The sequence below is a fragment of the Bradyrhizobium sp. Mp27 genome (assembly GCF_029953005.1).
Lineage (GTDB): Bacteria > Pseudomonadota > Alphaproteobacteria > Rhizobiales > Xanthobacteraceae > Bradyrhizobium > Bradyrhizobium barranii.
Genome location: NZ_JASAUS010000077.1, coordinates 1 through 41,349, shown reverse-complemented (window position 1 = coordinate 41,349; position 41,349 = coordinate 1). Strand labels below are relative to the sequence as shown.

General features: G+C 63.2%; 46 protein-coding genes and 3 pseudogenes. 15 read left to right on the top strand and 34 right to left on the bottom strand.

Annotation, left to right across the window (positions count from 1 at the left end; translation table 11 throughout):
- Window positions 1–201 (bottom strand): annotated as a pseudogene (locus QJT78_RS30790) (DDE-type integrase/transposase/recombinase); the annotation flags it as partial.
- Window positions 202–247: 46 nt separating this feature from the next.
- On the opposite strand from QJT78_RS30790, the gene QJT78_RS30785 reads away from it, so the two are divergent.
- Complete coding sequence (locus QJT78_RS30785) at window positions 248–613, top strand: hypothetical protein (RefSeq protein ID WP_157790147.1); 366 nt, start codon at window positions 248–250, stop codon at window positions 611–613.
- A gap of 160 nt (window positions 614–773) precedes the next feature.
- Here QJT78_RS30785 and QJT78_RS30780 read toward each other — a convergent pair whose 3' ends face one another.
- Genes QJT78_RS30780 through QJT78_RS30760 form a run of 5 tightly spaced genes read right to left on the bottom strand, consistent with a single transcriptional unit; the run spans window position 774 to window position 3,228 of the window.
- Entirely contained in the window at window positions 774–1,013 is a 240-nt protein-coding gene (locus QJT78_RS30780; protein WP_038943309.1) for a hypothetical protein, read from the bottom strand.
- Window positions 1,010–1,381: a DUF1515 family protein gene (locus tag QJT78_RS30775; RefSeq protein ID WP_038943310.1), complete on the bottom strand. Its 372-nt coding sequence runs from the start codon at window positions 1,379–1,381 to the stop codon at window positions 1,010–1,012. Before QJT78_RS30775 ends, QJT78_RS30780 begins: the two co-directional genes overlap by 4 nt.
- Window positions 1,378–1,527, bottom strand: a complete 150-nt coding sequence (locus QJT78_RS30770) for a hypothetical protein (RefSeq protein ID WP_157790146.1) — start codon at window positions 1,525–1,527, stop codon at window positions 1,378–1,380. Before QJT78_RS30770 ends, QJT78_RS30775 begins: the two co-directional genes overlap by 4 nt.
- Window positions 1,499–2,008 (bottom strand): hypothetical protein, encoded by a 510-nt coding sequence (locus tag QJT78_RS30765; RefSeq protein ID WP_038943311.1) that lies wholly within the window; start codon window positions 2,006–2,008, stop codon window positions 1,499–1,501. Before QJT78_RS30765 ends, QJT78_RS30770 begins: the two co-directional genes overlap by 29 nt.
- Complete coding sequence (locus QJT78_RS30760) at window positions 2,005–3,228, bottom strand: peptidoglycan-binding protein (RefSeq protein ID WP_038943312.1); 1,224 nt, start codon at window positions 3,226–3,228, stop codon at window positions 2,005–2,007. The genes QJT78_RS30765 and QJT78_RS30760 overlap by 4 nt, the downstream gene beginning before the upstream one ends.
- Before the next feature lie 217 nt (window positions 3,229–3,445).
- Here QJT78_RS30760 and QJT78_RS30755 point away from each other — a divergent pair, with 217 nt between their 5' ends.
- Complete coding sequence (locus QJT78_RS30755; RefSeq protein WP_157790445.1) at window positions 3,446–4,156, top strand: SGNH/GDSL hydrolase family protein; 711 nt, start codon at window positions 3,446–3,448, stop codon at window positions 4,154–4,156.
- Here QJT78_RS30755 and QJT78_RS30750 read toward each other — a convergent pair.
- Genes QJT78_RS30750 through QJT78_RS30730 form a run of 5 tightly spaced genes read right to left on the bottom strand, consistent with a single transcriptional unit; the run spans window position 4,153 to window position 11,691 of the window.
- Window positions 4,153–5,196: an SGNH/GDSL hydrolase family protein gene (locus tag QJT78_RS30750; RefSeq protein WP_038943315.1), complete on the bottom strand. Its 1,044-nt coding sequence runs from the start codon at window positions 5,194–5,196 to the stop codon at window positions 4,153–4,155. The genes QJT78_RS30755 and QJT78_RS30750 overlap by 4 nt on opposite strands.
- Before the next feature lie 22 nt (window positions 5,197–5,218).
- Window positions 5,219–6,904 (bottom strand): hypothetical protein, encoded by a 1,686-nt coding sequence (locus tag QJT78_RS30745; protein WP_028151856.1) that lies wholly within the window; start codon window positions 6,902–6,904, stop codon window positions 5,219–5,221.
- A gap of 31 nt (window positions 6,905–6,935) precedes the next feature.
- Window positions 6,936–7,382 (bottom strand): phage tail assembly chaperone, encoded by a 447-nt coding sequence (locus QJT78_RS30740; protein ID WP_038943316.1) that lies wholly within the window; start codon window positions 7,380–7,382, stop codon window positions 6,936–6,938.
- Window positions 7,379–11,254: a host specificity factor TipJ family phage tail protein gene (locus tag QJT78_RS30735; protein WP_038943317.1), complete on the bottom strand. Its 3,876-nt coding sequence runs from the start codon at window positions 11,252–11,254 to the stop codon at window positions 7,379–7,381. Before QJT78_RS30735 ends, QJT78_RS30740 begins: the two co-directional genes overlap by 4 nt.
- A complete protein-coding gene (locus tag QJT78_RS30730) occupies window positions 11,254–11,691 on the bottom strand; it encodes a hypothetical protein (RefSeq protein WP_155257954.1) in 438 nt (145 codons plus the stop codon). Before QJT78_RS30730 ends, QJT78_RS30735 begins: the two co-directional genes overlap by 1 nt.
- A gap of 36 nt (window positions 11,692–11,727) precedes the next feature.
- Here QJT78_RS30730 and QJT78_RS30725 point away from each other — a divergent pair, with 36 nt between their 5' ends.
- A complete protein-coding gene (locus QJT78_RS30725) occupies window positions 11,728–12,081 on the top strand; it encodes a hypothetical protein (protein WP_038943318.1) in 354 nt (117 codons plus the stop codon).
- On the opposite strand, the gene QJT78_RS30720 is transcribed toward QJT78_RS30725, so the two are convergent.
- From QJT78_RS30720 to QJT78_RS30610, 23 genes and pseudogenes are all read right to left on the bottom strand, one after another.
- Window positions 12,078–12,602 (bottom strand): DUF1833 family protein, encoded by a 525-nt coding sequence (locus QJT78_RS30720; RefSeq protein WP_038943319.1) that lies wholly within the window; start codon window positions 12,600–12,602, stop codon window positions 12,078–12,080. The genes QJT78_RS30725 and QJT78_RS30720 overlap by 4 nt on opposite strands.
- Window positions 12,602–12,973 carry a hypothetical protein gene (locus QJT78_RS30715; RefSeq protein WP_038943320.1) on the bottom strand — a complete coding sequence of 124 codons (372 nt, stop codon included), beginning with the start codon at window positions 12,971–12,973 and terminating at the stop codon, window positions 12,602–12,604. Before QJT78_RS30715 ends, QJT78_RS30720 begins: the two co-directional genes overlap by 1 nt.
- A gap of 221 nt (window positions 12,974–13,194) precedes the next feature.
- Window positions 13,195–13,359: pseudogene (locus tag QJT78_RS30710) on the bottom strand (phage tail tape measure protein); the annotation flags it as partial.
- A 1,551-nt stretch (window positions 13,360–14,910) separates the two neighbouring features.
- Window positions 14,911–15,531: pseudogene (locus QJT78_RS30705) on the bottom strand (phage tail length tape measure family protein); the annotation flags it as partial.
- A gap of 1,199 nt (window positions 15,532–16,730) precedes the next feature.
- Window positions 16,731–17,027, bottom strand: a complete 297-nt coding sequence (locus QJT78_RS30700) for a hypothetical protein (protein WP_041960511.1) — start codon at window positions 17,025–17,027, stop codon at window positions 16,731–16,733.
- A 122-nt stretch (window positions 17,028–17,149) separates the two neighbouring features.
- Complete coding sequence (locus QJT78_RS30695; RefSeq protein WP_028151848.1) at window positions 17,150–17,581, bottom strand: hypothetical protein; 432 nt, start codon at window positions 17,579–17,581, stop codon at window positions 17,150–17,152.
- Between the two features lie 173 nt (window positions 17,582–17,754).
- Window positions 17,755–20,457 carry an SGNH/GDSL hydrolase family protein gene (locus QJT78_RS30690; protein WP_080586586.1) on the bottom strand — a complete coding sequence of 901 codons (2,703 nt, stop codon included), beginning with the start codon at window positions 20,455–20,457 and terminating at the stop codon, window positions 17,755–17,757.
- A gap of 1 nt (window position 20,458) precedes the next feature.
- The gene (locus QJT78_RS30685; protein ID WP_038943323.1) at window positions 20,459–20,881 is read right to left on the bottom strand and encodes a hypothetical protein; all 423 of its coding nucleotides are present in this window, start codon (window positions 20,879–20,881) and stop codon (window positions 20,459–20,461) included.
- 34 nt (window positions 20,882–20,915) lie between these two features.
- Entirely contained in the window at window positions 20,916–22,397 is a 1,482-nt protein-coding gene (locus tag QJT78_RS30680; protein ID WP_038943324.1) for a phage tail tube protein, read from the bottom strand.
- A 67-nt stretch (window positions 22,398–22,464) separates the two neighbouring features.
- The gene (locus QJT78_RS30675) at window positions 22,465–22,686 is read right to left on the bottom strand and encodes a hypothetical protein (RefSeq protein WP_038943325.1); all 222 of its coding nucleotides are present in this window, start codon (window positions 22,684–22,686) and stop codon (window positions 22,465–22,467) included.
- Between the two features lie 10 nt (window positions 22,687–22,696).
- Window positions 22,697–23,170, bottom strand: a complete 474-nt coding sequence (locus tag QJT78_RS30670; protein ID WP_038943326.1) for a phage tail terminator-like protein — start codon at window positions 23,168–23,170, stop codon at window positions 22,697–22,699.
- The gene (locus tag QJT78_RS30665) at window positions 23,170–23,823 is read right to left on the bottom strand and encodes a hypothetical protein (protein ID WP_038943327.1); all 654 of its coding nucleotides are present in this window, start codon (window positions 23,821–23,823) and stop codon (window positions 23,170–23,172) included. The genes QJT78_RS30670 and QJT78_RS30665 overlap by 1 nt, the downstream gene beginning before the upstream one ends.
- Entirely contained in the window at window positions 23,824–24,177 is a 354-nt protein-coding gene (locus QJT78_RS30660) for a hypothetical protein (RefSeq protein WP_028151840.1), read from the bottom strand.
- A complete protein-coding gene (locus QJT78_RS30655; protein WP_028151839.1) occupies window positions 24,177–24,854 on the bottom strand; it encodes a hypothetical protein in 678 nt (225 codons plus the stop codon). The genes QJT78_RS30660 and QJT78_RS30655 overlap by 1 nt, the downstream gene beginning before the upstream one ends.
- A 64-nt stretch (window positions 24,855–24,918) precedes the next feature.
- On the bottom strand, window positions 24,919–25,590 hold the full coding sequence (locus QJT78_RS30650) for an SAP domain-containing protein (protein ID WP_038943330.1): 672 nt from the start codon (window positions 25,588–25,590) through the stop codon (window positions 24,919–24,921).
- Between the two features lie 77 nt (window positions 25,591–25,667).
- Entirely contained in the window at window positions 25,668–26,162 is a 495-nt protein-coding gene (locus QJT78_RS30645) for a hypothetical protein (protein ID WP_049807625.1), read from the bottom strand.
- An 83-nt stretch (window positions 26,163–26,245) separates the two neighbouring features.
- Window positions 26,246–27,628 (bottom strand): phage major capsid protein, encoded by a 1,383-nt coding sequence (locus QJT78_RS30640; protein ID WP_049807626.1) that lies wholly within the window; start codon window positions 27,626–27,628, stop codon window positions 26,246–26,248.
- Between the two features lie 148 nt (window positions 27,629–27,776).
- Window positions 27,777–28,802, bottom strand: coding sequence for a phage major capsid protein (locus QJT78_RS30635; RefSeq protein ID WP_049807627.1), 1,026 nt, complete (start codon window positions 28,800–28,802; stop codon window positions 27,777–27,779).
- Between the two features lie 38 nt (window positions 28,803–28,840).
- The gene (locus QJT78_RS30630; RefSeq protein ID WP_157791151.1) at window positions 28,841–30,208 is read right to left on the bottom strand and encodes a S49 family peptidase; all 1,368 of its coding nucleotides are present in this window, start codon (window positions 30,206–30,208) and stop codon (window positions 28,841–28,843) included.
- 37 nt (window positions 30,209–30,245) lie between these two features.
- Entirely contained in the window at window positions 30,246–31,874 is a 1,629-nt protein-coding gene (locus tag QJT78_RS30625; RefSeq protein ID WP_038943335.1) for a phage portal protein, read from the bottom strand.
- 59 nt (window positions 31,875–31,933) lie between these two features.
- On the bottom strand, window positions 31,934–33,646 hold the full coding sequence (locus QJT78_RS30620) for a terminase large subunit (protein ID WP_038943336.1): 1,713 nt from the start codon (window positions 33,644–33,646) through the stop codon (window positions 31,934–31,936).
- Between the two features lie 4 nt (window positions 33,647–33,650).
- Complete coding sequence (locus tag QJT78_RS30615; RefSeq protein ID WP_028151835.1) at window positions 33,651–34,163, bottom strand: hypothetical protein; 513 nt, start codon at window positions 34,161–34,163, stop codon at window positions 33,651–33,653.
- Between the two features lie 11 nt (window positions 34,164–34,174).
- Entirely contained in the window at window positions 34,175–34,483 is a 309-nt protein-coding gene (locus QJT78_RS30610) for a hypothetical protein (protein ID WP_157791152.1), read from the bottom strand.
- Between the two features lie 834 nt (window positions 34,484–35,317).
- On the opposite strand from QJT78_RS30610, the gene QJT78_RS30605 reads away from it, so the two are divergent.
- The 12 genes from QJT78_RS30605 to QJT78_RS30550 all read left to right on the top strand — a co-directional run bounded on the left by QJT78_RS30605 (window position 35,318) and on the right by QJT78_RS30550 (window position 41,317).
- Entirely contained in the window at window positions 35,318–35,629 is a 312-nt protein-coding gene (locus QJT78_RS30605) for a hypothetical protein (RefSeq protein ID WP_157790142.1), read from the top strand.
- An 817-nt stretch (window positions 35,630–36,446) separates the two neighbouring features.
- Window positions 36,447–36,641, top strand: a complete 195-nt coding sequence (locus QJT78_RS30600; protein WP_038943339.1) for a hypothetical protein — start codon at window positions 36,447–36,449, stop codon at window positions 36,639–36,641.
- 12 nt (window positions 36,642–36,653) lie between these two features.
- Entirely contained in the window at window positions 36,654–36,890 is a 237-nt protein-coding gene (locus QJT78_RS30595) for a hypothetical protein (protein ID WP_038943340.1), read from the top strand.
- Between the two features lie 214 nt (window positions 36,891–37,104).
- On the top strand, window positions 37,105–37,293 hold the full coding sequence (locus tag QJT78_RS30590) for a hypothetical protein (protein WP_157790141.1): 189 nt from the start codon (window positions 37,105–37,107) through the stop codon (window positions 37,291–37,293).
- Between the two features lie 95 nt (window positions 37,294–37,388).
- Window positions 37,389–37,832, top strand: coding sequence for a hypothetical protein (locus tag QJT78_RS30585; protein ID WP_049807629.1), 444 nt, complete (start codon window positions 37,389–37,391; stop codon window positions 37,830–37,832).
- A gap of 35 nt (window positions 37,833–37,867) precedes the next feature.
- Window positions 37,868–38,263: a hypothetical protein gene (locus QJT78_RS30580; RefSeq protein ID WP_038943343.1), complete on the top strand. Its 396-nt coding sequence runs from the start codon at window positions 37,868–37,870 to the stop codon at window positions 38,261–38,263.
- Window positions 38,264–38,577: 314 nt separating this feature from the next.
- Entirely contained in the window at window positions 38,578–38,943 is a 366-nt protein-coding gene (locus QJT78_RS30575; protein WP_281460389.1) for a hypothetical protein, read from the top strand.
- Window positions 38,944–38,961: 18 nt separating this feature from the next.
- Window positions 38,962–39,300 carry a hypothetical protein gene (locus QJT78_RS30570; protein WP_038943346.1) on the top strand — a complete coding sequence of 113 codons (339 nt, stop codon included), beginning with the start codon at window positions 38,962–38,964 and terminating at the stop codon, window positions 39,298–39,300.
- A 13-nt stretch (window positions 39,301–39,313) separates the two neighbouring features.
- On the top strand, window positions 39,314–39,613 hold the full coding sequence (locus tag QJT78_RS30565) for a hypothetical protein (protein WP_038943349.1): 300 nt from the start codon (window positions 39,314–39,316) through the stop codon (window positions 39,611–39,613).
- A 68-nt stretch (window positions 39,614–39,681) separates the two neighbouring features.
- On the top strand, window positions 39,682–40,722 hold the full coding sequence (locus tag QJT78_RS30560) for a hypothetical protein (protein WP_281460388.1): 1,041 nt from the start codon (window positions 39,682–39,684) through the stop codon (window positions 40,720–40,722).
- Between the two features lie 17 nt (window positions 40,723–40,739).
- Window positions 40,740–40,937 carry a hypothetical protein gene (locus tag QJT78_RS30555; RefSeq protein WP_038943352.1) on the top strand — a complete coding sequence of 66 codons (198 nt, stop codon included), beginning with the start codon at window positions 40,740–40,742 and terminating at the stop codon, window positions 40,935–40,937.
- A 62-nt stretch (window positions 40,938–40,999) separates the two neighbouring features.
- Window positions 41,000–41,317, top strand: a complete 318-nt coding sequence (locus QJT78_RS30550; RefSeq protein WP_281460387.1) for a hypothetical protein — start codon at window positions 41,000–41,002, stop codon at window positions 41,315–41,317.
- The last annotated feature ends 32 nt before the right edge of the window (window positions 41,318–41,349 follow it).

The following is a 41,349-nucleotide window of genomic DNA, read 5'->3' as shown; positions in this document are numbered from 1 at the left end:
ACCGCGGCCATCCATGGAGATCTTGATCCCTGCGCCCACCAACGCGCCGGTGAAGGCCACGCTGGTGAACTGGCTGCCCTGGTCGGTGTTGAAAATCTCCGGCGTGCCGTACGTCGCCAGCGCCTCTTCCAGAGCCGCCACGCAGAACGAGACGTCCATCGTATTCGACAACCGCCACGCCAGAACCGCACGGCTCGCCCAGGGCGGATACACATTTGCGGCAAAAATCGCGACGCGGAAAATGCCCTTGCCCGAGGTTCATCTAGCAATCGGCAATCGCTTCACGCAGTTCAAAGGCGCAGCAGCCGCCTATGCGGCGTTTGCTGACGCGACCGCAGAGCAGTTGTACACTGAGTTCCGCAACAATCTCAGCAGGTTCTCAAGCCGAAAGAAACTGCCTACGACAAAGAAGCAGTTCATCTCGCAGTATGTGAGCGAGTTGAGGGATTTCAACACCGCGGGAGTTGTCGCCGCGCATCATGGAACGCCACTGTCGAAGATGCGCCAAGATTACTATCCAGTTCATAATGATCCCGACGTAAAAGTGAACAAATCCCAGCTAGTCGCAGGATTGCAGGCGGTGGATAGCGTCGTCTCTGCATTAGACCCTTAGGATCCCGATAGCCCGCGTCGCGGGTTCACTTGGAGCGACGCACACACGCGAGGCAACCGCGCTAGAAAAAAGACCCGGCGAGGGGAACCCCGCCGTCGGGCTTTACGACGACGCCCTCCTTTCACGGAACGAACCCGCAGCCGGCCGGACGCGTACAAAGTCAGGCGTAAGTCGCCGTCACGCTGCCGACGAGAATGGCCGCGCCCATTGCCGCCACGAGCGCAGCGCCGGCGAGCCAGCCTGCGGCCGAGCTCGACCGCTGCCGGCGCAGCTCGCCGATCGCCGCGAACAACGACAGCAGCGCGATGACGATCGCGAACGCGACCAGGAGCTTGATGGAGGCCACGCCGAACGCGGCCTGGTCGAGGCCGTGACGCAGGATCTGCGGTTCGATTTTCATTTCCACCCCACCGTGACGAAATGCGAGGCGACCCACAGCACGGCCGCGCCGCCACCGCCGGTCGCTACCCAATAGATCCAGCGCCCCGCCTTGGCAGCACCGGCCATCTGCTGCCGGGCCTCGGCGACGCCGTTGACGATCGGCTTCATGATCGCGATGTCGGTAATCGCCTTCTCGATCAGCCCCTCGAGACGGCGCAGATCGCCGACGAAAGCATCGATCTTCTGATGCAGATCGCGTCGACCCAGCGAGGCTTTCTCGTCCTGGTCGCGCCATTGCCGCGTCAACGTATCAACCGAGGCCACCAGACCGCCGATCGTCTGCGCCATCTTCAAAAGCGCCGCTTGTGTTGATTCAGCCTCGGTCACTTCGCCCCCTCGCTGTAGCTCTGCCGCACGCCGTCGTACCAGGCGCGCGCCTGCTCGAGCCGGTCATTCGCCTCTTTCAACGCATCGCGCGTGCGCGCCAGGCGCTCGCGCGCGTCGCTATTGAGGCTTGCGGAGGGATCGCGCACGGGCGCGAAGATCTGCGCCGATACCGCCGGCAGATCCCGGTGGAGCGGTGCAGGCAGCGGATTTGATGCGCATCCCGCGCAGATCATCGCAAGTGAGGCCGCACACATTCGGCTTGCCGGCCGCCACCAGCGCCGCATTCCGTTTTTCCAGCTCGTCGACATAGGCATCGGTCCCCGCCTTTTCCTGCTCCGCCCGTTGCTCGATGGCCTTCACCCGCAGTGCGGCGTCGCCCGCCGCCCGGTTGGCCTCGAGGAGATCCTTGCGCGCGGCCGCGAGCTGCGCGTCGAGCGCCTTCTCGCGCCAGGCGCCGTCCGCGACCGCATAGCCCGCGTTGAAGAGATGCACGCCGGCGGCCGTGGCGCCGGCGACGACGATCAGCGCGAGAGCGCCGGCGAGCGCCGCGCCGGCCCAAAACGGCGACAGCTTGACGCCGGCAAGTCCGGCGAGCCGCACGATCGTGGCGATGATGGCGCTGCTCATGTGTTCTTGCCCGCGCGGTAGTCGGCGACGCGCTTGATCTCGACCTTGTGCGCGACGAACCAGATCAGCACGCCGAGGCCGGCGACGAGCGCGAGCACCACGACGGCCGCGAGCAGCCAGGCGATCGCCGCCGGCGGGATGCCGAGGCCGCCAACCGCACCCTTGGCGCCGGAGAACGCCGTGGCCTTGTCGGTGATCCACGCCAGCAGGCCGGTGACGCCGAGCGTCGAGGAGCTGCCGAACAGCTTGCCGGCCCAGCCCTTGACCTGGTCGGTGATGGCGATCGTCTCCGAGCCCTGCTCGCGCAGATCGCTCGCGGTCGCGTTGCTGCGGATCTCGGAGACCTGCCGCGGCTCGGCCCGCGCCATCGCGGCGAGCAGATCGTCATCAATGCCGGGGACGAGCGGCAGATCATGCTCATGGCGAAACGCGAGGATGGCCGCCTCGGTCCGTCCCTTCGGCACCAGCTGGCCGTCGACGGCGCCGGTGTCGTAATAGCCAAGCTCGCGCAGCCGCGTCTGGACCTGCACGACCAGGTCCGGGTCCGGCGCCGGCGGCGTCACCTCGAATCTTGCGTGCTGCTCCGGATGATGTTCGGCGAGCCCGCGCTCGAACAGCACGGCCTCATGCTCGCGCCGCTTGTAGACGCCATTGGTCGGCGGCCACAGCCGTTTCATCGAGCGGATCAGGCCGGGAATGCGGGCGAGATCGCCGCTCGCCACGCAGGCGCGGATCTCGCGCATCTCGGCATAGCGCGCCCCGGCCTTGACGAAACCCGCGGCGTCACGGTTCTGCGCGATCGAGAACAGCGCGCCCCGGCAGTCCGGACCGAGCCGGTCCGCGCCGGGGCAGTAATGGTCCAGGATGCCGAGGTAGCGCGGCAGGTCGTGATTGCTGAAGACATCGAGCGCGACGTCCCAGGGGATATCGACCTGCCCCTGCGTCTGGCGCGAATAGGCCCTCGCCGCCTCGCCGCGCACCCCGGACGCCGCCAGCATGATCCGGAGCATGCCGGCGTCGACCTTGTCGGCCCAGTCGGCCCGGATCTGCGCCTTGGTCTGCGTGCCGAAATCGTAGCCGATGCCGCCGGTCGGCCCGGACTGCTGGCCGGGATATTCCAGCACGTGGCGGTACTTCTTTTCGTACCAGTCCCGGCTCGTCACCTCCTCGGCGACGACGAGATCGAACGCGGCACGCGAAATGCCATGCAAGTCAAGCATGTGGGAAGCCTCCAGCGGGTGTCGGGAAAAACGGAAGCGGCGCAGCGCGTTAACCTTGGTTAACGGGCGGCCTTGCTACTTATGGTGGAGAGCGCCCCGGGCGCACTTGCTCGGATGGGTTGTGGTGGGATAGTGTCGCCCCGCAATGCGCTGGGGACGAACAATTCTACTGAGCGGTGTCGCCATAGCGGTCGCCCTGGGCGCGACCGGGCTCGTCATGTCGCGTGATCAGCTTCGGAAAGCCAAAAGCGATATCGTCGCCCTAACCAACCGCTTGGACCGGCTCAAACCGGCAAGCGGACATGAGCATTCCGATGTGCGACAGTTTATGATCCGTCAAGAACTTCGGCGGGTTGGCCCCGTGGTCGTGCTCGGAGACAGCATCACGGAAGCCGCGCCGCTGCCGAAAGCCATCTGCGGTCATACCGTGGTTAACGCCGGCATTGGCGGAGCAGATGCGAATTTCGCAGCCAAGACCATTAGCGCCCTGCTCAATGGCACCTCCCCAGCGCTGATCGTGCTCGCCCTGGGAACCAACGACGCTCACCCGGTCCCGGAGGGCGATGACGGCTTCGCGAACAGCTACGACGCATTGCTCAAGGAGGCCTCGGCCCTCTCGCCGCGCCTCGCTGTTGTGACGGTCCCTTCGATCGCAGCTGATGGTCCGCTCACGCACGCGGCAGGCTTCGATCCAAGTATCGTCTCCGAATTGAACGCTGACGTCGGTCGTCTCGCCAATAAATATGGCGCCACCCTTATCCACGTTCGCGACGCGATTGATCAAGCGGACCTTCCCTCCGCAACGATCGACGGAGTTCATCTTTCCAGCCAGGCATATGACATCTGGGTGGCAAGTGTTGTACGCGGGATGCGGAAAGCCTTGGGGTGCGAGCCCATGACCGACGCAGGCCGATCATCCCTGAACTAAGGGATCGCCGGGATTGCCGCGTTCCAGCCGGTCTTCATCTGAGCATTGCCGGCGTCGTTGGGATGGATCCCATCAGGACCAAGCTGCGTGGCCGTGTTGGTGATCAGCGTCGCTTTGTCGACGCCGATAAGCTGAGAGTAACCCAGCTCGGTGATACACTGGCCCGCAACAGCCTCGTAGCTGCTGTAAGGGATGGTGCGCGTCGCCGTCGTCGAGATGGGCGCTGAAACGCACACCGGGACGGTTGGTTTAACCGCGTGGATATTCATCAGAAGCGCCTTCAAGTTTGCTTTGTAGGTCGCGGGATCGATTTGACTGAGGAACTCGTTCGTTCCCAGCATCACCGTGATCAGGTCGGGATTCAGGTTCGCAACGATCGTCCCATCGCCAGGGACGGCCACACGGCCGCCATAACCCATGTTGATGCAACGGTAGCCCCACGCTTGCGCGAGCAGGAACGGCCAGCCCCGTCTCACGTCAGTTGCCAAAAATGGCTGCGTGATACTGTCCCCCAAACAGACCATGAGCGGCCCGGTGCGAGCCGCGGCGGCCGTGACAGCGTAGGCAGGATCTATCTGGATCTCACCAAATTCGACGCCGTCGGCGTAAGGCAGGATTATTTCGTAGAGACGGTCAGCGCTGGTCCCCATGTTGAGCACAAGCGCGCCCTCGGTCACGGCGTTGATGGCAGCCGGCGTCTGGAAATCCCGATTGAATACGCCGTCGACAAAGACGTGACCGATCAGATTGCGCGCATCGGTCCGAGTGATCAGGCCGTTCCAGCGCAGCTTCGCCGTCACGCTTGGCGCAGTCGAGCGAAAGCGCTGCCGCGCGCCAGGCATGGCATACTGATAATCGGACCCCGCGTCGTCGATCGGCCGCCTGAATCTTGCCCAACCGTTCACGAATGTCGGCGCGACGCAATCGGTATAGGCGATCGCAGCATTGTTCGCTGCGTAGCTGCCAGGTGTCGAGCCCGGCGGCGGATATTCTGAGCCGCCGGCTGACGCGATCGCGCGTTGCGCCCCTAAGAAAAACACAGCGCCCCCCCACTGATAGAATTCACCATGACGGGCACATTTCCGCGTAGTCGAGGTACGCAGGAACGAGAGAGGCCGCGAACTTGGGTGAGCTTCCGTCGCCTCGGCCCAGCATCAACACGTTCTGACCGGCGTTGACGGAGAACAGCGCAGATCCGTAGATGGTCCCTGCGTTGACGCTCCCCGTCCACGAGTAGACGCCGCCGAGCGCCCCTCCGCTCACAACCAGCTGCATCTGGTTCGTCGAGGTGCCGCCGGTCTGCGTCTGGTAGGCGTAACCGTTGAACTGATACGACGACGTGCGCGGAGCCTTGAACGTCTTATTCGTGGCGTCGTACGCCAGGTTGAGACCTGTCCGGTCGCCCGAGGGAGTCGTCAGTTGGCAGGCCGTGAAGGTCGCCGAGATCGCCCCGTCAGTTGTGGTCGACAGGCTACCAACGAACGGAATTTGCTTTGATTGAAGCACCTCCCAATCCGAACCGTTAGAGCGCAGCAGCACACTCTCATTGGCCCACATGACGATACTTGAGCCCGAGCGGCCGATCGCTCCGGCCGGCGTCGTCAGTGTGAACAGCTTGCTCGCGCTCGCCACCGCACCGACGATGAAGCCGATCAACTTGCCTGCATTTCCGACCGGCGTTGGCAGTGTCGTGGCAAAGGCGGCCGTCCCGGTGATAAAATGCAGCTTACCGAAGGCAGACGCGGTCAGAGTCGAGGCGGCGGTCAGGTTCACCACAGTCGACAGGTCAAAGCCGCCGAGGTTCCGAAACGCAGCGGCGATGTCGGCGACGTCCGCGAGGTTGTTGGCCGCAAGCAGAGCGCCCACAGCAGTCCCCACCTGACCCGCAATATTGAAATTCCAATCGGCGAACGTTCCGCTGCCGTTGATATTGTCGACGGCGATGGTAAGCGCCGTGCCGCTGTAGGTCGCGACGCCTTCCATCCATTTCGTCGTGTCGCTGTTCGACGTCGCCCGAACCCGCGCCCCGTTCTGATAGGCAAGGCCGGCCTGCGTCGCGAATGCCTGCGATCCGGTCCCGATCGTCCGCGACGTCGCGGAGGTGCCGCCGTAACCGGCGCCGGTTGCGCCCGTGCTGCCGGGATCACCCTTCGCGGCCAGCAATTCCCAATAGGTCGCGTTCGGCGCCCCATGGCCGGCGCTCGGCGTTTCGTTGATATAGATGTAGGACGATCCCGAAGTCGTCTGCACATCGCCGTAATAATAGGTCGCGGCATTGTCATAGGCGCCGCGCGGCCTGAACGCCTTGTAGATTCCGAGGAAAACCCAGACCCCGCCGGTCATCACCCACACTTTGCCGGTCGTCGGCTGTATTGCGGTCTGGCTCTCTTCTCCGAGCGACGGATCCGGCTCTGTCTCGTCATCGCCGACGACGATCGGGATCTCGCGCGCATCGAGTGCTGCGACCAGTTTGTTGACCGTCGCCATCGCCTCTGCGCCGGCAAATCGCTGCGGCGAGACTTGCCAAATCTTGTATGCGACGCCGACCTGCGCTCCGCCGCCCCACGGCGGAATGACTAGGTGCGTCGTATCCGTTTTATCGGTAATGACCGACTGGAAGTTGCCGATTTGCAAGATATCGCCGGGCCGCGCGTTCGCGTCCGACCAGATCGCGCCGACGCCCGTGACGGTCGTTCCGCCAGAGGCTACGGAAACTGTGCCGGTCGAGTAGCTCGCAAGCGCTGTCATCGCTTCACCATTTTCGAGAACTGGAAATTAATCAGGCGCCCGGCGCGGCTAGTTGCGATCGCAGCCATTGAAAACCGTCGACGCCATCCGGACGGGAAGGAATGACCGAGAGTACATCCGCCGGCGTGGCGCGGCCCTTCGACGAGTCCCTGAGCGCCTTGCGATAGTCAACCCAGGCAGCGCGCGCCGTCTCGGAGATCGGAAAATCTGGCAAGACAAACCTGTCAGTTTCGGTCAGTTCGGAGATCACGGCGCCCCGCACCTGCCACATCCGATCCGGAGGAGGATCCGGCACGTCCTTGTCGACGACTTTCCACGTGCCAGCGTCAAATCTCTGCGTCCTGGCATCGATCGGCTGATCTGGAATGATCGCAACTTTGCAGCCGGGAAAATGACTGTCTTCAAACCCGTCGCCGTGGTCTGCCCCGAAACCGTAGGACATGATTTGGCCGGTCGTGCCGTTGTAATGAATGTTCATCGTTTCGCTGCCATTGCAGAGATCGTGCTGCCGGCCGTCATCGCCGTGTTCACGCCAGCGGTGAACCGGGCAACGACAGGTATCGTTAGCGTGCCCCCGGTGCCGGTGAAATTAACTGGGACGCTAGACAGAATGAACGCGAACGCCCCCGAACCGACGGTTACCGTATAGGTGTCAACAATAGAGCCGTTGACCACTAGATCGAATTGACCTGTTTCAGTAGCAGGACCACCGTTCGCCCACTTGGCATTGAGCACAACCAAGAGCGGGATCGGCTTTCCCGACAAGCCTGTCGTGTCGATTGATACATTGAAGCTGAAATAGTTTTTGAGCCCGCCGCCGAAAAGATTGGCCACCAGGTTCTGCACGACCGGCACCGTCACCGCATTGTCGCCGATGCTGAGCGATTTGACGCCGAGAGCCTTGATCACGCCCGATGCGGAGTCGATCGAGTTTGCCTTCAGATAGATGACGTCGATCTGGCCTGCCCCGATGGCCTTCACGTTGAAGGTGCCATCGAGGTACAGGTTTCCACTCATCCCGATTGCCGGAACCCCGTTGAGAGTTCCGACCGTGAACACTGGCACCGGCGCGCCGCCATTGTAGGCAGGCAACTGGATCTGGAATTTGTCGGAGACGACAGTGAAAGTGGAGACGCCGCTGCCGCCGTTCACCAGGCTCAAGCCCGTGACGTAACCGTCGACGTTGAGCGTCACCGCATATGATGCCGCGGCATAGCCGTCGAGCGTGGCGATAGCGGCGGCGCTATTCTCTACAAACGCCGTCGTCGACCCCCATGTCGCGCTCGCGGTCGTCGAGAACGACGCATAGGCCGCCTCGGTCGTGACCGCGACCTCGCGCACATCATCGATTTGCGCCAGCGCATCTGCCGAACGCGCCGCGAGCTGCGAGCGTAGATCCTGCTTATCCAGCGGCGCGCGCGCGGCGACGTCAGACGCAACAGACGCGATACGGTTCAGGGCTTCATTGACCTCATCGCGCAACGCGTCCTGAAGCGCCGTAACCTGGTACCTGATGCCTTCGATCAGCGACTCCAAAGCGACCGTGTTGTTCGCGATCGTGATCGTCGGGGCGGAGACGTCGGCTGTCGCGTAAGGGCCGCGCAGCTTGCCGGGCGTGATTGCCTGGACGCGCACCCGCAGCGCCGCCAGCGTGACCACCTGGTCGAACCTGTTATCCGCGCCCTCATACACTTGCGCCCAAGTCTCACCGGCGTCATAGGAGATGTCGGCGACGTAGTACTCGGCGCCGGCGGACGGAAACCAGCTCGCCGAAAGCTTCGGCTCCGCGATGCCCTGCGAATAATTGGCGTTGAGCCCGACAATGAGAGGCACTTTGGAGTCGGACGGGAACTGCGGCGACGGCAGCAGCGGCGGCGTGCCGAGGTCGGTCGCGTGCACACGTTCATCGTCGACGACCAGCGACAGTGTGCACAATTCCCCGTTTGGCACGCCGCCGAGCACGACACAGAGACGGGATTCGCTGACGCCGGTGCCGAGCTCGAACGAGGGATAATCGGCTCCAGCCTCGCGCGCGAGCACGGCCGACAATGTGGTGGCCTGCGCCGTTTCTGCAGCCGACAGGCTGGTCGCATTCAGCACGGCGAGCGAGGGATCGGCGCCCTGGGTGCACAGCACCGGACCGAACGACTGCCCGTTCGGCTGGCGCAGGCGGATATAGAAGGGCCCCGTATCCCATGTCGGCGCAGGGTCGAGGGTCAGGGTCCGGACGTTGACATCGACCACCGCGCCGCCATAGCCGTAATTCTGCGGCAACTCGGACTGGACGCGGAGCACCTGGCCGTAGGTGATCGCGCGCCCCTCATATTCGACACCGATCTGGACGGTCTCGCGCCGGTAAATCGACTGAAGGTAATAGAACGCGCACTCGCGAAACGCGTGTGCCCGATTGACGACGCCGTCGATGCGCTTGGTCTCGGCATTCGCCGCGACAAAGCCGTCGCCGTTCGGCGGATACTGCACTTGTCCCGGTAGCCAGGTCTGCTCGTCAACATATTCGACGATGACCGCGTCAGGGTCCTCATCCCCCAGCATCGTGAACCCGACCTGCGTCGAGTCGCGCACGATCTCGCGATCGGTGAGCAGCATGGTCGGCACGTCGCGCCATTCGTCGCGCACGATCGAGATCGTGTCCCCGAGCCAGAAATGCCGCGCGCGCGAGGCAGTCAGGATCTTGTCGAGCGCCTCCGGCACCGCGATCGCGGCCGAGAACCGATAATCGAAGGTATCGCCGCGGGACGCGCAGCCAGCAGCATGATTGACCACGGCGTTGAAATCGACCTTGGCGATCGACAGACCGGAACCGTATTGCGAATTGGTCGCTGCATCCAGGAACGCCCATGCATTGCTGCGGGTGGCCTGCAACTCGAACGTGGAGCCGGTCCAGACCAGCAGCTTGCGCGTTCCGAGCACGCCGAATTTGTAGGAGCCCTGCGTCGACTGGGACGCCTTGAGCCGGATCGCCACGGTCGAGACGTCGGGGAAGGAATTGTTGCCCTTGAGGAAGGACCGAAGCCCGGCCCAAATCACGGTATCGACGCCGTACTTCGACTGCGAGTTAATGCCCATGCGGCTGAGCCGCACCAGGTATCGCCCAGGAGCAACATCTACCTTCGTGGTGTCACGGACAGGAGAGTTTGAGTTGAACTGCTTGGTGGTCTCGAACAGAGTCGAGAACGGCCCGGTCTGGACGCCGGCATCGTCGCAAGGCGCATACTCGGCCTTGAGTGTGCATCTCGAGTAGCCGTAGTTGCTGTTGTCCTGATTGACCGTGAAGCATCCCGCCGGAAACACGATGTCGATCGCGATCGCCTGCGTCTGCGTGCCGGCGGGGTTGGAAACGAACGGGCCGAGCGGCGAACCATAGGTCAGCGGGCCGAAACCGGCATCGTACTGGCCGCCCTCATCGCCACCGCCGTCGGGCAACTGCTGGCCGGAGACTTCGATCGACTGGTCGACGTTGGTCGGGAATAGCGTGACGGTCGCGCCTGGTTCGTAGAACGCAACCTGCGCGCCGGGGAACGAGGCCGAGATACCGCCACCCGGCGTCCAGAACACGGTGTCGTCGAGGTAGAGTGCCTCATAGGCCATGCTGCCCATGGTCGGCGCCAGCAGCACATTGAGGAATTGATCGTTGCCGACGAACTCTCCCCAGGGGGTCGCCGCGAAATCCGGATAGGCCTTGAGCCGCCCGTACCAGACCGGCAGCGGCTGGCCGAGTTTTGCGGCGTTGCCCTGCGCCTGGACCGAATAGATCTGATCCTGCGTCGCGTCCGGCGTATTGGTCGCGCCGGCCTTGGGCATTACCAAAGCATTGATGAGGAGCGATCCAGCGACGCCGACGACAGCTCCAAGGGCCGCCGCGCCGAATGTGCCGGCCGCGAATGCTGAACCCAGCAGCCCGGCCGCGGCACCTCCAGTCACCACGGTTGCAAATGCAGCGACCGCGATGAGTGCGACCATGCCAATGACTTGCTTGGCACCACCACCGCCCCCACCGAGCGGATAGGAGACGAACCGAACATTGTCGTTAGCCGCGATGCGCCGGCGCGACCAACTCTTGCGCAGCACCGCCTCGCCGTTGATCTCGAGGACGGTCGGCAATCCCTTCCGGAATTGCCAGCCGTAGACCCGATCCCGCTTCGCCCAACCCGTGCGCCGCAAGAAGGCCGTCACGGTCTCGCGCGGCTGCGGCTCGGCCTGCGCGACCTCGAGGCCGGGCATGACGAGGTGCAGCACGGGACGACGCGCGCGGTCGGCGCGGCGATCACGACGCGCGTTGGAGCGCGCCGGCGCGGGGAGCGCCGGAGATTTTCTCACGGTACCGTGCATCAGGATCTCGGTTCGAAGAAAGTCAGATTCTTCCAGCCCATCTGGCGCAGCGCGAGCGGCGCCTCGCAGGCGACGCCGGTCTTGTCGTCGCAGTGGATCACGCGCGCCTCAGGCCTCAGCCAAACGCCGATATGCGCGGGAAAGCGCGCATGTGCCATCAGCACCAGGGCGCCATCCGCGGCCGTCACCAAGCCGCCGGGGCCATCGGGAACGGCCTGCCACCTCGCCCGTTCCGGATGGCGGCCGAACTCTGTCAGCACCCAACGCCGCGAAAAGTCAGATGGGACGACGATGCCAGGCAACTCGAGGCCGAACAGTTCGCGCTGGACGTGGCGGGCGAAGTCCCAGCAGTTGCGGGACTGCCAAGCCCAGGGCTCGCCGATCAGGGGCGCCAAGAAGCCAGCGCGGCGCTGGGTATCGACAGGGCCCATAGTCATCGCCTAGTCTCGGGGCAATCCGGCTGGAGGAGCCCAATGCGCCACCATTTCCCGTTCGTTCTTTGCTTGATGGCCATTCTGTCCTGCCTCAGCGGCCAGGCCGCCGCAGCCCCTTCCGACGAAGTTGCCAAGACGGTCGCGCGCGGGCTGTCCTATTTCAGCGCGGCGGAGCGGCACTTCTCGATCTCTGATCAGTGGCAAGCCCTAAGCGGCGAGACCGTGGTTTGCGCCAGGCTCGATATCCCGAACGGCGCCAACGGATGGACAGCGACGTCGGACTTCTCGATGTTCTTCCTCTCGAAGGGCGCCATCGTGAACATGGTCAAAGACAACACGATGTTTGGATGCCCAAATCGCTCCTACGTGCCGCTGCAGCCCGTCAGCCGTTAAGGCAGAAGACTCGGGAATTGGACGTAGTCATAGTTTTTGGTGATACGCGGGAACCGCTTGTTCTGCAGGTTCTTCACGACCACCGTTCCGCTCAGCGACGTCCCCACCATTTTGACTTCGCGCAGTTCAAACTCGACGGGACCGTATGCCGGTTCAGTTAGATCGCTGTTGAGATACTCGCGATACAGCACCGAGATGTATTCGCGCACGCCCTGCGCGGCGCGGATCTTCGGCACCAACTCGCGGCCGACGTTGTCGATCGTGATTGTGGTCGAGGGTGGCTGCCCCTCACGCTGTTCCGGATACTTTGCTTCGAACGGACAAGCGATGAAGGTGACGGTCTCGCCACCATTACGAGGCGCGCCGATTTCGATGCCAAAATCCATGTCGTCGCCGACGTTCGCGACAACGCGCGCCGGCTCGTCAAACGATGACTGCCAGATCTCGAGCGTGGAGTAAACACGCGCGCTGGGCGGGCACGAGGCGTATGCCTCGAGCAGGGCTTCGTTATGTGTTGGCATCAGAAATCGTAGACCAACAGTTTCATGGCAACCACGACGCGGGTCGCCGAAAACGCGCCGTATGTCGGCTTGCCATCCTTTGCGAACTGGCAGGTCTTCGAGACGTACGCAGCCCCAGTCCAGACCTGAGCCGTGAACCGCGCGGTGCCGTTCGCCAACGTCGTCTTGACCCACGTCTTGAACGTTTCGGCTTCAGCCGGCGTCATCATGATGGACTGGCCCAGCGTTGCGACGTTGTCGCCTGGCCGCGGCCGCTGACGGATGTTGCCGCCTTCCATCTCGGTCGCGATCGGATCGAGAAACGGCTTGATCGGCTGGAAGCTGTCTCGGGCGGGCCGATACGGTACCGCTGGCCATGATGGTAGTGCCATCCTCAGGACCCCATAAACTGCCTGACGCCATACTGATTTTTCATCACGCGCGAGCCGTTCCCGGACGAGAGTGACTGTCCAACCGCGTCGTCCATCATCTTCTTCAGCGTGACGGTGAGATCACCGTTGGCGTTACGAGACGTGGAGGCCTCGGCTTGAACGCCGGTTTGGTTGATGACGTTGACGACAACCCCGCCGGAAGAGCGGTTGTCGTTGGCCGCGCCGCCGGCGGCGACACCCAGACGGCCGTCGGGGCCACGCCGTAGCGGCATGATCGCCTCCGGCCCGGCTTCACCGGCGAGACCGGTACCGCCATTCGCCATCGGGAAGATGGTTGGACCGTGCACGACGCCGCCGCGCGCGAAGGGGATGATATTGCCGCCTGCGAAGACGTTGCCGAGCGCACTGGGCGCGACCGGACCATAAAACGCGCTACCGGCCATGCCGGTATTGGCGAGTCCAGCGCTGCCTCCTCCGAAGAGGTTCGTGATCCCCGATCCGAGGCCCAAGTTGTTGGCCCCCATCTGGAGCGCCTGCATCATCGGCTGGATGATCGCGATCTTGATGATCATCTCCTCGATCGCGCGAATAACGAGCCTCGACATATCCTGGAAGCCCTGGCCTATGGACTTCGTGCCGTCGACGATGTCGGCGAGCCCGGTCGTCAATTGACCGGAGATCGTCGACGACAGCCCGCTCAGGGCCTGATTGGTGCGGAGCCCCTGCGCTTCGACGCTACCGAGGGCCGTGGCGACATCCGGATAGCTGCCCTTGAGTTGCTGCGCGATCTGGACATCATCGGGTGAAAGCAGTGCGGTCTGACTGCCAAACTTGATGTCCTGGTTGATCTGAGCTTTCGCGGCCAGATCAGTCCGGCGACCAAGCTCAGCATTGATCCTTTTCAGATCCTCGTACTGCTTTTGATCAAACGCGGTCCGGTTCGCGCTGGCTTCCTGCTCCAGCTGCTGGCGAGCCTGAAGATTGGCGCGTAGCTCGGCCTGCTGCCCGACCGACTTCCCGACGAGCTCAATCTCGAGTTGGGTGCTCTGGACGCTCTGGTTTGCGGTGAGCAGCCGGACGCGCCCCTGCTCCGATATCGCGGTCGTGGCCTGCTTCAGCGCGATCTGGTAGGCGAGCTCGGCCTCGACCTGTTTCTGCGACGCGGTGAGGTTCGCGTTGCGGTTGGAGTCGATCGACTGCTGATACGCGATGCCGCCCTTGGCCGATGGCGAGAACGCCGTGATGGCCTGCAGCGCGGTGTTGGACTGACTGATCGACTGCTCGAAGTCGGTCTTGAAGGACCGGATTTTCTCGCGAGCGACCTCGGTAGCATCCGACACCTGTCTCATGCTGAGGCCGAGCGCGGCGAGGCGGGCGCCGGCGGCCTCGTCGCCGCCGATGCTCTTCATCAGGCCGTCGAGCACCGTGAAGTCGTTGTTGAGCTTCTCGATCGCGGAGATCTCGGGCGACAGTCCGCGGACCAAGGACTCCTGGAGGAAGGACTGCTGGGCCGCGCGGGCGACATCCGTAGCCGCAGCCAGCTTCTGCTGGACCGCGACGAGCCGATTGAGTGCCTCTTCCGCGGCTGCAATCTTGCCCGGATCCGGGGTGTCCTCGATCCCGAGAATGTCGCCAAAGCCCGTCGCGGCGCTCATGGCGTTCTGGGTATTCGATCCTCCCCGGCGCAGTTCGTCGAGGTTCTGGCGCGCCCGCGCGATTTTCTCTTCCAGCGAGTCGGTCAGCCCGATCTGCTTCGCGATGAAGGCGCCGGTCGCGTCCCACGCATTCGAGACCGCATTCCCGAGGACTGTCCACACTGTAGAGGACGTCGAGACGGCTTCGCTGACGCCGGTTAGGCCGGATTTGACGCCCGCAAGAAGTGCCTTCTGCGCATCGAATAGCTTGTTCTGCGCAACGAGATTATCGATGTTGCGCTTCATTCCGGCGTCGAGGAAGCCGAGCCAGTTGTTGAGCTCGGTGGCGCCCTTCTCCGGATCCGCGAAGGCGTCGGCCAGCATCTTGGCCGCCTCGGTGGCGTCGATGCCATAGATGCGCGTGATGTCCTTGCCGATCTGGACGATTGGCAGCAGATTGTCGTTCGCGATCTTGCCGGTCTGGACCAGCGTCGAGGCAAACTCGCGGGCCTCGCTGACTGAGAGCCCGTTCGGAGTGGCGGCCGCATTCGCGATCCCGTTGATGCCGGCCGCGTTGGCGCCGGAACCGCGCCCTGAGCCCAAGAGGCTCATGCTGACCTGGTGCTGCTTGTCGAGGTAGCTGTTCAGCGCGATCGCCGCGGTGGTGACCACGGCCGCGATGCCGCCGAACACCGCCCGGGTCGGCGTCACCATGCTGGTGAGCGAGCTCAGGTACGAACCGGCGAACTCACCGACGCTGGCCTTGGACCTCGAGAAGATCTGGTAGACCTGACCGCCCTGCTGTGCCGCGATCATGAACAGCGGCTGGCCCAGCATCAGGCCGGTGACCACGTCGTTGACCTGGTAGCCGAGATTGGCCATTTCGCCGGAAAGGACGCGGCCGCCGGTGGCCGCATCCCGCATGTTCATGTCGACGTCGGAAAGACGCTTCGCCGCCATACCCTGCGCTTGCTCGAACTCAGAGCTCGAGATTAAGCCCTGGTCGAGCATCTTCCGGTACTCGGCCATCTGCTTGCCGAGTTTGACCATTTCGGCTTCGAGCGGGTTGATCTCGGCGCGCAGTGCGGCGGCTTGCGCGGCGGCTTTCTCTTCCGCCTTGGCCATCTCTTCGAGAGCGCTGACCGTCGCTACGTTTGTCTTTCCGAAAGCATCGGGCAGTTGATAGTCGGTCGCGCGCGTGTCCATCCGGAACGCATCGCGGAGTCCTTGTTGCGTGGCCTGAGCGATTTGCGTCGACTTCGCGGCTGCAATAGCCTCCAATCTGTTGAACTGCTCCTCGAGGGCGGAGAAAGTCGCGCCGCGGGATGTCGCGGAGCCGCCGCCACCGCCAAGAGCCTCGGTCAGGCTGCGCTGGAAATTGGTGCCGGCCTGCTGAGCACGCATCCCTGCGATCTCGTCCAGCCGTGAGAGTTCGGCGTCGAACGCATTTGCCGAGTCGCGCGCGGACTTCCCGGCGCCGGCGACCATGCGAGCATCAAGATCGGCGGCGAATGCGTTGCCGGCTTCCTGCGCCTTCGCGCGAGCGATGCCCTCCAGCCCACCGAATTGTGCCAGGAACGCGTCAGCGGACTCCTGGGCAGATTTGCCCGAGCCTCCGCCGACACCGAGCCTGGCGTTGATCGAAGACTGAGCCGCGGCCGCCGTAGAGACCTGCGCCATCGCAGCAGCAGCGCGCGCCGCCACCTCGTTCTGGATCTCGTACTGTTCGTTGAGTTCCTTCACCGCGGCCGTGATCGAGACGTAGCCGGTTGCGGCGAGATTTGCCGCATCCGCCGTCAGCCCAAACTTCCGGTAGGCCGCATCCAGAAGCAGGTTGACCCGGTCCAGCCCCATACCGCGATCGGCCGCGTTGTTGATGCGGCGGATCAAGGCCTCGAACTGCTGGCCGGCTCCGTAGCCATCGAGCAGCGACTTGCTGACCGACGCCATGCCGCCGGGGATCTTCGCCAGCGCGGCGTCGGACTGCGCCAGTGCCGCATTGAGCGCCTTGTCGCTGGCGATCATGCGAGCGTCGGCGTCGACCTTCTGTTGAGCGCCACGGGTGTAAGCCGTGGCGTCAAAATCAGAGGTAACCCTCAGCGATGAGAGAGCGACGCCAGGCATCAGTATGTGGCCTCATTGGGATTTGGTGCGGGACCGCGGGCGGCTACCCGCCGGCGCTCTTCATCGGCCTGTCGGGCGTCGTCCGACTTACGCTGGACATGCTCGAGGTATTCCTCGTCCAAGGCACCGACCAAGGCGTGGAACGTCTCGAAGGCGGCGCCGCGGATGCGGTACCGTCGCGCATATGCATCGATCGAAAGGAACATGATGGGCGACTCGCCGCCCATGGCGCCGTACTGCCGATCGAACCTCAGCGCGTGCCAGGCCCGCCAGCAGATTTCCGCACCTGGCGGCACGAAGGCATCTTGTGGTCGACCCGCCGCCCCGGAGAACTCCGCGGCGTCGGGATCTTCCTCAGCGAGCTCTGCGAGCCATTCGTCCTTACCCTTCTGCTCGAGCTCATAGCGAAGGGCGGCCCTCAGTTTTTTGCGGTGTTGCCGACGTACTGGACCTCGGAGGTGCCGACACGGCTGGCCGCGATGTAGATCGAGTACCTGACCTTCCGATAGGCCTCGTCGGTCAGGATCTCGGCCGCAGCTTCCGGGGTGTATTCGGCGTCGAGGCCTTCCCAGCCGAGAAGCAGATGCTCGACGGCGAGCTTGCCCATGACCTCGGCGTTGACGTCGTCGGGGATGGGATCGGATCCGTATTTCTCCCCAAGCTTCTTCATCGCCGCGTCGCGGGAAGTTCGGAAGTCGGGGAAATTCGTCGACCGGACGAACCAGCGGATGTTGGGATCGAGATCGACCGCCTTGATCCAGTCGCCTTCCCGCTCCTTTTGCAGGTCGGCTTTGAGGGACTCGAGACGAACGATTTTCTTGGTAGAGGCAGTTTCCGGGGAGGTTTCCATGGGCTTGGTGTCACCTTGAGGGTCAAGGGAAGCCCGGCCAGGGTGCCAGGCGATGAAGCCGGCGATCTTGAGGACACCAATCCTCTACCGGCACCAACCGGTCCAGATCGCGGGTAGATGTTGCACGTTGCAGTGACGAGATGAGGCTCCGCGAGAAAGGCGGACCGATTGTACTAAGCGATTTCCAGCGGCTTGCGAACCGCCTCGACCAGCGCATACCCCGCTGTGGTTAGATGAATGCCGTCAGAGAGGAAATAGGTCAGATCGGCGGTGTTCTGGAGCTGCGAGATGGCCCCGACGTCGGCAACGACGTAGCCATTTGCCGCTGCACCCGCGATCAGCAGAGAGTTATAATAGTTGCGGCAATCGCCCCTGAAATTTCCAGTCCCAACGCCAAAGTTGGTCCGCGAGAGAACTGTCGAGGTGACGATCTTGGTGAATCCTGCCGCCTGCGCAGCCTGCACGTATGGCAGGAAATAGTTGTTGTAGAGGTTCTGCGCAGAGATCGCGTTGCCAGTCTGGGCATCGGCCGTGCTGGTGTAGGTGATGACACCGATATCGTTGGTCGGATCGATGATGTGGATGACGTTCTTGGACTTGGTCGCGTCGAACAGGCCGAGCACACGCGCGCGGTTGGTATAGGCTGTCGCGAGAGTCTGGCCGGCCAGCCCCATGTTGTAGTATTCCCATGCGCGGACGTCGCCTTGCGGGCCACGGCCAAAGCCGCCCTGCCAGCCCGCACTCTGCAGCGAAGCTGCGCCGACGCCGCTCATCAGAGAATTGCCGTCCTCGACAAGTCGGTAAGTCCAGGTGGTGTTGCCGGCGCGATCCGGATTGAACGAAGCATTGAGCGCGTTCTCGACGACCAGGTTCGCCGCCGCGGCGTCAGCTTGCGCATAGATAGCAATGCAGAACACGTCGTTCTGCGAATTGTACTGGTTGTTGAGCGAGCTCTTGCCGAAGCGCATCCCTTGGATCGCAGAGGACGAGATCGCGCCCGTCGCGAACGTCCGCTCGACACCGTCGAACCGCGCACGGACGTTGGATCCACCGCACACGGTCGTGATCGTCTGCAAATGGCTGCGCGGGAAATACGTGTTGAAGATCAGACTCCCGAAATTCGCACCTAGACCGCCACCAGAGCCGAGCAGGAACGAATTCGAGGTGGCGAATCCCGTGTCGGAAAAACCCTCCCAGATGAGGTTCTGCTGGTTGGGGCAGTGGTCAACCATCATCATGTAGACGCTGATGGCCTGCCGGTTGAGGCCGGCCAACACCGGCGTATCGAGCCACTTCGCGACCGCGCTCTGCGGCCACGTGTCGAAGGTGATCGGCCGGATACCCGCCCACTCATTCAGCGGAGAGAAGATTGGACGGTTGGCGTCGGTCGCCTGGACAAGATCCAGACCATTGCCTGACTGGTCGTAGACCTTGGCGATGGTCAAGGCGGACCCAGCCGCAAAGCTATCCGCCGTCGCCTTGTCAACGATATTCCCGGCGAAGCCGATATCCATCTGTGCGCTATCGGACGCGCGCTGCACCCGGATGCAACTTCCCGTCCACGTCGAAAGGCGAGTGGTGGAGTAGACCGCCTTAAGGTTGGTCGCCGGGATCGAGATCGCGGGCGCCTCCGGTATGCCCAGCGCCGAGCGGATTGCAGGCCCCATCTGCATTTGCCAGCCGTTATGGCCGGTGTCGGTTCGATGCACGTTGTCGGTACCGACCCAGGTGTCGGCATTGCCGTCGCCAGTCGTGGCGCCGACGCGGCCCGTGCCATGTTCCCAGTCGGCGGCCCAACTATCGACGAAGAAAACCAAGCGACCGTACCGGCTATCGGCTTGAACGGCGGCCTTGATCGCGTCGGCTCGGGCTTGCGTCGGAGTGAAGGCCCCCGAGACGCCGCGGCGGGGCGGCCCTACTTGAATGTAAGGCACCCCCGGGAGCGCCGTGGCTAAAGCGTTGAGAAACGCCGTTACCTCAGCTTGCAGCGCTGCTGGCGTCGGGGATTGATCGTTGTACCCTGGTAGACCGATGATCAGGTCGGGATTGCGCGGCGTGATCTCGTTCGGGATGCGCGCCCGCATCGTCTCGGTCCCGGCGATGTTCGTCGTCAGATAGCCCGTGCCGCCCTGCCCCTGCGCCAGAACGTTGTGCACGCCCAGCGCTTCCTTGAGCCTGTGCGCCATGCCGAGCAGGTTCGACGTCGCGCCCGTTCCTGCCACATGACTGTCGCCAATCACGAGGATCTTGGGCCCGCCCGGATCGTACTTCGTGATGGTGCCAGCGACGTCGACGCCGGCAAAAAACAGGAAGTTCTCGAACTCGATGCGGTACCGGCGCGGCGCCACCGATCCGTTGGCGATCTTGACGCGATGGCCGCTGAAATCGGCCAGCGCCTGGATGTCGGTGCGCGGCTGCAAGGCAGTTGCCTTGAAGCCGTTGCCGTCGAGAACGTCAATCGAGATGCGGTAGGCGCATTGAGTACCGAGCTGCGCCACGAACGAGATATCAACGTCCGCATCCGATGTCTGAAAATAGACCGAGCTTGTGCCTTGATAGCCGTTGCCCGTGCCGTAGTTAGAGCCCGCGCCCTTTGCCCAGAACGCTCCCGGAGGGCCGGAGGACGCCTGCGTGGCGACCACGCCACCGACATAGGTGAACAGCGGATCGGTCGCGGTGTACTTCGAGTCGTAGTTGCCGGGGACAACCGAGCTATTGGCGTTCGCCGTCGCGTTCATCGTGATGGTCGGAGGCGACACCATCGCGACAAGAGGCTTTGCCGCGAGCCCATTCGCCCGCAGCAGCGCGATCTTGGCTGGCACCCCTCCCCCAAGGGAAGCGCCTGGCTGAAGAAGAGATGGAACGCCGATCTGCATTTCAGGCGGCCGTGCTACCAAAGAGACGGAATGTGTTGCGCGAGAACGCGATGAGCGAAAGCATCACGAACTGGGCCGACGTCTTCAGTTGGTTGCTAGGTTCGTTGAGTGTGACGCCGACTCCTGCGGCCCCCGCGGCCACCGCAACAGTCACCTGCCCGGCTCCGCCTTGGCTGATGCCACAGAAAAAGTCGGGTCGTAGCGAGTTAGGGACTGAAACCGTAACCGCAGATCCGGCCGTAAAGTCCAATATCCTCGCGTGGTGCGCATCATTGTCGAGCGTCACCGCCGTGCCGGCTATGGAGACGATTTTTGCGCCAGCATAGAGGCCGATGTCCTCGACAGGAATTGCCCCCTCGGTCTTGCTCGACGGAGCAAAGCCAAGCGCCGTTCGCAGATATTGCGGGATATTCAGCGCCATCATCTACCTCCGAAAGGCAAGTCTCGTTGAGATCGCATCACTCGACGTAGGGGAGACGGTCGAGGATGATGTGGGCGTTTGTCGCCACGTCCTGGGCCGCCTGCCAGTCGAAATCCGCCATCACGTCGGTGTTCTTCGCCGTGGCTTGCGGGTTGCCGCCGCCGCGGTAGATCGCCCGCGGGATCTGGAAGAACAGGGTCTGGCCGTTCTTCGTGACGCGAGAATTGATCTGCCGCGGCGTGCCGTTGTAGAAGGCCTCGACCTCGTCCTTGCTGCCGAAGTACGTCGTCAGCTTACCCGTAACGGTGCACTCGCCGTCCGCGATATCAACCGGCGCATCGGAGTCGACGGCGTCGCGGGACCGAAGGTTGTTGTTGATCTGGAGCGTGAACCCCTTCGCCCAATTCGGCGCGCCAAGCTGGACCTGGTTCACGCCGAGGCGACCGACGTTCGCATTCGCCGCCATCACGACGCCGGTCGTAACGGCGTCAGGCGCGGCATCCAGCGTCGTGGTGCTGATGCCGCCACCCATGCCGGTAAAGGCGACCGAGCCCTTGATCTTGTCGCCGCTCGTCATATCGACGCTGAAGGTGTTCGCGCACATGCCGAGGTTGGTGATGTAGGAGGGCACCGGCTGCGCCAGGAACCCCTTCTCGATCGAGAGGGAGTTTTTCGTTACGCCGTTCTTGATCTGGTCGCCGAAGAACACCCAAATCGTCTTGCCGGTACCGGCGTCAGTCGTCCAACCCGACGGGAGGTTATCCAGCGTCAGCTTGTTGGCCGCGATGCCGGTGACGCGGGCGTACGCGGCCGCGCGCGCCTTGGTGCCGGCCGAGATCAGGAAAGCGAACTGAGTGCCAGCCGCACTGCCGCCGACCTTCACTGCCTGCCCGACTGCCAATCCAAGCGTCGTGAAGTCGAGAGCGGTCGAGCCCAGACCGTCGGCCAGCGCCGTGAGGTCACCGGACGCACCAGCAAAACCGACGACCTTAAGCGATGCCGTGCCGGGAGGCGCCATCTCGGCGACCAAGCCGGTGGCACCGACAACCGTCGTTGCCGTCGATGCGCTCGCCCTGAAGATCTGGTTGTTGGCGGCCTGGCCAAAGCCCTTGGCCTGGACGAGATGGCCGACCTTCACCGCGGTACCGCCGGCGTTCACCGCATACGTGCTCGCCACGGTGCCGGCATCGGTGATGATGCTGTCCGCGGTGCCGTCGTTGAAAAACTGCGGCGTGTTCACCCAGGCATTCTCGAATGCCGACATGATGATCTCGGACATCGGCGAGAGATCATCGGGGTAAGAGAGCTCGAAGTTGATGCCGCCCTGCGAGACCTGGTTGGTCTTGATCGGATCACCGAGCATGCGGTCATCGCGGAGCTCTTCCGAATCCACGTACGTCGGCGCGAAGCTCAACGACTCGCCGGTAATGCGCATCTTGCGCATGCGCGGGGTGTTGGGCGTCACGCCCAGCGTCGACTCCCTCACGCAGACAACCTGGGTTCTATTGGCCGACGTCATCGATCGCTCTCCCAAAGAAAACGGCGCCCGAAGGCGCCTTGCGTGAGATCAGAAATTGTGAGGCTGGCTACTTCTCGGAGCCCGCAACCGCCGGCGCCGCGACCATCTTGTTCTCGGGAGGCGCGACCGGAGGCTTCGAAGTTTGCGCCTTGATGAATTCGCCCCGCTCGAGCGTCTCGATGGTGTGCGGCGACACGTCGTCGGTCTCCTCGACGGTGTTGGCTCCCTCGACGTCCGGCTTGAAGCGGCGGTTGGTCGAGTTGAAAGGCTTCAGAACGTCGTATTTCATTGGCGGGCTCCTAGTGCGCGTCGATGACGCGCCATTCGATGCTGACGGACATCAGGTAGTAGTTGGCATTTTCCTTCCCCGGGTCGCCGGCGCCGAGATCGGCGTCCATGAACTCGAGGAGTCCGCTCATCAGCGTGTTGTTGCCGCGGAAGAGATTGGCAAGACCCTTCGCGAGCCGGCGTGCCTCTTTCGAGCCGGTACCGCGCGGCGTGAAGACATGAAGCCAGAGCGTCCCGCCTTCATCCCACCGGTTCGAGCCTTGGTCGCCGGCGCCGATCGACTCTTGGCCGTAAAGCTCGCTGTTGAGCATGACGAGAACCCAGGTCGAGACATCACCCGCCGGCGGTCCATCACTTTCGTTCTCGTAGACCAGCGTGCCGTCGGCCGGATCCCATGCGCCCGGCACCCAAGCCCCGCTGATCAGGTCCGTGTAGCCGAGATAGGCCTGGACGGCGGCGAACACCGGATCGTCGGGGAACGCCATCAGAGCACCTTCATCGACAACACCAGAGCCGGATATGTCATCTGAGCTCCGGCCATGGTGTCGGACCGCAGCTTTGTCCGCGCGAATGGCCGGTAGCCGCGGCGGAAGCGCCCCTTCAGGACATAGCCGCCCGGCAACGGGATCATGGTGCGTTTCGCGATGACGAAGTTGCCGAAGCGCGCCATCACCGCCTTGCGGACGTCCTCGACGATGCCCGGCGGCACCGTCATCCGCATGTGGCCGACGTCGATCTTACGGGCATACGGGCGATTGTTGGTCAGGACCACCGTCGAGTTGATCGGGATATCGTCGAAGCTTTTCACGACGCCGCCGGGCGTCATGATGAACCACGATTTCTTGTAATCGCCGGACTTCTCGGGCGATCGCTCCACCGCGGTCTGGAGCGCGAATTCTACGATCTCGCGCCACCAATGGAAGACGTACAGGATCGGGCCCGGCGGCACGACGGTCTCTTCCTGTGCGCCGAGGCGACCGTTGACGTACCTCTCGTACCGTTCCGACCCCTCGCCTTCTTGGATCGCGTTGGCGAGCTCGGATCGAGCGAAGGCGGCCAACTCCTTGCCGATGTTCTCCGGCGCGATGCCGGCCGTGGCCAATTGCAGATCCTTGGCGAAGGTCGATATCCGCGGCATTCAGCTGCCGGTCGTCCGGAGCTCGTAGCAGCCCTGGTACTCGCGATGATCAGGATCCACGGTGTCGATCGTGGTCGGAGTGACGAACGCGTCACCGAGATAAATCCGATCACCCTTGACCGGCGGGATCGGGAAGCCCTTCGCCGCCAACTCAAGTTTCGAGACCGTGATCAGACGCATCCCGGCCGTGATGCCTTTGACCAACTCGTCCGGCGTGTAGTTCCTGACCGTCGCCTTAAGGTCAGCGCGGCTCGCCACAGTCTGAGGCGTGGTCTTCGTCATCCGACGGATGCTGATCACCTGGCCACGCCGGTTGATAGCCTCGCGGGCGCGATCTGCGGCGGCCTGGTCCATCACATCGGCTCGTAACAGTAGGGATCGAGCAGCCCGGTCAATTCCGGCGGCAACCCACTGGTATCACCACCGCCGCCGGAAACTGCGCCGACCCAGAAGTCGAGGCGCTCGATATCGGTCACCCACTGCGATTTGACCAATGGGTCGCGGGTGCGCGCCGCGCGCGTGGCCTTGATCAGCGAGATCACGCAAGCCTCGATGTCTTCCGGCAGCGTCGGGTTGGCGTCCCCAGGAAGCTTCCAGCCGGCATCGAACCGGATGACGGTCCGATCCGTCGGCTGGAATGATAGCGAGGTCAAATTGCCGTCCCAGACGCGGCGGAGCATGCCGGCCGGTCCATCGAGTTCATAGCCGGTATCGGCGATGGCGGTATCTCCAACCATCACCGAGGCGATTTCAGCCACCGGCTTCCGCGCCAGGACAAGCTCGCATCCCTGCGACCGCATCCAAGGGCTCCGGGCAAACTTCTGCTCGAGCGTCTCGAAGCCGATCGTCCGCGTCCCGTCCTGGGCGTACGGCACGTTCATGTAGGAGCAGATCCGCGACGTCATCTGCTTGATCGCCCGCTGGAGATACGGGTCCTCGGAATGGTCGGCGTCGGAGATGCCGAGATCCGCCTTCAGATTGGCGAGGGTCGTGATGTCCTTGTTGGCCGCCGGCGTGATTACGGTGAACATGCGGCCCTCTCAAAGCAGTCCGGGGGCACGCGGCCCCCGGGATCTTCGCGAGTTCTGAGCCGGCTTAGCCGGAGACAACCGGTCCATCGGCCGCCTTGAGAGCGGCGACGAGATCGGCTTTCGCAGACTTGCCGGAGATGTCGACCTTGCGCGCATCGGCCAAGGCCTTGAGCTCGTCGACCGTCAGGGCATCGTAATTGCCGGCCGCGATCGCCGCCTTGACCTCGTCGTCATGCTTCAGAAGCGCGATCCAGTCGGCCTTCTTGGTGGCCTTGCTGCTGTCGAGACCGCGGCGGTCGGATTCGGCGCGCAGCTGCTCGACGTTCATCTTGTCGTAGGGCTGCTGCTCGCCGCCCCCCTGTCCGTCGCCCTGGCCACCCTGATTGGACCAGACGTCCGCCTTTTCAGGCAGTCCGCGGGCACGCCGGCCAAAATTCTCGGCGGCGTCCATCGCTTCCTGCTTGTTGTGGAACGGCTCGTCCTTGTTCAGCTTGACGCCGCCGGCATCGAACAGATCCCAGCCGGGACCTTCGAGGCTGGGCTCGACGCGGTAGCCAATCAGCACCTGCCGCGGCGGCACTTCAACGTCGCGGTTCTTTGCCAAGAAACCTGCCTCTTGGATCTCTTCGTCCGTCGGCACCCTGGCCGTCTCCTGCGCGATCGCAGCCTTGGCTGTGACCGCATCCATTTCCACAATCTGGCCGTCCTGACGGCCGGCGAGTTGAAGCACGTACATGGTTCACTTCTCCGTTCTGCTACACCCTCGAACAGCCGAGACCGCGATAACGCGGTCCCGACTCGTTCGTTGCGCGCTTAGTCGGTGAGCGCCGACGGCGGCGTTGCGGAAGCGAAGCGCGGCCCGCTGAGGATCCAATACGCCTGGGTGATGTTGGCCGCGTTGGAGGCGCCCGTCGACATATAGACGCAGTCGAACGGGATCGCCGCGTTGATATCGAGGTAGGCCGGATCGACCTCGAAGATCACCATCTTGTTCTTGACCGCCGCATCGGTGGTGAAGTTGACCGCATCGGCCTGGCGCGTCTTGGTGTCGCCAAGCGACGTGTCCAGGTTCGTCCAGATGCGGACGGGGTTGGTGATCGCCTTGCCACCCGCCTTCGCGACGGTCTGCGCCTGAAGGATCGACAGCAAGATGGTGGCAGCGTTGCCCTGAGTGATGTGGACCACGAGCCAGGCCTTCGAATAGTTCTTGAGGCTGACAGCGTTGGCCTGCGCGCGACCGGCAGCGTCCGCCGCCGGGGCAAGCGCCTCGACGATCTGAAACTGCTCCGGGAAGGTGAATTTCGCCATGTTTTTGGCTCCAGATTTCGGGATGGGGTGAAGGGCCGCCGCCGATCGCGGCGACCCCGACTATCAGTGACCTTCCGCCGCGATCAGCGGGCCTGGAGGGTGACGAACGGCGACTGCGAGTTCGACCCCTTGTACGGGGTACGCGCCGTGCGCCACTTCGGCTGACCGTTGAAGCGGTAGACGAAGCGGAAGCAGGTCTCGTCGTAGATGAAGCGGACGTGGATCGAGGACGCCTGCTGCATCTGCCCCTTGTCGATCGCGAGATACGCGGTCGGGTCGAACAGGATGATGTCGCCGAGACCGCTGAGGGTGTTGTTGTACTCGGTCGGGATGACCGGACGCCCCTGCAGTTTGGCGTAAGCGCTGTCGGTCGGCGGCGTGTAGCTCACATAGGCCGGGAGACCGCCGACGATCTGCGAGTTGTCGACGTTGAACACCGGCATGCTGAGCTGGCCGAACATCGGCTCGACGTCCGGGTTGATCAACCACACAGCGTTCTTGCGGCTGCGCATCGGCAGGCGCGACCACATCTTGAGGATGTTCATCGACAGCAGCGTGTTGGCCGCCTGGTTGGCCTCCTTCGAGACCGTGACCAGCGCGCCGCTGTTCAGGATGCCGAGCGGCATACCGACACCGGTGCCGTTCACGATGGCGTCTTCGAGTTTGAACGTGAACTCGGTGTTGAACGCCTCCTTGAGCCAAGGCTCGAGGACCGCCGCATCCTGGAGGGACTCGTCGGTCGCGTAGCAGAGGCCGGTCAGCTTATCGAGCTCCATCGAGATCTGACGGAACTTCGGCTGGGTGGCGGTCTTCTGCTGGGCCTCACCGGTCCAGAACGCCTGGATGCCGCCGGCGCGGGAGCCGTTGGCGCGGCTGGTCTCGTCGACACCGTTGAGGCGGATGCCGTTCGAGTTGGCCGAGAGGCCGATCTTGCCCGGGTTGATCAGCGACAGGATGTCGCCGCCGGCGTAGAGGTCATCCAGCAACTGATCCTGGAAATCGCTCTGCACCAGGAAACCGCCCTCCGAGCCCACGCTCTCGTTGACGCCGGTCGGGCCTGCCGACTGCACCATGACGAGGCGGCGATCGGGCGTGGAGTTGGGGATGCCGGCGCGCGCGATCGCCATCATCTGCTCGCCGAAGGAGCCGAACTTCTCGGGCTGCTGCTTCGGCTCGGCCGGGACGCGCGCGGCGCGCTCGGCCGGGGTATCGGCGCTGAGATGGCTCGCCGACTCCATGCCGCGACGCTCTTCCATGAGCAACTCCTCGCGGGCGATCTCGGCGTTGACCGTCGCGAGTTCGCTCGGGATCTCGGCGGAGGTGGCGGTGGCCGGGGTCGTCGAGGTGATGCGGTTCAGCCGCGACATCTCATCCGGCGTGATGGTGTTGGCATCGAGCTTCGCTGCCAGAGCGCCGGCCTCGACGAGGAGGTCTGCCTTCTTCTGGCGAAGAACTTTGATACGCATTTCGCGTCTCCAATAAAAAAGGCGCCCGTGTTCGGGGCGCCTTGGTTGGGATGGACTCGTCGGAAGTTGCGGTCTCGACAGAGCCCGCGTTTGCACGCGAAGATCGGGGTCGCTACAGCGCCCCTACTCCGCGAATTCGGATGTCAGATCAGGGGCGCGCGCCGAGCGCGATGAAGGGCGACTGCGTCAGCGTCGCGTTTCTTGGGGTGACCGGGGTCATCCAGGCCGGGCTGCCGTCGACGCGGTAGCGCAGCTTGAATGCTGTCTCGTCGGTCACGTACTGGACGTGGATGCTGCGCTCGATCGGGTCGGAGGCTTGCGACAGCAGATACTGGCCGAAATCGCACAGCATGATGTCGCCGATGTTGCCGATGGTCGGGTTGTATTCGCAAACCTCAACCGGGATCGTCAGAAGTCGCATGACGCCGGCGGCGTCCGCGACCACAACGGGAGCGCCAGCCGCATTGGTCATCTGGAGCAGAAGATTGAACACGTCGCTGTTCATCACCCACACGGCGGTCGCAAAGGATGCGGGCCACAGACGGCCGACCATCTTGGCGAGGTTCGCATACAACACGGATTGCGAGGCTTGGGCACCCTCTGCCGGGACAACGATCAGCGCCCTTGAATTGAGAACGCCCAGCGGCACACCGGCGCCGGTACCGTTGATGATCTTGTCCTCGATCGTGAACTGCATCTCGAGCGACATAACGCGCTCCAGGAACGCGCTCAGCGCCGGTACATCCTCGGTGAGCTCATCCGTCGCATAGATGATGGTCAGAAGCTTCTTCAACAGAAGCCCGACCTGATCGAACTTCGGCTTCGAAGCTGTCGGGGCTTGGCCTTCATCGACCCACCAACTCCGGACGCCACCAAACCGCGATCCGTCGACTCGGCTGGTCTCGCTGATTGCCGGAACCTTCACACCGGCCCTGCGGGTGATCGGCTGCGGCGCGCAGTGCCTAATGATACGGCCAGTCGCATAGATCCGCATCCAGATCTCGGATGCTACGGTTTCCGGCACGAGGAAGCCGCCGATCGAGGCTTGCCCCTCGCCGATGCCGGTCGCGGTCGCCTGCGGTACGAGCCCTTCGATGTTGCGATGACCGTTGCCGTACGCGATCAGCGCGGTAACCAGCGCCTCGAGATCGGCATGCCGGATGGGTGCGTTCATGATGACCGCCGTTTTCTGCGAGTGATGGGGCTTGGCGATCAGGCCGCGAGGATCGCGAGACGGACGCGAACGCGCTCGGCTTCAGCCTTGTTGTCCGGCGTTTCCGCCGGCGCCTCGGGCTCCGTCGTGGCTTCCGGCTCAGCGCCAGGCGGCGGCGTGAAGGAACTGTTTTCCTCCAGCTTGCAGATCCACACACCAGACGCCGTCTCGTGGATCTTGGTGTAGACCGCGGCACCATTGGCGACAGCGATCGTGATAGTGCCGTTGGCCTCGAGGAGGCATCGGTCGGCCCCGCCCTTGATGACCTCGGGATCGATCCGCACCTTCGCTGGCCAGGGGCCGTCGGCATAGGTAGTGATGACGCCGGGCGCACTGACCTGGCGGAAGACCAGGCTTTCACATCCTTCTGTGAGCAGCACGTCCATGTCGACCTTGAGCGGCGCCTTGGGATCGTACGCGGCCTCTTCCGCCGCAGGCTCGGCCTGCTCCGGCTCCGCAGTCTGGTCGCCGGAGGCGCGCCGACGATTGGCCTCCTGTGACATGTCGGGGATCCCCCAGCTCGCCAGCGCGCCCTGGATGGTGGAGATGTCGTCGATCATGCCCAGTTTCTTCGCCATCTGGGCGTCGTAGACGCGGCCCTTGCCGAACTTGTCCATGACGACCTGTGCGGTGACGCCGCGGCCGCGCGCCACGGCATTCACGAAGTCAGAATACGTGCCGTCGACCTGCGATTGGAAGAAAGCCTTGCCCTCGGCGCTCAGCGGCTCCGACGAATTGCCCTCGGTCTTGTACTCGCCGGCGTAGATGTACGTCGGCTTGATCCCCATGTCGGCCAGCATCGCGGAACAGTCGTAGTGACACATGAAGACGCCGATCGAGCCGACGTCAGCCGACGGGACGCCGATGATCGTTTCGGCCTGGCTCGCAATCCAATACATCGCGGATGCCGCCAGCGGATTGATCAGCGCAACGACCTGCTTTTTCTTGCGGGCCGCGAAGACCGCATCGGCAGCCTCCTGCGTGCCGGTGACGTAGCCGCCCGGACTGTCGCAATCGATGAAGATCGTCTCGATGCTTGGATCCGCCGCCAGGCGGCCGATGACCTGCGAGAGGCGCAGGGTCGAAAAGGCATAGGGCTGGTACTCGACGTCGTACATCGCGATGCCGTGACACGACACCAGCGCGGTAAAGCGACCGGTCTTGGTGCCCGGCACGATCACCGGCGCAGCCATCTTCTCGGCGCGCTGCCGGGCCGCCTCGATGTCGGTCCCCTCGTCCTCGACACAGAAGCTGCGCGCGGACTCGGTGCGGTCCAGGAACATCTCACGCAGCTCGGCATCATCGACGCTGCCGCGGACAATCCGCTCCAGCAGCGGCGTCATGGCGGCGCCAATACCGTTTCGCATGTCAAACGCAAGCACCCGGCCGTTGACTGAGCGGATCTCACGCTTGAATCGGCGCATCGTTCCCATGTTCGACCTCGTGCTGTTTCAGAACGGCGGCGATCGTTGCCGCGAGTTTCTCTTCACGCGTCTCGAGGAGAGCGTGCCAATCGTTTGCTCCGAGCGCTTCGCGCTTCTGGAATTCGCAGTAGGCGCGGGCTCCATCCCGACGGATGTCGAGCATCTTCATGACGCTGCTGACGTGCCCGCCGTAGAAGGCCTTGATCCAATCCCGCATGCCGTCCGCATCGCCGGCATGGCGGACGAGCGCCTTGCCGAAGGCCTTATTTTCCTTGTCGGCGAGACGCCGCGCGCGGGCGTCGGGCGAATTGTCCTCGATCGCGGGTGTCTCGGCCGGTGCGGCAAGTGCGGCTGGCTGCTTAGCACCTGCTGCGCCGCCGCCGGGGTTCGTGCCCTGGGGCAGAACGTCGGCCCATGGCTCCGATCGCCGATTCCAGCCTTCCCACTGCCGGGCTTCGTTCTGCGTCAGCCAGGCCGGTGTGCCGCCGGCGCCGAGCGCCTTCGAGATGTAATCGGCACGAGCCTGCAGATTGCCCTTCTCGAGATCGTCGAAATCGTACGCGACTTCGTAGACGCCCTTGGCGAGGATGAGATCGCGCCGGATCGCCTGGACGATGCGGCGGGCCCAGGGCCGGATGGTGTAGCGGACAAAGTTGAGCGACTGCTCCTCGACCGTTGACCGGTTCGTGGTGTCGTCGATGCCGAGCATGTGCGGCGGGATGCGCCAGAACCGCGCGACCTCAAGCAGTTGCCACTTCCGGGCTTCGAGCAGCTGGGCCTCGGAGGCCAGCATCGAAGCCTTTTCGTATTTGATCCCGTCCTGCAGGATCATCGGTCGGCCGACGTTGTTGCCGCCGGCAAACATCTCGACCAGTTTCGTGATCAGCCGGCGCTGTGCCTCCGGCGACATCTTCTTCTGGGACGACAGGAAGCCGCCCATGTTGAGATTATTCGAGAAGATCCTCGAAGCATAATTGTCGGCGGCGATGCCGAGACCGATTGCGTCGGCGGCGATATCGACCGCACGCAAACCGTTGACGCCGTCGCTGGACAGTCCCGGGATCCGGAACATCTCCTCCTGCAACAGCGTCCGCGTGGCGCCGGTGAACGGATCCGTGATCTTGAACCGTAGCGTGCCGTCGCGGATGACCTCGGTCGTCACCCGGTCGGTGTGCAGTGAGACCAACTGGTCGACGGCACCGCGCGCGCCAGGCTTGATCTCGGCGAAACCGACGCCGCGCAGTGCGGCATGCAAAATGGTCGTTTCCCAGAACTCGACCGCGGTCTGGATGCCGTTCGGTTGATACCGGATCAGTTCGCCTATCGGGTGCGAGTTGAACTCCTCGCGGTCTCCGTTGGGCTGCACCCGATAGACTGACATCGGGAGCGATGCCATCGTTTCGGCGAGCACCTTGACGCACGAATAAACCGCGGAGGCGCGCAGGGCGATATCAGCGGTGACGCGGATGCCGGCCTTCGATTTCCGGCCGAGCTCGGAGTACCAAAAGTCGTCATCATCGCGCTCAATCGCGTCCGTGACGTCGGCCGCCCAGCGATCGAGTTGTGATCGCGGAGCGAATGCGCCCGCGAGCGTGTCTCTCCAACCCATGGGCGATCTGTCCTGATGAGTTGCGGGTTACCGGCGCGCGGCGCCCGAGGCAGCCAGCATCACACCAGAACGTCTTCTTCTTCGTAGGCAGAGCCGGCGGCTTCCGGATTCATCGACATCAGCGAGACCGCATCGAACAGGGCCATCAGCGGATCGATCTTGCCGGTCCCGCTCGCCTGCTTGTTGATCACCACGGCGTTGCCCCGCTGCTCTGCCTTCGCGTTCCCGATGCACCAGGCCATCAGCTTCGAGCCGTCGTGGATCAGTTCACCGCCGGCGACCTTGCGTTCAGTGTCCTTGATGGCACCGTTGAGCTTCCAACCCTGGGCGATACCGACGATGCGGTCCTTTTCGAAGCCTCGCTCCTCGCTGGTGAGCTCATCGACGATGGAGCCGATGCCGGCGGCGTCGACCGCGATCGCGGGGCCTTCCGCGAGCTTACCGGCTTCCTCGATCGTCATGACGATGTCGGCCACGGCGACCACATCCTCGCCCGGCTTCTCGACGATGGTCAGCGTGCCTTCCTTGACGAAATCCAGGAGCGCGTTCGCGATCTCCATGCGCCGGACCAGGACGATCTTGTGCGCCCAGGCCCGACACCACAGCAGCCACCTGCCCGTCTTTCGCTCACGGCCGAGAACGGCGAGACCGAGCAAGTCGTCGAGCCCGCCGCCGTCGATGCCGACGACAACCACTTCAGACCGCCGGAGCAATTCCTCGAATGAGGAAACCTTCTCCGGGGTCTTCTCCCAGAAGTCGGCGCCAGCCCAGCGATCGGAGCGAAGCCGCAGGCCGACCTCGATGTTGAAGTGCTGCGAGGCGAGAAGAGCCAGCGCCGCAGCGCCGGTACGCTTCGCCTTGATCAATTGTGTGGTCAGGAACACCGGGTCGACCGATCGCCCGTAGTTCGGGTTGATCATCGGCCAGAACTTCTCGTCCTGCCATTCCTCGCTGTCCTGGATCTTGTACGGGAGCTCGTACAGGATCGGCAGCAGCGGCAGCACTACCTTGCCGTCGCGAACATCGCGCGCGGTCTGCAACTCGTCCTTGAACACGCCGACGGGCGGATCCTTGGACTGGGTCGTGATCTGGATCATGAACCCGTCGGGCCGTGACGCCAGCGAACCGCGGATTTCCGTGAAGATGTCTGCCGCCTTCGCTTTTGCGGCAAATTCGTGCGTCTCGTCGACCAGAATGAAGGTCGCCTTCGACCCGGTGATGACGTCCTTGTCGGCCGCCTTGATCATGATCACCGCACCGGTGCGGCGGTGTGTCAGGGTCCGCTGGTGCACCTGCGGGTGGAAGAGCTTCTTGAGCTCGGTGTCCAGCTTGATGATGCCGTGCGCCTGCTTGAAGGCGATGTCGGCAATCTTCTTCGTCGGCGCGATCAGCAGCAATTCGGCTTCCGGCCGCCGGTTCATGATCGCCGCGGTGACCATGATCGCGGCCGCCACGGAGGACTTGCCGTTCTTCTTCGGCACCAGGAGGAAATACTCCTGGACCATCCGCCGCTTGATCGAGGCGTCGTATGAACCGAAGACGACCCGAACCAGGTCGAACACCCACTCGTCGCACGCCTCTCCGTGCGTCCAATATTGGCCGTTCGCGTGCGGCTCGATGTCGGGGACCTTCAGCCGCTTGAAGATCCGAAGCGCCTTCTCGGCCTCGGCGTCGAACAGCCTCAGGTTCGGCGGGATGAGCGACTTCCGCTCGAGTATCCGGCTCTCCCAGTCGGGAAGCGCGGTCCGCCAATCGCGGACGACCAGCCCCATGGGCCTAGTTCGGCTTCACGCCGGGCTGCGGCGCCATAGGATCGAGATCGCTGCCCCACTCCGTTCCGGCGCCGGCCGTCATGGCTTCTTCCTGGGCGGCGTCCTTCTTGCCCTGGTAGGCTCGCGGCGCGCGCGGTGCCGGAGCCGGCTCAGCCGCTCCCTGGACTTTGTCGTCAGCGGCCGCCAGCAGGCTGTGCTGCATGTAGGCCTTCTGCGCCGAAACGTTGCCGCCGACGCCGGCCTTGAACATCGCCTCGAGCATCGCGGCCTGCTTCCTTGAGCGCCCCCGCTTGAGCTCGGCGCCGAAGTGCTTCTTCAGCGAGTTCACGGCCATATCCACAGCGGCCGCAATTTCCTCGACCGCCATTCCGCCGCCGATCAGGATCTCGACCTTTTCCCGATCGGACGCGGTGACCTTGATCTCGGGCCGGCCGGCGCTTTTGCGCTTTCCCTTTTTGGCCGCCTTGGCGCGCGACTTCGCCTTCGCAGCTTTGCCGCGGGCCTTACGCTCAACCATCCTGGGATTCCTTAGCCGGCCTTCCGGAACATCGAGTTCGTCCCGTCGGCCAAAGCCCGAACCGCAGATGCGGTGTCATGGCTGACATGGTCGGCGAAGGCGTGGTCAACGAACACGGGCACGCGCAGGCCGACCAACCGATCCGCAGCCGCGCGGTTCTTGATCACCTCGATCCGAGTGCGTCCAAGCACCTCGGATCCGCGCAGGGTCAGGATCATGTCGCGGACATACGAGCGCAGCGGGTCGGTGTGCACCACGACGACCGATCCGGTCTCAGGCAGCTTTTCGACCATCGCTTTCGTCTGACCGGTGCCGCGCATGAATTTCCCGTTTTTCTCGAAATCGTCAAAAATGACGCCAGAACCCAAAATTTCGGCCGACCCAAAAAAATCTCCAAATGAGACCCCTGGCGGTCGGCCCCCGCGGTTTGCCCGGGAATTCACCCCCCCCCGGGGTGGTGGGCGGCTTTTGCTGGCGAAACGGCCGGGTTTGGGGCTGTTTTGCCTCGTTTCGCCCGATTGATGCGATGCTAAGGCCTGGCCGAGGCGGCTATGGTGGTACCTGGCAAGCCGGCGCGCCGCGCCGCGCGGCAATCCCTCGCCTCTACGGCTAGCGTTGTCTGGTAGTGACGGGTTGACGTGGCAGGCAAGCGCCGAGGCCTCGGCGCCTAGCTCTGCTCTGGCCATAGCGCCGCATGGTGCGGGGCGCTGTCACTTGGCAAGCCGTCCCATGCGTCGGCCGTTGCGTCCCGCTCAATCCTGATAACGGGCAGTGCCACAACGCTACCGACGGCGCCGCGCTCTAAGGCCGGCCGATCATGTGGCCGGCCAGCTGCCGGCCTAAAGCCGACGATATCACCCACGACGGACGAAGTCGTAACGGTGCGGGTTGACGGTATCGAGGACATGGGGGCGCACCTGTGCGCCTCGTCAGACAAGATGTGCGGCCGCATCAATCGGGCCCAAAAGCCGCACTCTCACGAATAGGACGGGTTAATCACCGTGCCTGCTGTGAATCAGTTCCGGAGTCGGCTGTCAAATCCGGTTCCGCGCAAAACCCGTTGACGATTGCAAGCCGAGGCCTCGGCCTTTCCCTGATTTGTGATAGTTGCCGGCTTAGATACCCGGGAAGAGTCACGGCGGAGTGAAAACAGAATGACCGGCAAGCCTCGCAAATCGACGATTAGCAAAACCGTGGCGCGGTCCCGCGCCTATGCCTCGGCCGCCACCGCACAGCGAATCACGGCGGCCGAATTCCAGGCCTGGCAAGCCGAGTTAGACCTTTCCAATGGGGAGGCCGCGGCCGTTCTATTCATCTCGCCGAATACCGTTACAGCTGCACGGCAGAACGGCGGGACGGCCGAGCTAGGCCTTAAATGTCGCGCCGTGCTTGCCGGTATCGGCGCCGCGGATGCATGGGCGGACGTCCGGCGCCTCGGCCGAGTGCACAAGGCGATGCGCGAATGATCCCGCCGCGACCGCGCCGGCCGAGCTATTCGAGGCCTCGGCCGTCACTGGTTAGTGACAGATACGGCGCTGTTTCTGCATTTTCGCAACTTATTTTCACTGAATTGCATTTTCCCTCTTGACGGCCAGCCGCTGATATAGGCATGTGCGGGACACGAAACGCGCGATTGTGCGCAACCGAAAAGGCCGGCCGACATGGCTAAGCAAATCTCCCGGATTAACTACGGTTTCATTCCTGGCAACGCTATCGGCCTCGTTACTCTAACCGCGACGCTTCCAACGCGCGCCGGCCGTATCGCGTCGAATTCAGCTATCGCAACTCGGCCGACGTTTGGGAATTCCGCACCGCTAAGCGCGCTTTTGCCTGCTATCGCGGCGAATGTTTCAAGCGCCGTCACGGTTTCGAGCCGGCCGCGGTGGAGGCTTAAGCCATGCAAGCCTTTATCGCCTTTTGCATCGCCAACCCCATGTTTCCGGCCGCTATCCTTTTCGCCGTGTCCGTTCTCGCCTGGATCATTCTTGCGGCTTTCGAGTGCAGCGATGTTTCCCCGCGATCTCGGCGCCGCGCGCGCCGGCGCCGCTACGTCCGCCGCTAGTTTTTATCCGCGCGATTGTGCGCAAAACCAAAGGGATTCGATCATGACTGTTGATTGCCGCGATTTGGAACAGTTCCTCGCAGTAATTGCCGGCCTTGTACGCGAAGGCATTGGCTTTAGGGCGGACGCGGGCAATCTGCGGATTAGCCTTACAGGTTCTCACTAGCCTACCAGTCAACCTAACCGCGCGATTGTGCGCAACTCAGAAGGAAGTCGAGACCATGCTTAAGCCCGCCCTTGTCGCGATGCTCAACCATGCGGATAGCCTCATTCGCGCGCGCGAATGGCATGCAGCGCACCGCGTGCTTTGCGCCGCGCACCGCATCGCGGAAAAAGATCAGACCATCGCACCGCATCGCCTCGCCAAGATTCGCGAAGCGCGCGCCGTGCTCGTCCCCTACCTTTCGCGCCACTAAGGACGCGCGATCATGGCAACCGATTTGACGGCCGAGGCAAAGCAAGGTTTCGAGGCGCCGGCCGAGGCGCGCAATCCTTTCTATCATTCGAGTGCATCGGGCATTGCATGGGATTGCGGCCGCTGGCTGCAGCAAACCGGCCGGACCGCACCGCGCGCCGTCCGTATGTCGCGCGGCTATTCGATCCGCGCAAACGATATGCTGATTAGCTGGAATCCGAAGGATAGCAGCTGCCAGCGTATTAACTGAGGTTTGCAGTTTAAGCCGAGGCCGCGGCGCCTCGGCTTAGCCGGCAACCCTGCCGAAACCGCGCGATTGTGCGCAACCACGAAAGGAAACGACTATGCGTTATGCCCGTCATGAGACTGATCGCAAGCCGAACGATAAGCGGACTCGCCGATTTGCTGCACGTCACGGAAAACGCGCCTTTCTGAATTCGTGCACCTAAGCGGAGGCGGCGCCAATGGCACGTTTCGGAAATGATCCACGATGGATTGTTACGAAGTTTCCGGCAAGCGATCGTACCGGCCGCTTTATCCCCGTGGGAACGCGCGCGTTTTACTTTCCCCAAAGCCGCCGCATGCTTACCGGCGCCGAGGCCGAGCAAGCTAGCCGCGACTTTGAGGCCGCGCGGTTTGACGAAGGCAATTGACGTTGCCACGGTGCGGCGCCGAGGCGCGCCGCACAAGGGAACGCCAAAGCGGACCATGCGCAATTGTGCGCAACTCGAAAAGGGATTTGGACTAAATGAGCGATCTTGCGTCGATAAATACCGAAAGCCGGCTTTATGTCATACGCGCGGCCGGCGGCTATTCCTGCTTAGGTTTCGACGTCGCGGAGAAATGGGCGCGCGGAGTCGCGGCCTGGCTTCCTGCTAGTGACGTCCCCGCGGGATTCGGCGCCTTCAAACCCGGCACGTTCCAGCATTATCAGGTTTACCGCGCCGTCATGGCGGCCGGCGCGCGACATGCGGAACGGACAAAAACGCGTTGCCCGGCTTTGCTGGAATCGCGATTGATCGGCCTGGAAGGAAAGCGCGTGCACGTTACGGCGCCAGATTACAACGCGCGTTTTTGGGTTGGCAAATCGACGGGTTGGCTTCCTATCCATCTCGAAATTGAAAGCCGCAATTCGTCGGGTGGAGGCGGAGTCTATTTGCCCGACGGCGCCTCAATCCAAGTTATCCGCTAACCCGCGCGATTGTGCGCAACTCGAAAGGCTAGACTATGACTCCGAAGTTTCGCTTTCGCTGCAGCTATATGGGGACGGTTGCGTATGCCGTCACAACCGCAACCGAAACCTTTGAGGTTTCATTCCGCCATAGTGTTTCCGATTATGAACTCTCGATTGCAAACGGTGACGACGTCCGCCGCGCGATGCAAACCGGAATCGGAATGCTTGTCCGCGGTGCCAATCCGTTGCCGGCCGATATCGTTTGCGCGTTCAATGCCTGGCGCGCCGCGCAACATGCCTCGGCCATGGCCACGTTTGACTCACAACCGGAACGCTACGGCTTTATCGGTCCGGACGATGAATTGCGCCGGCCGCCCATGATCGCGCGCGCGGCCTCCTATGATCGCGCCACGGGCTGGACTCCGGTTTGCGAAATGGAGGCCGCATAATGTTTAGTCCTAGTGACGTTTCGCAGCTGCAAGCTATGTCGGCCGCGGCCGGTCGAATTAGCAACATGATCCATACGCGCGCCGTTCAAGCCTATTGCCAAGCTTTCGGCGCTGCATACGACCGCGACTCCCGGCTTTGCATGTCGATTATTCACAATTCCATCATTGATTTTGATCGCGGCCGGTCGTGGAGCGGAGTCGACTATTCACATATGCGGCGCGCGCGTTGGCTTTGCGAAAAAGGTTTAGAGCCTAGCCGCCTCGTTACGGCTTGGTATCGCCGCAAATCCGGCTTGAAAGCGGAGGCTTAGACCATGATTGAACGAATTACGCTAAACGCGCATCCCTCGAATCTTGACGCAAACGCGCGTCTTGTTTCCGGACCGCGCGAAAGGCTTTCCATTTTCTCGGTTTCTGGCGGTTATGTCGCGGCCGATAAAAAAGGCGCATTGCCCGGCTTGCACCAATCCGAGGCCGCGGCGCGCGCGGCATTGCATCGCGATCATGCGGCCGAGGCAATCGGCTATTGGCATTCGGTTTGCCGGCGCTATGACGCTGGCAATGCTGCCGGCGCTGATATGTCACTTGCGCGGAAAGATGCAATCCGCGCGCTGCAGAAAGCCGAGGCGGCCGGCGCCGATTGCTCGGAATTGCGCGCGCAAAATCGATTGAACGATTGAGGGAAAGGAACCGAACCAATGAAAACCGCGCGTTTCTGGCACTATCACAAATCCGGCGCCGTCAAGATCAAGTTGCGGCCTGGCCAGACGGTGCACCATTCGCACGGCGGCCGGACGGACGAAGGATGGCACCGCGAAAGCAATGCCTTTCAATTCGACGGCCGCACCGTAACCGTTGAATGGTGCAACGACGGCGCCGATTGTGACGGCCGGCTAACCCGTAGCGGAATCAGCCATTGCGCGGCGGACCGCTTGACGGCCGGTTATCACGATACCGAAACCGGAGAAAGTTTCCCGGATTGGCAGGAAGGCGAATCCAGCCAACGCGACTATGCGGCCGAGGCGGCCGGCTATTGAGGGAAATTAGGCAATGACGTTTGCAGAGTATCAAGCCGCCTCGGCCGCACTAGAGCAAGCCTTGCGCGACGCAACGGCATGCCATGACGCAATCCGGGACACATTGGCGGCCGAGCTCGGAATTCCCGCGCGCGGTGCAATGGGATTGACTCCCGATGCTATCAAATTCGCACCGCGCTACCGGTCCGCAAAGCTTGCGCTAGATCGCGCCGTAGCAACGTCCCGCGCGTTTCATGGCCAATATGCCGGCCGGTTCAAGAAAGAGATTCGCGCCGCAATCGACGCGCGGCGCCTGGCCAAACTGCAGAGCTAATCCGCCTCGGCCTCGGCCGAGCAATCCAACCGGCGCGATTGTGCGCAAACTTGAAAGGAACGTTTCCCATGCATCAGATTGATTTGACGGCGGCGCGCGCGGCGAAAGCCTCCGAACGTAAGACGCTGGCCATTCTCGCCTATGACAATGCCTGTCAGGATCCTGGCGCGGCTAACTGGCGCGCCGTTGCGGATTTGCTGCGATTGGCTATCCCTGCCACAAAAGCCGCGCCCAAAGCCTCGGCCGAGGCGCCGGAAAGCCGTTTCGCACCATGGGCGGATTATGCCATACCGCAATCCGCGAACGGCCGGCGGCTTGGTAAATCGCCCGTGCTTACCGTCACGTTTGCATGCGGCGCCGTTGTCCGCGCGCCGGCCGTTTCATTGCCTGGCAAGCCGCTAAATATCGGCCGAGGCCTCCGGATTGCTTTCGCTTACTACCGCGCGCGGATTGCGCGCGCCGCGGCCGGTGCCTTCTCCGCTGATTCCTATATCGTCACGATTCCCGCAATCGCTTCCATCGCGTGCGACAACGGCGCCGAATTCGACGCGACCGATTGCAGCGAACGGACGGCCGAGGCGCGCCGCGGCACATTCGACGCAATCGCGTTGACGGCCGAGGCCGAGGCTTTGCCGGAGAAGGCGCCGGACGAAGGCTTGACGCGCACCGAATTCATGCGGCTGCAGTATGGAATCGCTTTGGCCGAGGCCGAGCAAGCCGGCGCCGATGAAAGCCGCGCGGCCGAGCTATCGGCGCGCATTGAAGATAGGCGGTTGCGGCTTTCTGGAATGTCGCGGCTGGAAATTGACGTTCGTCGGATGGATATCCAGGCCGAGGCGCGCCGGCAAGCCGACGCGGCCGCCCTTGCGGCGGAGAAGGCGGCCGAGGCCGCGAAAGCCGAGGCCGAGGCGCCGCGCCTCCGGCTTGTAACGGCGGCCGAGGCGCCGGCCGAGCAACCGGCCGCGGCGGACGTCGCGCCGGCCGCGCGTCCCGCGGCGCCGCGCCTGGCCGCGCGCTTCCTGGCGTCAACGTCGCTCGGCGCGCCGGTCGCGCGCCTCCCGCTTGCGCCTCGATTTGGCGCCTCGGCCTACCCCCTCGGCTACGGCTGATTTTGGAAGGACACGACATGCGGAAGGCCTCGATTAACGAACGCAACGCATTGTTTGGCGCATTGAAGCAAGCCGCACCGGGTGGAGTCCTGCTTTACCCTGGCCATAGGTTTGAAACCGCGGCGCGCGAATTCGAGGCCGAGGGATTGGCCAGCCTTGAATCCCGCGATGTTATCGACGGCGGAGGCTTTCGCGTAGCCAAGGCTTGGAAGTAATCACTCGGCCGCGGCCGGTTTCCATCGCGCGATTGTGCGCAACTCGAAAGGAGCAAAACAACATGCGGAAGAAAGAGAATCCGAACAAAGAAAAGGCGCGCCAGCTGGCGCAACAGATCGCCAACATGACGGACGAACAAAAGGCGCAATGGCTAACGCGCGTGCCTATCTTGACGATTGAGGGGCGGCCAATCTCCGGTAAACACCAGTTACTGGCCGCGATGCAATGCCAGACCGCAACCATGGTCGGGGGCTTCCAACAACGGATTGCGGCCGGTCGCGTTGTCCGGGAAGGCGAAAGCCCCCGTGGGTCGGTCAAAATCCCCCGGGTATGGTCACTTGAAACTCCCCCACCTGATGATCGCCGTCAGCGCCGCTGAACAGCAGTAGCCGGTCAGGCAGGACGTTTATG

Bases quoted from the DNA above. Each gene is read 5' to 3' on its own strand.
- QJT78_RS30780 (WP_038943309.1), bottom strand. From the start codon at position 1,013: ATGAAAATCGAACCGCAGATCCTGCGTCACGGCCTCGACCAGGCCGCG.
- QJT78_RS30765 (WP_038943311.1), bottom strand. From the start codon at position 2,008: ATGAGCAGCGCCATCATCGCCACGATCGTGCGGCTCGCCGGACTTGCC.
- QJT78_RS30760 (WP_038943312.1), bottom strand. From the start codon at position 3,228: ATGCTTGACTTGCATGGCATTTCGCGTGCCGCGTTCGATCTCGTCGTC.
- QJT78_RS30755 (WP_157790445.1), top strand. From the start codon at position 3,446: ATGTCGCGTGATCAGCTTCGGAAAGCCAAAAGCGATATCGTCGCCCTA.
- QJT78_RS30745 (WP_028151856.1), bottom strand. From the start codon at position 6,904: ATGACAGCGCTTGCGAGCTACTCGACCGGCACAGTTTCCGTAGCCTCT.
- QJT78_RS30740 (WP_038943316.1), bottom strand. From the start codon at position 7,382: ATGAACATTCATTACAACGGCACGACCGGCCAAATCATGTCCTACGGT.
- QJT78_RS30735 (WP_038943317.1), bottom strand. From the start codon at position 11,254: ATGCACGGTACCGTGAGAAAATCTCCGGCGCTCCCCGCGCCGGCGCGC.
- QJT78_RS30730 (WP_155257954.1), bottom strand. From the start codon at position 11,691: ATGACTATGGGCCCTGTCGATACCCAGCGCCGCGCTGGCTTCTTGGCG.
- QJT78_RS30725 (WP_038943318.1), top strand. From the start codon at position 11,728: ATGCGCCACCATTTCCCGTTCGTTCTTTGCTTGATGGCCATTCTGTCC.
- QJT78_RS30720 (WP_038943319.1), bottom strand. From the start codon at position 12,602: ATGCCAACACATAACGAAGCCCTGCTCGAGGCATACGCCTCGTGCCCG.
- QJT78_RS30715 (WP_038943320.1), bottom strand. From the start codon at position 12,973: ATGGCACTACCATCATGGCCAGCGGTACCGTATCGGCCCGCCCGAGAC.
- QJT78_RS30695 (WP_028151848.1), bottom strand. From the start codon at position 17,581: ATGGAAACCTCCCCGGAAACTGCCTCTACCAAGAAAATCGTTCGTCTC.
- QJT78_RS30690 (WP_080586586.1), bottom strand. From the start codon at position 20,457: ATGCAGATCGGCGTTCCATCTCTTCTTCAGCCAGGCGCTTCCCTTGGG.
- QJT78_RS30685 (WP_038943323.1), bottom strand. From the start codon at position 20,881: ATGATGGCGCTGAATATCCCGCAATATCTGCGAACGGCGCTTGGCTTT.
- QJT78_RS30680 (WP_038943324.1), bottom strand. From the start codon at position 22,397: ATGACGTCGGCCAATAGAACCCAGGTTGTCTGCGTGAGGGAGTCGACG.
- QJT78_RS30675 (WP_038943325.1), bottom strand. From the start codon at position 22,686: ATGAAATACGACGTTCTGAAGCCTTTCAACTCGACCAACCGCCGCTTC.
- QJT78_RS30670 (WP_038943326.1), bottom strand. From the start codon at position 23,170: ATGGCGTTCCCCGACGATCCGGTGTTCGCCGCCGTCCAGGCCTATCTC.
- QJT78_RS30665 (WP_038943327.1), bottom strand. From the start codon at position 23,823: ATGCCGCGGATATCGACCTTCGCCAAGGATCTGCAATTGGCCACGGCC.
- QJT78_RS30660 (WP_028151840.1), bottom strand. From the start codon at position 24,177: ATGGACCAGGCCGCCGCAGATCGCGCCCGCGAGGCTATCAACCGGCGT.
- QJT78_RS30655 (WP_028151839.1), bottom strand. From the start codon at position 24,854: ATGTTCACCGTAATCACGCCGGCGGCCAACAAGGACATCACGACCCTC.
- QJT78_RS30650 (WP_038943330.1), bottom strand. From the start codon at position 25,590: ATGTACGTGCTTCAACTCGCCGGCCGTCAGGACGGCCAGATTGTGGAA.
- QJT78_RS30645 (WP_049807625.1), bottom strand. From the start codon at position 26,162: ATGGCGAAATTCACCTTCCCGGAGCAGTTTCAGATCGTCGAGGCGCTT.
- QJT78_RS30640 (WP_049807626.1), bottom strand. From the start codon at position 27,628: ATGCGTATCAAAGTTCTTCGCCAGAAGAAGGCAGACCTCCTCGTCGAG.
- QJT78_RS30635 (WP_049807627.1), bottom strand. From the start codon at position 28,802: ATGAACGCACCCATCCGGCATGCCGATCTCGAGGCGCTGGTTACCGCG.
- QJT78_RS30630 (WP_157791151.1), bottom strand. From the start codon at position 30,208: ATGCGAAACGGTATTGGCGCCGCCATGACGCCGCTGCTGGAGCGGATT.
- QJT78_RS30625 (WP_038943335.1), bottom strand. From the start codon at position 31,874: ATGGGTTGGAGAGACACGCTCGCGGGCGCATTCGCTCCGCGATCACAA.
- QJT78_RS30620 (WP_038943336.1), bottom strand. From the start codon at position 33,646: ATGGGGCTGGTCGTCCGCGATTGGCGGACCGCGCTTCCCGACTGGGAG.
- QJT78_RS30615 (WP_028151835.1), bottom strand. From the start codon at position 34,163: ATGGTTGAGCGTAAGGCCCGCGGCAAAGCTGCGAAGGCGAAGTCGCGC.
- QJT78_RS30610 (WP_157791152.1), bottom strand. From the start codon at position 34,483: ATGCGCGGCACCGGTCAGACGAAAGCGATGGTCGAAAAGCTGCCTGAG.
- QJT78_RS30605 (WP_157790142.1), top strand. From the start codon at position 35,318: ATGACCGGCAAGCCTCGCAAATCGACGATTAGCAAAACCGTGGCGCGG.
- QJT78_RS30600 (WP_038943339.1), top strand. From the start codon at position 36,447: ATGCTTAAGCCCGCCCTTGTCGCGATGCTCAACCATGCGGATAGCCTC.
- QJT78_RS30595 (WP_038943340.1), top strand. From the start codon at position 36,654: ATGGCAACCGATTTGACGGCCGAGGCAAAGCAAGGTTTCGAGGCGCCG.
- QJT78_RS30590 (WP_157790141.1), top strand. From the start codon at position 37,105: ATGGCACGTTTCGGAAATGATCCACGATGGATTGTTACGAAGTTTCCG.
- QJT78_RS30585 (WP_049807629.1), top strand. From the start codon at position 37,389: ATGAGCGATCTTGCGTCGATAAATACCGAAAGCCGGCTTTATGTCATA.
- QJT78_RS30580 (WP_038943343.1), top strand. From the start codon at position 37,868: ATGACTCCGAAGTTTCGCTTTCGCTGCAGCTATATGGGGACGGTTGCG.
- QJT78_RS30575 (WP_281460389.1), top strand. From the start codon at position 38,578: ATGATTGAACGAATTACGCTAAACGCGCATCCCTCGAATCTTGACGCA.
- QJT78_RS30570 (WP_038943346.1), top strand. From the start codon at position 38,962: ATGAAAACCGCGCGTTTCTGGCACTATCACAAATCCGGCGCCGTCAAG.
- QJT78_RS30565 (WP_038943349.1), top strand. From the start codon at position 39,314: ATGACGTTTGCAGAGTATCAAGCCGCCTCGGCCGCACTAGAGCAAGCC.
- QJT78_RS30560 (WP_281460388.1), top strand. From the start codon at position 39,682: ATGCATCAGATTGATTTGACGGCGGCGCGCGCGGCGAAAGCCTCCGAA.
- QJT78_RS30555 (WP_038943352.1), top strand. From the start codon at position 40,740: ATGCGGAAGGCCTCGATTAACGAACGCAACGCATTGTTTGGCGCATTG.
- QJT78_RS30550 (WP_281460387.1), top strand. From the start codon at position 41,000: ATGCGGAAGAAAGAGAATCCGAACAAAGAAAAGGCGCGCCAGCTGGCG.